The 57,671-nt window shown below is 44.8% G+C and carries 54 protein-coding genes (1 of these 54 running past the window's edge); 29 read left to right on the top strand and 25 right to left on the bottom strand.

From position 1 onward, the window contains the following. From QQ041_RS06905 to sodC, 4 genes are all read left to right on the top strand, one after another. Nucleotides 1-1,445, top strand: the 3' portion of a protein-coding gene (locus QQ041_RS06905; RefSeq protein ID WP_285953406.1) for a sugar porter family MFS transporter. Its footprint begins 1 nt before the window's first position; 1,445 of the gene's 1,446 nt are visible here — the last part of the coding sequence; its start codon straddles the left edge of the window (only 2 of its three bases are visible, at nucleotides 1-2); it ends in the stop codon at nucleotides 1,443-1,445. A 398-nt stretch (nucleotides 1,446-1,843) separates the two neighbouring features. Next, nucleotides 1,844-3,364: a catalase gene (locus QQ041_RS06900; protein ID WP_285953405.1), complete on the top strand. Its 1,521-nt coding sequence runs from the start codon at nucleotides 1,844-1,846 to the stop codon at nucleotides 3,362-3,364. A 113-nt stretch (nucleotides 3,365-3,477) separates the two neighbouring features. Next, nucleotides 3,478-3,942, top strand: coding sequence for an ankyrin repeat domain-containing protein (locus tag QQ041_RS06895; protein WP_285953404.1), 465 nt, complete (start codon nucleotides 3,478-3,480; stop codon nucleotides 3,940-3,942). A 37-nt stretch (nucleotides 3,943-3,979) separates the two neighbouring features. Continuing rightward, nucleotides 3,980-4,492: a superoxide dismutase family protein gene (gene sodC / locus QQ041_RS06890; protein ID WP_123311851.1), complete on the top strand. Its 513-nt coding sequence runs from the start codon at nucleotides 3,980-3,982 to the stop codon at nucleotides 4,490-4,492. Nucleotides 4,493-4,584: 92 nt separating this feature from the next. On the opposite strand, the gene QQ041_RS06885 is transcribed toward sodC, so the two are convergent. After that, nucleotides 4,585-5,514, bottom strand: coding sequence for a LysR family transcriptional regulator (locus QQ041_RS06885; protein ID WP_285953403.1), 930 nt, complete (start codon nucleotides 5,512-5,514; stop codon nucleotides 4,585-4,587). A gap of 127 nt (nucleotides 5,515-5,641) precedes the next feature. Between QQ041_RS06885 and QQ041_RS06880 the strand changes: the two genes are divergently transcribed. The 14 genes from QQ041_RS06880 (at nucleotide 5,642) to rlmJ (ending at nucleotide 23,931) form a co-directional block, all read left to right on the top strand. Further along, nucleotides 5,642-6,079 (top strand): carboxymuconolactone decarboxylase family protein, encoded by a 438-nt coding sequence (locus QQ041_RS06880; RefSeq protein ID WP_285953402.1) that lies wholly within the window; start codon nucleotides 5,642-5,644, stop codon nucleotides 6,077-6,079. A gap of 270 nt (nucleotides 6,080-6,349) precedes the next feature. Then, nucleotides 6,350-7,030 carry a hypothetical protein gene (locus tag QQ041_RS06875; protein WP_285953401.1) on the top strand — a complete coding sequence of 227 codons (681 nt, stop codon included), beginning with the start codon at nucleotides 6,350-6,352 and terminating at the stop codon, nucleotides 7,028-7,030. Between the two features lie 66 nt (nucleotides 7,031-7,096). Further along, complete coding sequence (locus QQ041_RS06870) at nucleotides 7,097-7,795, top strand: ABC transporter ATP-binding protein (RefSeq protein ID WP_285953400.1); 699 nt, start codon at nucleotides 7,097-7,099, stop codon at nucleotides 7,793-7,795. Next, nucleotides 7,783-9,072 (top strand): FtsX-like permease family protein, encoded by a 1,290-nt coding sequence (locus QQ041_RS06865; protein ID WP_285953399.1) that lies wholly within the window; start codon nucleotides 7,783-7,785, stop codon nucleotides 9,070-9,072. Before QQ041_RS06870 ends, QQ041_RS06865 begins: the two co-directional genes overlap by 13 nt. Then, a complete protein-coding gene (locus QQ041_RS06860) occupies nucleotides 9,065-9,859 on the top strand; it encodes an outer membrane lipoprotein-sorting protein (RefSeq protein WP_057622713.1) in 795 nt (264 codons plus the stop codon). Before QQ041_RS06865 ends, QQ041_RS06860 begins: the two co-directional genes overlap by 8 nt. A gap of 9 nt (nucleotides 9,860-9,868) precedes the next feature. Then, complete coding sequence (locus QQ041_RS06855) at nucleotides 9,869-11,161, top strand: hypothetical protein (protein ID WP_285953398.1); 1,293 nt, start codon at nucleotides 9,869-9,871, stop codon at nucleotides 11,159-11,161. After that, the gene (locus tag QQ041_RS06850; RefSeq protein WP_086714629.1) at nucleotides 11,161-12,195 is read left to right on the top strand and encodes a sensor histidine kinase; all 1,035 of its coding nucleotides are present in this window, start codon (nucleotides 11,161-11,163) and stop codon (nucleotides 12,193-12,195) included. The genes QQ041_RS06855 and QQ041_RS06850 overlap by 1 nt, the downstream gene beginning before the upstream one ends. Before the next feature lie 72 nt (nucleotides 12,196-12,267). Continuing rightward, nucleotides 12,268-13,116 (top strand): LytTR family DNA-binding domain-containing protein, encoded by an 849-nt coding sequence (locus QQ041_RS06845; RefSeq protein ID WP_146492642.1) that lies wholly within the window; start codon nucleotides 12,268-12,270, stop codon nucleotides 13,114-13,116. 175 nt (nucleotides 13,117-13,291) lie between these two features. After that, complete coding sequence (locus QQ041_RS06840; RefSeq protein ID WP_285953397.1) at nucleotides 13,292-16,054, top strand: pitrilysin family protein; 2,763 nt, start codon at nucleotides 13,292-13,294, stop codon at nucleotides 16,052-16,054. A gap of 297 nt (nucleotides 16,055-16,351) precedes the next feature. Continuing rightward, the gene (locus QQ041_RS06835) at nucleotides 16,352-19,120 is read left to right on the top strand and encodes a pitrilysin family protein (RefSeq protein ID WP_285953396.1); all 2,769 of its coding nucleotides are present in this window, start codon (nucleotides 16,352-16,354) and stop codon (nucleotides 19,118-19,120) included. A gap of 277 nt (nucleotides 19,121-19,397) precedes the next feature. After that, nucleotides 19,398-19,862, top strand: a complete 465-nt coding sequence (locus tag QQ041_RS06830; RefSeq protein ID WP_239719112.1) for a hypothetical protein — start codon at nucleotides 19,398-19,400, stop codon at nucleotides 19,860-19,862. A gap of 275 nt (nucleotides 19,863-20,137) precedes the next feature. Further along, nucleotides 20,138-21,937 carry a protein translocase subunit SecD gene (secD, locus tag QQ041_RS06825; RefSeq protein ID WP_285953395.1) on the top strand — a complete coding sequence of 600 codons (1,800 nt, stop codon included), beginning with the start codon at nucleotides 20,138-20,140 and terminating at the stop codon, nucleotides 21,935-21,937. A gap of 2 nt (nucleotides 21,938-21,939) precedes the next feature. Further along, on the top strand, nucleotides 21,940-22,863 hold the full coding sequence (secF, locus tag QQ041_RS06820) for a protein translocase subunit SecF (RefSeq protein WP_239718590.1): 924 nt from the start codon (nucleotides 21,940-21,942) through the stop codon (nucleotides 22,861-22,863). A gap of 201 nt (nucleotides 22,864-23,064) precedes the next feature. Beyond that, nucleotides 23,065-23,931 carry a 23S rRNA (adenine(2030)-N(6))-methyltransferase RlmJ gene (gene rlmJ / locus QQ041_RS06815; protein ID WP_285953394.1) on the top strand — a complete coding sequence of 289 codons (867 nt, stop codon included), beginning with the start codon at nucleotides 23,065-23,067 and terminating at the stop codon, nucleotides 23,929-23,931. Nucleotides 23,932-24,189: 258 nt separating this feature from the next. On the opposite strand, the gene QQ041_RS06810 is transcribed toward rlmJ, so the two are convergent. The 4 genes from QQ041_RS06810 to QQ041_RS06795 all read right to left on the bottom strand — a co-directional run bounded on the left by QQ041_RS06810 (nucleotide 24,190) and on the right by QQ041_RS06795 (nucleotide 28,363). Continuing rightward, nucleotides 24,190-25,011 (bottom strand): HNH endonuclease signature motif containing protein, encoded by an 822-nt coding sequence (locus QQ041_RS06810; protein WP_285953393.1) that lies wholly within the window; start codon nucleotides 25,009-25,011, stop codon nucleotides 24,190-24,192. A 200-nt stretch (nucleotides 25,012-25,211) separates the two neighbouring features. Then, on the bottom strand, nucleotides 25,212-26,300 hold the full coding sequence (locus tag QQ041_RS06805; protein WP_285953392.1) for an alkene reductase: 1,089 nt from the start codon (nucleotides 26,298-26,300) through the stop codon (nucleotides 25,212-25,214). 57 nt (nucleotides 26,301-26,357) lie between these two features. After that, nucleotides 26,358-27,581, bottom strand: a complete 1,224-nt coding sequence (locus QQ041_RS06800) for an MFS transporter (protein ID WP_285953391.1) — start codon at nucleotides 27,579-27,581, stop codon at nucleotides 26,358-26,360. A gap of 98 nt (nucleotides 27,582-27,679) precedes the next feature. Further along, entirely contained in the window at nucleotides 27,680-28,363 is a 684-nt protein-coding gene (locus QQ041_RS06795) for an SDR family oxidoreductase (RefSeq protein WP_285953390.1), read from the bottom strand. Nucleotides 28,364-28,479: 116 nt separating this feature from the next. On the opposite strand from QQ041_RS06795, the gene QQ041_RS06790 reads away from it, so the two are divergent. The 5 genes from QQ041_RS06790 to QQ041_RS06770 all read left to right on the top strand — a co-directional run bounded on the left by QQ041_RS06790 (nucleotide 28,480) and on the right by QQ041_RS06770 (nucleotide 32,331). After that, nucleotides 28,480-29,415: a LysR family transcriptional regulator gene (locus QQ041_RS06790; RefSeq protein ID WP_285953389.1), complete on the top strand. Its 936-nt coding sequence runs from the start codon at nucleotides 28,480-28,482 to the stop codon at nucleotides 29,413-29,415. Between the two features lie 108 nt (nucleotides 29,416-29,523). Beyond that, the gene (locus tag QQ041_RS06785; RefSeq protein ID WP_017070209.1) at nucleotides 29,524-29,916 is read left to right on the top strand and encodes a GFA family protein; all 393 of its coding nucleotides are present in this window, start codon (nucleotides 29,524-29,526) and stop codon (nucleotides 29,914-29,916) included. A 29-nt stretch (nucleotides 29,917-29,945) separates the two neighbouring features. Beyond that, complete coding sequence (locus tag QQ041_RS06780; protein ID WP_285953388.1) at nucleotides 29,946-30,413, top strand: OsmC family protein; 468 nt, start codon at nucleotides 29,946-29,948, stop codon at nucleotides 30,411-30,413. 122 nt (nucleotides 30,414-30,535) lie between these two features. Then, entirely contained in the window at nucleotides 30,536-31,768 is a 1,233-nt protein-coding gene (locus QQ041_RS06775; RefSeq protein ID WP_285953387.1) for a MalY/PatB family protein, read from the top strand. Nucleotides 31,769-31,986: 218 nt separating this feature from the next. After that, complete coding sequence (locus tag QQ041_RS06770; RefSeq protein ID WP_285953386.1) at nucleotides 31,987-32,331, top strand: ribosome recycling factor family protein; 345 nt, start codon at nucleotides 31,987-31,989, stop codon at nucleotides 32,329-32,331. Between the two features lie 156 nt (nucleotides 32,332-32,487). On the opposite strand, the gene QQ041_RS06765 is transcribed toward QQ041_RS06770, so the two are convergent. From QQ041_RS06765 to QQ041_RS06695, 15 genes are all read right to left on the bottom strand, one after another. Then, the gene (locus tag QQ041_RS06765; protein WP_017057644.1) at nucleotides 32,488-32,727 is read right to left on the bottom strand and encodes an RNA-binding protein; all 240 of its coding nucleotides are present in this window, start codon (nucleotides 32,725-32,727) and stop codon (nucleotides 32,488-32,490) included. Nucleotides 32,728-32,858: 131 nt separating this feature from the next. Continuing rightward, entirely contained in the window at nucleotides 32,859-33,122 is a 264-nt protein-coding gene (locus tag QQ041_RS06760; RefSeq protein WP_017061275.1) for a hypothetical protein, read from the bottom strand. Between the two features lie 241 nt (nucleotides 33,123-33,363). Beyond that, entirely contained in the window at nucleotides 33,364-33,906 is a 543-nt protein-coding gene (locus QQ041_RS06755; RefSeq protein ID WP_285953385.1) for a DUF3833 domain-containing protein, read from the bottom strand. Beyond that, a complete protein-coding gene (locus QQ041_RS06750) occupies nucleotides 33,903-34,478 on the bottom strand; it encodes a chalcone isomerase family protein (protein ID WP_285953384.1) in 576 nt (191 codons plus the stop codon). The genes QQ041_RS06755 and QQ041_RS06750 overlap by 4 nt, the downstream gene beginning before the upstream one ends. Before the next feature lie 3 nt (nucleotides 34,479-34,481). Then, entirely contained in the window at nucleotides 34,482-35,003 is a 522-nt protein-coding gene (locus QQ041_RS06745; protein WP_285953383.1) for a DUF2878 domain-containing protein, read from the bottom strand. Next, a complete protein-coding gene (locus tag QQ041_RS06740; RefSeq protein ID WP_285953382.1) occupies nucleotides 34,981-36,261 on the bottom strand; it encodes a cyclopropane-fatty-acyl-phospholipid synthase family protein in 1,281 nt (426 codons plus the stop codon). Before QQ041_RS06740 ends, QQ041_RS06745 begins: the two co-directional genes overlap by 23 nt. A 118-nt stretch (nucleotides 36,262-36,379) precedes the next feature. Then, nucleotides 36,380-37,186: a DUF1365 domain-containing protein gene (locus QQ041_RS06735; RefSeq protein WP_146492624.1), complete on the bottom strand. Its 807-nt coding sequence runs from the start codon at nucleotides 37,184-37,186 to the stop codon at nucleotides 36,380-36,382. Next, nucleotides 37,183-38,454, bottom strand: a complete 1,272-nt coding sequence (locus QQ041_RS06730; protein WP_285953381.1) for an NAD(P)/FAD-dependent oxidoreductase — start codon at nucleotides 38,452-38,454, stop codon at nucleotides 37,183-37,185. Before QQ041_RS06730 ends, QQ041_RS06735 begins: the two co-directional genes overlap by 4 nt. 2 nt (nucleotides 38,455-38,456) lie before the next feature. Further along, complete coding sequence (locus QQ041_RS06725) at nucleotides 38,457-39,188, bottom strand: SDR family NAD(P)-dependent oxidoreductase (protein ID WP_146492622.1); 732 nt, start codon at nucleotides 39,186-39,188, stop codon at nucleotides 38,457-38,459. Continuing rightward, complete coding sequence (locus tag QQ041_RS06720) at nucleotides 39,188-39,619, bottom strand: nuclear transport factor 2 family protein (RefSeq protein ID WP_285953380.1); 432 nt, start codon at nucleotides 39,617-39,619, stop codon at nucleotides 39,188-39,190. Before QQ041_RS06720 ends, QQ041_RS06725 begins: the two co-directional genes overlap by 1 nt. 14 nt (nucleotides 39,620-39,633) lie before the next feature. After that, nucleotides 39,634-41,064 carry a deoxyribodipyrimidine photo-lyase gene (gene phrB / locus QQ041_RS06715; RefSeq protein WP_285953379.1) on the bottom strand — a complete coding sequence of 477 codons (1,431 nt, stop codon included), beginning with the start codon at nucleotides 41,062-41,064 and terminating at the stop codon, nucleotides 39,634-39,636. Further along, nucleotides 41,061-42,008: a DUF523 and DUF1722 domain-containing protein gene (locus QQ041_RS06710; protein WP_146492619.1), complete on the bottom strand. Its 948-nt coding sequence runs from the start codon at nucleotides 42,006-42,008 to the stop codon at nucleotides 41,061-41,063. The genes phrB and QQ041_RS06710 overlap by 4 nt, the downstream gene beginning before the upstream one ends. A gap of 132 nt (nucleotides 42,009-42,140) precedes the next feature. Further along, complete coding sequence (locus tag QQ041_RS06705; RefSeq protein WP_285953378.1) at nucleotides 42,141-42,821, bottom strand: ChrR family anti-sigma-E factor; 681 nt, start codon at nucleotides 42,819-42,821, stop codon at nucleotides 42,141-42,143. Next, nucleotides 42,814-43,461, bottom strand: a complete 648-nt coding sequence (locus tag QQ041_RS06700) for a sigma-70 family RNA polymerase sigma factor (RefSeq protein ID WP_086714594.1) — start codon at nucleotides 43,459-43,461, stop codon at nucleotides 42,814-42,816. The genes QQ041_RS06705 and QQ041_RS06700 overlap by 8 nt, the downstream gene beginning before the upstream one ends. Before the next feature lie 110 nt (nucleotides 43,462-43,571). After that, on the bottom strand, nucleotides 43,572-44,192 hold the full coding sequence (locus QQ041_RS06695; protein WP_146492617.1) for an LON peptidase substrate-binding domain-containing protein: 621 nt from the start codon (nucleotides 44,190-44,192) through the stop codon (nucleotides 43,572-43,574). A 252-nt stretch (nucleotides 44,193-44,444) separates the two neighbouring features. Between QQ041_RS06695 and QQ041_RS06690 the strand changes: the two genes are divergently transcribed. Continuing rightward, nucleotides 44,445-44,831: a tautomerase family protein gene (locus QQ041_RS06690; protein ID WP_017070218.1), complete on the top strand. Its 387-nt coding sequence runs from the start codon at nucleotides 44,445-44,447 to the stop codon at nucleotides 44,829-44,831. Between the two features lie 153 nt (nucleotides 44,832-44,984). On the opposite strand, the gene QQ041_RS06685 is transcribed toward QQ041_RS06690, so the two are convergent. Next, on the bottom strand, nucleotides 44,985-45,782 hold the full coding sequence (locus QQ041_RS06685; RefSeq protein ID WP_285953377.1) for a DUF4344 domain-containing metallopeptidase: 798 nt from the start codon (nucleotides 45,780-45,782) through the stop codon (nucleotides 44,985-44,987). Between the two features lie 324 nt (nucleotides 45,783-46,106). Between QQ041_RS06685 and QQ041_RS06680 the strand changes: the two genes are divergently transcribed. Next, nucleotides 46,107-46,463 (top strand): YibL family ribosome-associated protein, encoded by a 357-nt coding sequence (locus tag QQ041_RS06680; RefSeq protein WP_060980886.1) that lies wholly within the window; start codon nucleotides 46,107-46,109, stop codon nucleotides 46,461-46,463. Nucleotides 46,464-46,779: 316 nt separating this feature from the next. Next, complete coding sequence (gene gltS / locus QQ041_RS06675) at nucleotides 46,780-48,006, top strand: sodium/glutamate symporter (RefSeq protein ID WP_146492613.1); 1,227 nt, start codon at nucleotides 46,780-46,782, stop codon at nucleotides 48,004-48,006. Nucleotides 48,007-48,133: 127 nt separating this feature from the next. Here gltS and norW read toward each other — a convergent pair whose 3' ends face one another. The 4 genes from norW to QQ041_RS06655 all read right to left on the bottom strand — a co-directional run bounded on the left by norW (nucleotide 48,134) and on the right by QQ041_RS06655 (nucleotide 52,921). Next, complete coding sequence (gene norW, locus QQ041_RS06670; RefSeq protein ID WP_285953376.1) at nucleotides 48,134-49,303, bottom strand: NADH:flavorubredoxin reductase NorW; 1,170 nt, start codon at nucleotides 49,301-49,303, stop codon at nucleotides 48,134-48,136. A 1-nt stretch (nucleotide 49,304) separates the two neighbouring features. Continuing rightward, nucleotides 49,305-50,810, bottom strand: a complete 1,506-nt coding sequence (gene norV / locus QQ041_RS06665; RefSeq protein ID WP_285953375.1) for an anaerobic nitric oxide reductase flavorubredoxin — start codon at nucleotides 50,808-50,810, stop codon at nucleotides 49,305-49,307. A 264-nt stretch (nucleotides 50,811-51,074) separates the two neighbouring features. Further along, on the bottom strand, nucleotides 51,075-51,731 hold the full coding sequence (locus QQ041_RS06660) for an NAD(P)H-dependent oxidoreductase (protein ID WP_123285028.1): 657 nt from the start codon (nucleotides 51,729-51,731) through the stop codon (nucleotides 51,075-51,077). 323 nt (nucleotides 51,732-52,054) lie between these two features. Continuing rightward, on the bottom strand, nucleotides 52,055-52,921 hold the full coding sequence (locus tag QQ041_RS06655; RefSeq protein ID WP_285953374.1) for a glycerol kinase: 867 nt from the start codon (nucleotides 52,919-52,921) through the stop codon (nucleotides 52,055-52,057). 575 nt (nucleotides 52,922-53,496) lie between these two features. Here QQ041_RS06655 and QQ041_RS06650 point away from each other — a divergent pair. The 3 genes from QQ041_RS06650 to QQ041_RS06640 all read left to right on the top strand — a co-directional run bounded on the left by QQ041_RS06650 (nucleotide 53,497) and on the right by QQ041_RS06640 (nucleotide 57,308). Continuing rightward, nucleotides 53,497-55,389 (top strand): PTS mannitol transporter subunit IICBA, encoded by a 1,893-nt coding sequence (locus tag QQ041_RS06650; protein ID WP_146492605.1) that lies wholly within the window; start codon nucleotides 53,497-53,499, stop codon nucleotides 55,387-55,389. Between the two features lie 183 nt (nucleotides 55,390-55,572). After that, nucleotides 55,573-56,721, top strand: a complete 1,149-nt coding sequence (locus QQ041_RS06645) for a mannitol-1-phosphate 5-dehydrogenase (RefSeq protein WP_285953373.1) — start codon at nucleotides 55,573-55,575, stop codon at nucleotides 56,719-56,721. A gap of 50 nt (nucleotides 56,722-56,771) precedes the next feature. Next, a complete protein-coding gene (locus QQ041_RS06640) occupies nucleotides 56,772-57,308 on the top strand; it encodes an MltR family transcriptional regulator (RefSeq protein WP_222433371.1) in 537 nt (178 codons plus the stop codon). Nucleotides 57,309-57,671 lie beyond the last annotated feature (363 nt).

Here is a 57,671-nt window from a genome sequence, read left to right as displayed (position 1 = left end):
TGATTCTTAGCGAAAACAATAAGAAGATGTTCTTTTTAACATTCATTTGCGCTGCGGCAACGATTGGTGGGTTCCTATTTGGAATGGACACTATTGTTATTGGCGGCACGATCACGCAAATCACACAACAGTTCGAATTATCGACCTTACAACAAGGCTGGTATGTATCATCAGCGCTTGTGGGTTGCTTATTTGGTAGCATAATCGCAGGTCCTATTGCTGACTATGCTGGGCGTAAAAAACCTCTGATGCTAGGTGCTTTACTAGCTATCGTATCGGTGCTTGGCTGTATGTACGCAGACTCATTCAACTTACTGATCTGGGCACGTATCATTGGTGGCTTTGGCATCGGTATCGCGACCGTGGTTTGCCCTATGTACATTGCAGAAGTAGCTCCAGCAAGGCATAGAGGAAAACTCAGTAATCTGTTTCAAGTTGCCATTGTGATCGGTTTAACTTGCTCAGTGATCACCAACACATTGATTGTTAACTACAGCCAGGCTGCCGTTGTTACGGGTCATTACCTTGACCATTTCTTTATTATTGAAAACTGGCGTGGCATGTTCTCTGTTGAATTTTTGCCTGCAGTTATTTTCCTTGGTTTGGTAGCATTTTTTCCGGAATCTCCTCGTTGGTTGATATCTAAAGCTAGAGAAAAAGAAGCGGCTAACATTCTGAGAAAGTTTTTAACCAAGGGTGAAGCAGAAGAAGCGATTATTGAATGTCGTCAGGTAATTCGCTCAGAGAAAGCAGGATCATATAAACAATTAGTCAAAAATCCAGTGATGCGTTTCGGCTTGATGACGGGTGTATTACTAGCAATATGGTCAGAGTGGTCTGGCGTAACTGTTGTGATGTACTACGGCCCTGTAATGCTAGAAGAGATAATGGGCAACCAAGGTTCTGCACTGGGAGGTTTTGGTTGGATATGCTTAGTAAGCGTTATATTTACCTCTTTATCAATGGTATTCATCGATAAAGTGGGTCGCAGAAAAATGCTAATAACCTCTGCACTTGGTTGTTTTACTTGCCTGATTGGTTTGGCAATATTCTTCGACAGACCTGATACTCCACCTATGTTGATAGTTGGCTTAATGGCGTTCTTTGTTGCCTTCACAGCTCTCGGTTTAGGTCCTCTGAAGTTCACGATTTCAGCTGAGATTTTACCAACTTCAGTCCGTGGTCGCGCGGTCTCAATAACAACGGCAGCAATCTGGATTCAAGGTGTTATCTTGAACTCATTTACACCAGCTTTTAGAGAATCATTTGGAACATCGGCACTGTTCATCATGTTCGCGATTATCCTGCTTGGCCAAGTTTGGTTTGCGGTAAAAATCCTTCCTGAGACAGCAAATCGTAGTTTAGAAAGTATTGAGAAAGAGTTAAAGCAACGATTTGATATAAAAGAGGTCGAAGGTAAAGAACTTCAACCAAAGCAAGTATAACGATTTAATTAATACTGTTATGAGTAGAGCCTCCACCATATAGGGGGCTCTTTATTTTCAAAAAACTCACCACATACATTCCCCACTCCTGCCCCAACTCAACCATTCACTCCTCATTATTACTATTCGTCGCATTGATAAAACGGCGTGACAGTTTGTGGCTAACCTTTCAACGTCAATCTTTGAAAGGGATTAGAAATCGCGAGTATTTGGGCTGTTATTTTTCTCTATTCGAACCAACTTAATCGTTCCATCGTTTTCACCTATTGAATCTATCGTTATTTCCCATTAAACAAATGTAAACATTGAAGTTATATTCTTTGTGGGCAGAAAAGAGCTTTTGAATATCCATTAACCACTCGACTGGTTTGATGGTTAGCACGCATTGGAGAGCAACCATGCAGATGTCAAAAAGCTTTTTATTAATTACAGTTGGCTTAGCCAGCACATCTCTACAGGCTCAAACCCTGACCAGAGACAACGGTGCACCAGTAGGTGATAACCAAAACTCCATAACAGCAGGTGAGAATGGCAGTGTATTACTGCAAGACGTCCATCTGATCCAAAAATTGCAGCGTTTTGCCAGAGAACGTATTCCTGAGCGTGTTGTTCATGCTCGTGGTACGGGCGCACATGGTGAATTCGTCGCTTCTGGTAATTTTAGTGATTTAACGGTTTCCGACCCTTTTACTAATAAAGGTAAGGTGACTCCTGTTTTCGTTCGTTTTTCGACCGTTATTCACTCAAAAGGATCACCAGAAACACTTCGTGACCCACGTGGTTTTGCCACCAAATTTTATACTGAACAGGGTAACTGGGATCTGGTAGGGAATAATCTGCCTGTGTTCTTTATTCGTGATTCGATTAAGTTTCCGGATATGGTGCACTCTCTAAAACCGTCTCCAGTCACCAACGTTCAGGATCCAAACCGATTCTTCGACTTCTTTAGCAGTGAGCCGGGTGCGACCAACATGTTGACTTGGGTGTACAGTAATTTAGGTACGCCAGCGAGTTATCGCACAATGGATGGCTTTGGGGTTCATGCCTATAAGTGGATCAATAAGCAAGGCGACGTGAACTATGTGAAGTTCCAATGGAAGAGTCAGCAAGGTGTTAAAAGCCTTCGCCCTGATCAAGTCACTGAGATGCAAGGTAAAGAGTTCAACCATCTTACCAATGACCTTTATGCTGAAATTGGCCGAGGTAATTACCCTCAATGGGATCTTTACGTGAAGGTATTGTCTCCTGAAGCATTGAGCAAACTTGACTATAACGGACTCGATGCAACCAAAGTATGGCTGAATGTGCCAGTTCAAAAAGTCGGCACTATGACGCTGAATCGTCTACCAGAAAATTTCTTTTTAGACACCGAACAGGCGGCATTTGCGCCTTCGAATCTAATTCCTGGCATCGAGCCATCGGAAGACCGTTTGCTGCAAGGTCGCTTGTTTGCTTACGCCGATACACAGCTTTATCGCTTGGGCGCTAACCTGTTCCAACTACCCGTTAACCGACCGTTAGCGCCAGTGAGCAGCCATAACCAAAATGGTTTGAGTAATAATGCATCACTAAGCCATGGTGCTGTTAACTATGAGCCAAGCCGAAAGCTAGAGTTGGCAGAAGATGCTCAATTCAAAGCCGTAGAAACCAAACTTGTTGGTACGGTGCAACAAAAAGCGATCAGTAATCCACGAAACTTCTATCAAGCGGGTGTGCAGTACCGCAGCATGAGTGAACAAGATAAAAGTGACTTGATTACAAACTTAGCAGGTGACCTAAATAAGGTTATGGATAAAGAAGTTAAGGAAATCATGGTGAGCTACTTCTATCGTGCAGATAAAGAGTATGGAACGCGTTTGGCTAAAGCAACTGACACCAGTATCTCACAAGTCAAAAAACGCTCCCAAGTGAACGACTAGGCAGTACTGTAAGGCGTAAAGTTTTGGCCTACGGGAGATTTATCTGCTCTTTTCTGCCCGAAAATCAGGACTCCTGTAGGCCATTCTCTAATTATGTTAGTGAGGGGGAATAAATGAAAATCGTATTTTTGCTTAGTTCCATTGTTTTTTCTTTGAGTTTATCGTTCAGCTTATTGGCTGCAGATAACCAACTGGAAGAGGAGTACCAATCTCTGGTTGGGCTGTTCTTTGATGCCGCACGCATCGGCAATAATGAAGTGGTCGATGCATTTGTTTCGCAAGGTTTCCCTATTGATCAACGTAATAACCAAAGTTACACAGCACTCATGGTTGCGGCTTATCAAGGAAATAGAGAAACCGTCCGCTTGCTACTCGATTCTGGGGCGAATGCGTGTTTGCAAGATAAGCGCGGTAACACAGCTTTGATGGGAGCACTTATAAAACGTGAAATTGGTATAGCGAAAGATTTGTACCAAGCGGAGTGTGCCTCAGAACTGCGTAATAAAGCAGGGCTTAATCTGAAAGAATTTGCTGAAATCTATGGTCAATCTAATGTACTAAAATCCCTTAAGTACTGAATGAAGAGTACTAATAACAATAAAAGGACGTAATGATATGAACAAAACAACATGGCTTGCTGCACTCACCCTTATTTCTTCTTCTGTTTTCGCTGAAGCGGTGAGTGTTGAAATGATCGATCTTGGCTCTGGTCAGTCAGCCGGAACAGTGATGATAAGCTCAAGTGATTACGGAGCTGTCTTTACACCAGAATTGAAAGGCTTACCAGCTGGTACGCATGGCTTTCATGTGCACGCGAATGGTTCATGCGATAGCATCACAAAAGATGGCAAAACCATACTCGGTGGAGCTGCAGGAGGACATTATGATCCAGAGGAAACGGGTAAACATGGTTTCCCTTGGACGGATGATAATCACCTTGGCGATTTACCACCGCTTTACGTTAATGCTAATGGAGTAGCCGACCAGCCAGTGATGGCGCCAAGAGTTACATTGGATGACGTAAAAGGCAGAGCCTTGATGATCCACGCAGGCGGTGACAACCACTCTGACCATCCAGCTAAGCTTGGCGGTGGTGGTGCACGCATTGTATGTGGCGTGATTAAGTAATCCCCTTTTTAAAAGTCGTTAAAACGCTCCAATTTACTTTGGAGCGCTTTTTGTATTCAGAGGTGACACTTATCTCTAACGCAGAACTATTATTAATCACTTAGACTTCTGTTTGGATGGACGCTCTTCAAAGGCTCTAGCTTTTCAATTAAAAAATCAATAAACAAACGGATATGAGGTCTTGGGTATTGAGTGTTTTTATATATTGCGAATATTTCACCACTCCCTTGCTCACTGTGCATTGATGTCCAGTGAGGGAGTAACTCCGTTAACTGTCCATTTTCCAAGTACGGTTGTAGCATCCAGTCAGATAGTAAAAGAACGCCAACTCCGCTTAGCGCAGCATGTAAAAGAGGTGAGCCGCCTTTTGATATCAAATTGCCTGTCACTAACACTTTTTTGTTAACTGCATTTTTCTTAAAGTACCAATAGTTTTTTTGCCGTTCATGACTTATCAACAAACAGTTGTGATCTTGCAACTCTTCGGGTTTATCGATAGTTCCATACTTTTCAATATACGACGGGGATGCGACCAATGACGCGTTATTTGTCAGTAGATGACGAGCCTTGAGTCGACTGTCTTGTGGTGTACCAATACGGATAGCGACATCAATATTTTCACTATTTAAATCGACCACGTTGTTATCCAGCTCTAACTCAACTTGTATCTTAGGGTATCGTTCAAGGAACTCTGGAATTAGTGGAGTAAGACACAAATTGCCAAAGCTTTCAAAAACTGAAATTCGTACTACCCCTTCTGGAGTGCCTTGATTACCTTGCATTTCTTCTAACAGTCTATTGCTATCTTGTAAGATCTTGGCCGACTGTTGGTAAAAATACTGGCCTTCTTCAGTCAGCAATAGCTGTCGTGTACTGCGTTTAAAAAGCGAAGATTTAATCTTACTTTCCAGGTTGTCTATATTTCTTGCGACCGAAGATGGAGCCATATTGAGAGCTCGGCCTGCCTGAGAAAAACTTCCAGACTCCACGACTTGGTCAAATATTTTTATCAACTCTAACACACGTTCACCTTTGCGTTTGATGCATAACTAATTCACATAATATGTGTATTCCGCTTATATTTCGAGTTGTGCACAATAGCCCTGTCGCATTGATAGCGACATCCATCAATCAAATTAGGGTGCCAAAATGTTAAAACGTATCGATCTCGCACAAGTTCAACCTGATGCTTTAAGTGCAATGCTGTCTATCGAGGGCTATTTATCTGATGTTGAATTATCTAGCGAACTAAAAGAAATGATCAAAATCAGAGCGTCAATCATTAATAAATGTGCTTACTGTATTCAAATGCACACAACTGAAGCATTGAAGATCGATATCTCACAGCAGAAACTGTTTGCTCTGTCAGCATGGCAGGAGTCACCACTGTTCAATGAAAAGGAGCGAGCAATTTTGAGCCTAACGGACGAAATGACGCTGATTTCAAATTCGGGTGTTTCGGATACGACTTATCAGCAGTGTCTAAGCTTATTAGGAGAAGAGTTACTCGCACAATCTATGATGCAAGTAATCATGATTAATGCTTGGAATCGCTTTGCACTTGCTACAAAAATGACTCACGAATAAAAATCAGAACAGATTCAGATAGCTGTCACTTAAAAAGGTTACAGGCTCTTTTGAGCTTGTAATCTTCTGAACTAATTAGACCTATTTTTCGTAAGTTTTGGTACTAGGGCTGAAAAGCGTAATTACTTGTACTTTTGGTTTATCGTTCTCCCCACTCACACCCTCTCCAAGCCATTCACTCCTTATTATTACCATTCGTCGCATTGATAAAACGGCGTGACAGTTTGTGGTTAACCTTTCAACGTCAACATTTGAAAGGGATTAGAAATCATGACTACTTCACACTCATTAAATTCAGGCTCTACCACTTCTTTGTTTAAGCGTTCATTACTGATTGCGCTTGTTTCGTTTGCTCCGTCGTTAGCTTTAGCGAACCCGAGTTCAGACGTGCTTGATATTTACAACCAAGCGGCGCAAGGCAATGAAGATTTGGTTGAGGTGGCTTACGAGCGCCTGAATGACACGCTGCAACAAGACGGTGCGACGCCACTGACCTTGGTCTACTTAGGAAGCACAGAAACCTTAATGGGGCGTGATGCGTTCTTACCTTGGAATAAGATGAAGTATGTGGAAAAGGGTTTATCGACCATCGATAAATCACTGGTTCTGCTTAAAGACGAAGACCAACCGATTCATGAGCAACCTCGTGTTCAAGGGCTACCAGATTCGTACCTAACTCGCGCTATGGCTGCGGTGACTTACACCTCTCTACCAGACATGTTTAATCACTTTGATCGCGGTTATGACCTGTTCCTTTCGTTACTCACTGAAGAGGACTTTCAGCAACAACACTTCTCTGCGACCTCGTGGATTTATCGCTACGCCATTACCGCTTCGATTCGTGCTGAAGACCTTAAGCAAGCACAAACGTGGCTAGAACAAATGGAAACAGCCGATGCTGGCAATATCGAAACTATGACTGCGAAGGCCCTAATAGCGAAAGCCAAGTAATAGTTGCGAAAGCGAAATAAAGGGCATTGAAGCTAAATAGTTGGCGAGTAATCAGAGGACAAAGGAATGATTGAATTTAAAGGTATCGGCAAATCGTATGTGACTGGCGGTCAACGTGTTGATGCATTAAGCGGGGTCGATGGACACATCCAACGCGGTGAAATGGTGGCGTTGTGTGGCCCTTCTGGGTCAGGGAAAAGCACGCTGTTGAACATTCTTGGTTTGTTGGATATGGACTATCAAGGCGAGATAAACATTGATGGTAAAGCGTATCCGACTGAGCAAATTGCCGCTGCGCGTTTTCGTCGCGGGTCACTGGGTTTTGTATTTCAGCGCTTCAATCTGGTTCCTGTAATGACTGCGCTTGAAAACGTCGCTTATCCATTGATGTTGAACCAATGTTCGAAACAAGAACAGCAGACCAGAGCGCAAGAGATGTTAGAGCGTGTTGGGCTAGGAGATTACGTTCATCACCGCCCAGACAACCTTTCAGGCGGTCAGCAACAACGTGTCGCGATAGCCAGAGCACTGATCCACAACCCAAGCTTAGTGATTGCCGATGAGCCGACCGCGAGCTTAGACAGTCATACCGCAAACCTTGTGATCGACATTATGAAAGAGCTTGGCCACGAAATGGGCACTACCTTTATTGTCGCAACGCACGACCCAAGAATGGCGCAGCGCTGCGACCGAGTGATTGAACTTATCGACGGCCAACTGGCACCACAAATCACAGCAACGGAGGCGATCTCATGGGCAAGTTAACACAAAGAATGAGCACGTTTTTACTTCCAACTTCGGTGCGTTTGGCGTGGCTTAATCTATTAAGAAATGGTCGCCGCAGTCTGCTTTCGGTGTTGATCATCGCCATTGCCGTTTTTGCGCTGACTAGTGCGGGCGGTTATGGGCTTTACACCTACGAATCCTTGAGAGAATCGACCGCGCGCGATACTGGCCACCTTACCTTGAGCACGCCGGGTTATTTTGAGCAAGATGAAGACATGCCGCTGAGCAATGGTCTGGATAACGTTCAAGCGCTAACCAAGAGCATTATTGGCGACAGCGATGTGCGTGGGGTGCAGCCACGAGTTTACTTTAGTGGTTTGGTGTCTAACGGCAGTAAATCGACCATCTTTATGGGAACGGGCGTTAATGAGCGCGAGTTCGACATGAAAGGACCTTTCCTTGATGTGCGCAGCGGTCAAACCCTCTCGGATGTGAAATCACCAAGATACGACAGCCAAGAGCCGCAAGTGATGCTCGGAACCGACCTTGCTCGCAACCTCAAAGTGGCTGTTGGTGATTGGGTTACACTGCTTGCTACCACCAGTGATGGCGCATTGAATGCCTTTGATTTTAAGGTGCAGGGCATTTACTCGACTGGCGTACCTGAGCTCGACAAACGTCAGTTGTACGTACACATCACCACCGCCCAAGAACTTTTAGCGTCAGACAAAGTCAGCACCTTGTCGGTATTTCTTTTTGAAACTAACAAGACTTCGACGGTTCAACAACGCATCCAATTGGCTTTGGACAAGCAAGTTGGTCAACAGGGCTCAGAGATCGAGATTACTCCGTGGCAAGATCGCGCGTTTTTCTACACCAAGGTTAAAGATCTTTATGACCGTATTTTCGGCATCATGGGCGCAGTGATGGCATTGGTAGTGTTCGTATCGCTGTTTAACACCATGACCATGTCAGTCACAGAGCGTACTCGTGAAATTGGCACCTTGTCGGCTCTTGGTAGTTACCCTTCTGAAATCGTCGCAGGCTTCTTAAAAGAGGCGGGATTACTGGCGATGATTGGCAGTGCGATAGGCGCGCTAGTGAGTGGTTTAGTGTCGGTATTATTGCTGGTGGTTGATGTGCAAATGCCACCACCTCCCGGCAGAACAGAAGGTTACCCACTCAACATTTACTTCTCATTAGAATTGGTTGGTTACGCGACGTTAGGTGTGCTGACGATATGTTTGCTGGCTGCTTATTTCTCTGCTCGTAAAGGCGTGAATAAGCCAATCACGGAGGCGCTGGTTTATGTGTAAATTAACTCGTTCATTCAATACATTGGCTTTCGCGTTGGGCTCTGTTTTAGCTTTGGTTCTAGTATCGACACCAAGCTGGGCAGTCGATTCACAGCAAGTTACCGAGATGATTGCCAAGGCAGACAGCTACCGTTTGAACAGCGAACAGGCGTCGAAAGTGGTTTCTCTGGTGGCGTTATATCAAGACGAACAACTCGATAAAACACGTGAGTACAACGTCTACACAAGACCCAATCGAGAGTCGTTAGTGGTGTTCAAGTCGGCTGTCGAGGCGGGTCAAAAGATGCTGATGATAGAAGACAACTATTGGTTATTGATGCCGAAATCTCGTCGTCCAATTCGTATTACCCCGATGCAAAAATTGCTTGGTGAAGCTTCGGTTGGTGATATCTCAACGCTCACTTGGAGCGAAGATTACCAAGGTGAGTGGGTTGTCGAACAACAGGTTGAGGTGTCAAGTGGTGATCTGCTTGATACCCATCACTTAAAACTCACCGCAAAAACTAAGGGCGCGAGTTATCAATCCATCGATCTGTGGTTAACGACAGAGCGCGCATTTCCAGTTAAAGCGGATTTGTATTTGCGTTCAGGAAAACTAGCCAAGCAAGCGTGGTTTACTGAAGGCGTGCGTGATGGCTTGCCGAGTGTAGTGTCAATGACCTTACTTGATAAGATTCAACCAAGTAAGAAGACCGTGATTGAGTACCGCGAAGTAAGCGAACAAGCCTTGGCAGACAAATACTACAACCCAGCTTACTTATCGCGTAATAGCGTATCTGGGCTTTAGGGGGATGCCATGAAAGCTTCTAGTCGTAAGCCTTACATCAAGTATTCAGCTGCTATTTTGCTTGCTTTGTCTTGCGTAAGTAACACGATTCAAGCGGATGAGCTGAGCTTGGCTTGGGATTGGCAACTCAGTGCCGAAGCGATTGAATCACGAGAGTCACCATTCACTCCTTTAGCATCTGATAATCGCCAGTCGTTAAATGGTTTACTGGATCTTGAGGTTGGTTATAACAATTGGCTTGGCCTGTTTGCAGTCAAAGCCAACGATATTTTGAGTAACAATCCTCAAGGACAAGAGGCGAGCTTTGAATCGGAATTCATCGTGCGCGAGTTGTTTTGGCAAGGTGGTGTTGAGGTGTCTAATTCTATAGTCGGTGACCACTACCTCGATGTGACACTCGGCAAGGTTCGCCTCGATTGGGGCGTGGGTTATGGCTACCGACCGCTAGACATCATCAAGCCTTATCGCCAAAACCCAGTAGGCATTGTCGCTGAGGAGGGGGCGGGTGTTGCGTCGGCGTCACTGTTCGATATGACGGGCGAATGGACACTGCTTTACAGCGATTCGTCATGGACTTCTCAAGACGTAAATGAATTCGAAAAGCAGAACCAGCAACAAGGATTTGGCTTACGTCGTTACAACCTAGTGGGTGACCATGAGTATCAGTGGGTCGCTTATTATGATGATGTGCGCCACGGCTTGCTTGGAGCGAGTTTGGTTTCGGTCTTAAACCTTGCATGGGAGTTTCATGGTTCGGTGGTCTATCAACAACAAAGCCTTGGCTACAGTCAGCCGGATTCAATGCTTAAACCGGTTTATCTTGAAGAGCAGGGCGAAGCTTATCAAGCGTTAGCAGGACTAACATGGGCCAATGACACGGGCCACAATGTGGTGTTGGAATACTGGTTTGATAGCCGAGCGTGGAGTGACTCTGAGTGGCAAAGCGCAATAGAAAGTGCCGAGCCTTTGTCAGTTAATCCGATGACAGCATTGTTGGCAGGCTCTTACGCGCAAGGTTATCAGCACGCCAATTTGGTTCAACACAACATCATGTTTCACTGGTCTTTGGATTCGACACATGGCTGGCTTGAAGATATCACGCCAACATTTGATGTGATGTTGTCTCCACAAGACGGTGGTTTTATTGCTACTCAGTGGCTCAACTATCAGGCGTTAGATAATGGTGATTCATCGTTGGAATTGGAACTTGCTGCACGCTTTCTAGGCGGTAAAAGTGATTCTGCTTACGCCAACTTACCCGATAGTCATATGATTCTTATAAATATCAAAGGACGATTTTAATGAACACTTCTTCAAACAGTCGGTTTTCATGGATCAAAAGCTTTGCGTTCACCACGCTATTTTGTGTTCTTATTGCGATTACAACCCATACGATTTGGGGCGGCGGATTAACGGTTAATCTAGCAATCAGTTTTGGCTTTGGCTACAGCGCGGTGGGTTCTTCTTTCATCTTGGTTAAGTTGTTCAAGAGAACATCCCGCACGCTTGAAGTGGGTATATCAATGGTGATCGCGATGACCTTTGGTACCTTGAACGCGCACTATTGGTTGAACGGGTATTTTGGGTCCAATATCTCGGACCTTAAATCTGTCGTGTTGCTTGGTGTGATCTTCTGTTCGGTTTGCTATTACTATTTCTACGCACGAGAGCAGCAGTTACGTGCCGATAACGAATTAGAAGTGGCCAAGCGCCGTCAGGCCGATCAAGAGAAGGTGGTGGTGCTGAGTCAGCTTAAACAACTACAGAGCCAAATTGAACCGCACTTCTTGTTCAACACGCTTGCGACCATCAATGTATTGATTGAGAGTGACAGCGCGAAAGCCAAGTTGATGCTCGAAAAACTGACCGACTTGTTGCGTGTGACTTTGAAGAATAGCCGCACTGAGCAATCGACCATCGCACAAGAGGTCGACTTGCTGGATGCTTATCTTAACATCCAGAAAATTCGTTTAGATGAGCGCTTAGCCTTCTCGATTGAAACGAACAACATTAGCGATCAGCAAGTGATTCCGCCCTTCTTAATTCAACCCTTGGTTGAGAACGCATTAACTCACGGTATTGAGCCAAAAGCCGCAGGTGGCGAAGTGAATATCCGTATTACCCAGCAAGCTGAACAGTTGAAGATTGAAGTGTCAGACAGTGGTGCTGGGTTGAAAACGCCCTCTGCGAATACGGGGCACGGTGTTGGGTTAAGCAATATTCGTCAAAGAATCGAAACCCTTTATGGTGATAAGGCGAGTCTAACTATTACTGAACAAACTGAGGGCGGGGTAGTGTCGACGATCCTGTTACCACTGACTGACGCAGTTGTCTAGAACTACGCACCAGAAAGTACAGAACAGTGACGAAAAATAGACGATTTACAGTGTGAATTTAAAGGATTAACCATGAACAACCCAGCAATACAGCCGAGCGTAACGGCGATTATCGCAGATGATGAAGCACTGTTAAGGCATCACTTAGACAAGAGCTTGGCTGAGGTTTGGCCGGAGCTAGAGATCGTCAGCAAGGCACAAAACGGTTTGGAGGCGATGCAAAGTATTCAGCAGCTTAAGCCCGACGTGGCGTTTCTCGATATTCGTATGCCTGAGCTGGATGGAATCTCACTAGCGAAACAACTCAACAAGCTAGATTCGCCGCCATTGATTGTGTTCATTACGGCTTATGATGAATACGCAGTTAAAGCCTTTGAACACAATGCGATGGATTACCTGCTTAAGCCAATCAATGAAGAGCGCCTACTTGCTACCTGTCAGAAGGTGCAAGCGCGTCTGTCGAGTAACCAATCGCAAATAGGTAACCTCCCCGAACAACCTGATATCACGGCGTTAATGGCTCAGCTTCAACTGCTATCCCAATCGACCTCACAACAAGTTCAGCCTCCTTATCTATCGCAGAAAAAGTATCTCACGTGGCTCAAAGCCAGTGTTGGGGAAGACATTCACCTAATCGCCGTCGATGATGTCGCTTACTTCAAAGCAGAAGACAAGTACGTCTCGATATTCAAAAAAGGCCAAGGCGGCTCTCTAGAGGAGTTTATTCTTCGCGTGTCACTAAAAGAGCTGATCGCCCAACTCAATCCTGATGAGTTCTGGCAGATCCACCGCTCGGTGGTGGTGAAAGTCTCCGCCATTGATAAGGTGAAGAAAGGCCTCTCAGGCCAGATGTCGGCTTATGTGTCAGGGGAAAAACTACCGATCAGCCGTGCTTCGCAAGCGTTGTTTAAGGGGATGTAGCGAACAAATACAAGGCGCTACATATCGGCTTTATAATTAATTCATGTAATTTATAAATTAAACACTTTCATACTTATATCGAGTGACTCTAAAATTTTAGTCGTTTGATTTAATGGTGAATTATTACACTTTGGCGATCGGATATATTGGAGCAAAGCCCTTCAAAGAGATCGTTATGAAAGCATACTATTTAGTCGTCGTATTGAGCTCCACATTGCTAGGTTGCACTTCTACTCCTCAGCAACAGACGTTATTGAAATCTGACCCATACTGGGTCACAGGCGAATTAGACAACGGCTTAACCTACCATGTTTACCCTGATCAAGAACAACCGGTATCGGTACGCTTACTTGTGCATGCTGGCTCTTTTCAAGAGAGTGAACAGCAAAAAGGTTATGCCCATTTTGTCGAGCATATGGCGTTTAATGGCAGCAAAAATTTTTCAGGAAACGATGTAGTAGCGTTGTTTGAGCAGTCTGGTGCTAGTTTTGGTGCTGACTTGAATGCTTATACCTCTTATCAAGAAACCCTCTATAAGTTAGATCTACCCGACAATAAGAATCTAGATAAAGCGTTGGCATGGTTTAGAGATATTGGTGATGGTTTACTGCTGTCCGGAGCTGAGATCGAAAAAGAGAAAGGTGTGATATTAGGGGAATTTCGACACACACGAGTTGAAGATAAACCTCTCTCATTTAAGTTCTACGATCATATGATTGAAGGCACGAATTACCAAACCAATGATCCCATTGGCAACAAAGAATCCGTTTCTAATGCGAATGTTCAAGAATTAAATAACTATTACCAAACCTGGTATCAACCTCAGTTAACCGAAGTGATTGTCTCTGGCGATATTACTCTAGCAGAAGTGATCCCTTTGATTGAAGAAACTTTCTCTGGTTGGCAAAGAGGCACAACACTGGTTCCCTTGAAGAACACGTCAGCGGATTACAATACTCAAGATTTTGTGGCGTATGGAGCTGGGAGCGAGCCACCGAGCATCGGGATAGTGATTGAGCGTGGGCAAAGAGTGACACAGAGCCATGAGCAACAACATCAGCTTTGGCTAGATGATATTGCTCAACAACTCATCCAACAAAGGTTGAATTCAGATTTTGTTGACGCTGCATTGCCAGTGCAATGGGTTGCTTCGACTCCCTATTTCTTAGATTACCAACGGTATTCCCTTACTACGGTTGGCTTTCCTGTCGATAGTCGAGAGCAAAGCCAACAGCAGTTTATTTCTACTCTTGCCTCATTGCGTGATCATGGTGTGAGCGAATATGAGTTTACGAGTGTGATACAGCAATACCAAGCGAACCTTGATGACATTCAAGCTAACTGGGCGAGAATGGACGCAGTAGCTCATGCTGACGGTAAGTCGACGGCGCTGGTGATCAACCAGACGGTTCAATCACAGCTTGATTATAAATCGAGTTTGAAAGCGTTTCTTTCGAGTACGGATCTGGAAGCCGTAAATGATAATTTAGATGATTTACTTTCTAGCCCATATATTTTGGGGTTAGGTTTATCTTCTAAAGAAGACTTGCAGGCTATGAATAACGAGCTAAAAGGTGTCAGAAAAGCCTACAAAAAGACAGGTAACAGGCCATTGCTCGTTACCGCAAGCTCGGCGTTTAGTGTGCCAGCGTCTCAAGGCGAAATTGTAAAGCAAGTTCAGGTGAGTGACGATCCTAATTTGAAGCAATGGACATTGAGCAATGGCATTGAAGTTTTGTATCTCCGTAACTCTGAGGCTGGTAATAGTGTTGGGGTTTACTATGCCAGTGAGGGCGGAAAAGCGGCGCTGGATCCTTCACTGTTTCCTGCTGTAGAGATTGCTCTGCCAGCTTCGATTCGTAGTGGTGTTGGTAAATTTAGTGGTTCGGAGTTAACCGCTCACTTGAGACGCAAAGACATTGAAATCTACCCCTTCATCAACTTTACTCATCATGGCTTGGAAATAAGCGCCACGAAAAAGACGCTTGCAGAAAGTTTAGCTGCGCTGCACACCATTGTAACCGAACCTAAAATAGACAACGACCAGCTTGAGGCTGTGAAGGCTGAATTTGCTCAAGATCGTTCAGCATATTTAGAAACACCTGTGGGGCAGTTTATTCAGATGGTTAATCGCAATAGCTATCAAACAAGCAGCCGTCACATGATGCTTGAAAGCGGCGATGTTAAGGCTGTCACGTCGCAAGATATACTAGACGTACAGCATCAACTCTTTCAAAAATTAAGAGACAATACGTTAGTTATTGTTGCTGATATTAATCCAGCTGAAATTAAGCCTCTTGTACGTCAATATGTTGCTTCATTGCCATTAGAAGTCGTTGAGTCTCCTGATTATCGGGTAGCTTATAGTACTGATTCGAAAGAACGAATGGATATATCCATCAATAATGAAGACAGCAGTCAGTATTTATTGCGTGTGATTTCCCTGCAAGCTCGGGATAAAACCGCAAAAGATGTGTTTATGGACGATATGCTTCAGCGTGTATTGTCGAGTCGTCTAACGGCTTATGTTCGTGAAGAGTTAGGTTTGGATTATGCGCCTTATGTGTATTCGGTCGCACAAGACAGTGAGCCTAGTTATGACTGGCTAATCGGCTCTTTAACGGCTCCAGAAAACTCAGATAAAATTGAACAGGCGATTGATAAGGTCATCGCTGAAGCGGCAAAAGGGATTTCTGAAGATGAGACTCGAACAGCCGCTAAGCAGCTTGTAGCAGACCTCACTCCACTAAAATACAAGCCCACTCAACAAGCTTGGTTTATTTCTCGTTATTTGATTCATGATTATGGTTTTGAAGCGTTGTTCGACCTACAGGGAACGACTGACTCAATTTCTAGCAAAGACATGACAGAGTACGCTGAAGAAATTTTTGGTGATAACAGCTATCAATTGAAGAATTTGTTAAGACCACAAGGGTAAGTCTATTGAGGTAAGTGATTTTTCATGAAAGCCGCTTCTACTCTCTATATGTGGATTTACTTAGAAGCCAAATGTTCAAGCATTTGGCTTTTTTATTGCGCTGACAAGCGAGTCTAAAATAGATGTAATAGGCTCTTATCTAAATACCGCTTTAAATGAGCATAGGCGATCTTACATAACGCTCAATGATTTATAAAATAAAGATCCAGATCACAAAGATACTCACCCGGTTCAATATTAAATAATAATCGTTAACTCAATCTGTATATTGTCGATGAATGACATTAAGAGGTTGTTATGAAAACATATTATTTAGCGACGGCTCTATGCCTAACTTTGGTTGGCTGTAGCTCAACACCAAAAACCACCGAAAACTTAATCCAGCCGGATCCTGCATGGAAGTCAGGTCAGCTGGAAAACGGTCTTACCTATCATGTTTATCCAGATCATGAAGCATCGGTATCTGTACGTCTAGTCGTTCACGCGGGTTCGATTCAAGAGACTGATCAGCAAGAAGGCTACGCGCACTTCTTGGAACACATGGCATTCAATGGCAGTAAGAACTTCTCTGAAAATGATGTGATTCGTCTATTCGAAGATGCAGGCGCTAGCTTTGGTGCAGATATTAATGCCTACACCTCTTATGAAGAGACGGTCTACCAGTTAGATTTGCCAGATAACATCCAATTGCAGTCTGCTCTAACGTGGATGCGTGACATTGGTGATGGTCTGGATCTATCAAGTTCAGAAGTTGAAAAAGAGAAAGGCGTGGTTCTTGGAGAGTTTCGTATGGCTCGCCTCGATGATAAGTCATTTGGAGAGATATTTTATGATCACTTCATTGAAGGAGGTCCTTACGAATCTCAAGATGCATTAGGGACTAAATCGTCGATTGTTAATGCCACTCCTCAAGGTATCACTAACTTTTATCAGACTTGGTACCAACCTCAAATAGTCGAGCTGGTCGTTTCTGGTGATGTGGACATCAAAACCGTGATTCCACTCATAGAAGAAAAGTTTTCTAGTTGGGAGCGTGGTGACACGCCGAGACCAGAGAAGCAGAAAGTGACCTCGTTCAATGAAGATGATTATGTTGAATACGCAGGAAGAGAAGCACCAAGCATCACTCTGACGTTTAATCGCGGTTTATATCGCATCGAAAATCATGATCAACAGCATCAACGTTGGTTAGATGAAACCTCGCAACAACTCATTCGCCAGCGACTCGAAGCAGTATTCAATGATGCAGCGTTGCCGACTCAATGGATAGCGTCTGATAGCTATCGAATGGGCTTTCTGAACTATTCGTCAATAAGTGTTGGGTTTCCGGCTGGTGGTCGTGAAGTTATCCAACAAGAGTTACTCTCTACATTGGCATCACTGCGTGACTTTGGCGTGTCGAAAACGGATATCGTCGGCGAGCAGCACTACTACCAAGACTTGCTGGATAACATCGAGCATGATTGGGATAAAATGGACAGCGTTGAACACGCGAATTACAAAGCGAGTGCGCTTGTAACTGGGCGAATTGTCCAATCACAGAAAGACTATCAAGCGAGTTTGGAAGCTTTCATTGCTAACTTAAGCCTGGAAGCGATCAACGACAACATCACAAATCTGCTCTCTGATGATTACTTTCTTGTTATTGGCATGGACGATTCTGAAGATAGAACAGCTGTCGTTAACTCTCTAGATAGCTTAAAAGCGACTTACAGCGAGCCTGGAACCCCGCCGCTCGCTATTGCTTCTGTAAGTGCCTTTGCTGTTCCTAGTTCGAAGGGCGAGGTTGTACTTGCTGAACAAATGTCCATCGATCCATACATCCAAAAGTGGACGTTAAGCAATGGTATCGACATGTGGTATTTACGTGATTATGTTGCAGGTGACGATGTTGGCGTGATGTACATGAGCCTCGGTGGAAAAGCTGCGTTGGATCCGAGCTTATACCCCGCCGTTGAGGTTGCGTTACCGACTTTCGCTCGAAGTGGCGTCGGTGAGTTTACGGGTTCTGAACTTCTAGCGTATTTTGACCGTGAAGATATTCGAGCTGACAGCTTCATTGGGAATACTCGTCATGGTATTGAATTTAATATCAAAAAAGATGGGCTTAAAGATACGTTTGCTGCGCTTTATACTTTCATCACAGCGCCTAAAATTGTTCCCGAGCAGTTAGAGGCAGTGAAGCAGGAGTTTGTACAGGGTCAAGAATCTTTCTTGAGCAGCCCTGCTGGACAGTTTGAGCGTGCAATAAACCAGAATATCTACCGTCAGGAGAGTCGTCACCACTTTGTAGATAAAGAGCGTGTTGAAGCGGTTTCTGTGGAAGATATCAGTAATCTTCATCAGCAGCTGTTTGGTCAAATGAGACATAACCAGCTAGTGATTGTGGGTGATATCGACCCAAGCGTATTGAAGCCTTTGGTTCAGCAATATTTGGCTTCGATTCCATTGGAAAAAGCAGTTGTGCCTGACTTTAAGGTGGCTTTCAAACAGCCATCAGAATCACGCATTGATTTGGCCATCAACAATGTTGATAGCGCAGAGTACGTCTTACGAGTCATCTCAGAGCCTGAAACCGAAGAAGGCTTTACGGCAAAAGATATCTTCACGGAAAGCTTGTTGGAACGACTGCTGGCGACTCGTTTAGATACTTATATTCGCGAAGAGTTGAGCTTGGATTACTCGCCTTATACGTATTCGGCGTCTGCAGACAGCGAGTTGAGTCATGAATGGGTCATCGGTGCGATGATAGCGCCTGAGAACGTTGATAAAGTGGAAGTGGCGATTGATAAGGTGATTTCAGATCTTCTACAAGGTGTTTCTGAAGAGGAAATGCGAGCGGTTGTGAAACAGTTTGAAGCTGACTTCACGCCTCTCGAGATGAGCTCTATCGACCAAGCGTGGTATGTGTCTCGTTATCTACTTTATGGTTACGATATCGAAGCTTTGTCTCAAGTTGAGCGAGTGGCGAGATCAATCTCTGCAGAAGAGATGAATGAGTTAGTACAACGCATCTTTGGTGAAAATAGCCGTAAGGTTAAGAACATCATGCGTCCTAAAGCTTAAAGCTTGAAACCAACAAAGAGAGATAACTCAAAGCCAAGCGAGTGTCGCTTGGCTTTCTTGTTTTTCGCTATTCATAACATCTATCCATCACCTGTTGTTAAGTCGTTTTAGATCTATGTAAATCTAAATTGCGAGAACGCTTAATCGGTTGCATCGAATCATTTTCTAAAAAAATGTTTTAAATCAAGACAGCGTTTCATTTGTATTGTAGATTGACGATCTACGAGAATGTTGTTTGGATATTAGATTGCTTAAACTGGGTACCCGATTAGTCTTAATGTTGTTTTTACTGAGCTTTGGCTTAGTGAATTCTAACGGCTATTCGTTTCCTTCTAAGCCATTTCAAATATACTCGGCTCAAGAGCAATCTTCACAGAATGACCTGTGTAAACAAGCCGCTACGGATAATCCGTCGAGCTACTTAGAGTGCGATAAGGCTCAGTTTGGCACAGTGCCTTCTGGTGACAGTTCTAACTATCACGACACTGAGTCTAGCCTTCAAGCAGCAAACTTCAGACGTATGCTCAGCAATGAACAAGAAAGCGTGGCTGATCTTGAGCCTGCTTATCATCTACTGATCGACTTCTCTCCCCCTTCATTACTGGCCTCTCTGCTTTTCAATACACCGTTGTTGGATTCTAAGCAGCACTGGACCAGTATTGTGAGTTCTCCGTCTTCCCGGCTTTCTGGGTGGAAAGAGGGCAACATTCAATACTCGCATTTTCGAGAACTTCTTAGCTAATCGTTTGACCCTAAATTGGTCGTATCGATGGTCACTTGTGCCCGTTGAACTCGCCAGTTAACCAAAACAAACATAGCGACATCAGCTTTAGCACCACTATCTTTGAATCAGCTTGTTCTGGTTGTGATTAGCCATCGCTCGTGTTCGCAAAACATTAGACATACCAATCGTAGTAAATAACTGGTCACCCCAGCTGGTTAAAATGCTCGATCACTGCTTTTTTTCGGTGCTATTTTTGAGCACGTATTTACGGTGATTGGTAAAAAGAAGAGATCTTGACTGTGAAAAAACGCATTCCAAGAAAACAAATTAACCACTACTCAAAGTGGAAATACGTGGTGCTTATCGCCACTATCATCATCATGATTCTAAGTGCCTTACCTTCTTGGTATGGTGAGAATGCATCGGTTCAAATTAATAATCGTTCTGAACAGACCATCGATGCGAGTCAAATTACCCAATACCTTGCTAGCGAAGGCATCCAAGCCAAATCTGCATTTCAAAAAGACAACCGTTTGGTTGTGATCTTGGAAGATGCAGAACAGCAAGCGAAGGCCAAGGAAGTACTTAACGAACGTCTTCTAGACAAGGCAACGGTAGCGCTAGCGATGGAGCCTGCAGCACCAAAATGGCTGACTGATATGGGCTTCGCGCCGATTCAGTTAGGGCTTGATTTACGTGGTGGTGTGCAGTTCCTACTCGAAGTGGACATGGAACCGGTTTACCACGCACAAGCGCAATCTGTGGTCGACGAGATCACCAGCCAAGTGCGTTATGCACGCGGTAAAGTGGTCAATAACCAAGTTGAATTTAACTTCCGCACTGATGCAGATTTCGAGAAAGCACAAAAACTGATTCGTGAAGAGTTCCCACAATGGCAACGTGACCGTTCAGATAAATCGCTAACGTTAACTCAGTCTGAAGAAGAGCAAAGAACGCTCCGTAACCTAACGGTTCAACAAAACCTGCAAATCATGCGCAGCCGTATTGAAGAGCTCGGCATCACTGAGGCATCGATTCAACGCCAAGGTGAAAGCCGTATCCGTATCGAACTGCCGGGTGTCCAAGACCCTGCAGCCGCGAAAGACGTGATTGGTGCAACGGCATCATTGGCGTTCTACTCTGTTTACGATAACGCGACGCGTAACACTCAAACGCTAAAAGATACGGATGGCAACCGTGTCGTTGTTGCTCGCAAAGCGGTACTGAGCGGCGAACACATTATCGATGCTCGTAGTGGCATTGGTGAGATGGGCAGCGCAGAAGTAAACATCACGTTGGATTCAGCGGGCGGTAAGAAGATGTCTGAGTTCTCTCGTCATAACATCGGCAAGCCAATGGCAACCGTGTACAGCGAGTACAGCCGTGATAGAGCCGGTAACAGCGAGAAAACCAGTGAAGTGATCAGTGTGGCGAACATCCAGTCTCAATTGGGTAGCCGCTTTAGAATCACAGGTGCAGGCAGCATGGCTGAAGCTCAAGAGCTGGCTCTATTGCTTCGTGCGGGTTCATTGACTGCGCCAGTAACCATCATTGAAGAGCGTACCATTGGCCCGTCTCTGGGTGCTGAAAACGTTACTAACGGCTTTGCTGCTTTGGCACTTGGCCTTGGTCTAACTCTCACGTTTATGGCGCTATGGTACCGCCGCCTTGGTTGGGTTGCGAACGCTGCATTGGTCGTCAACATGACCACACTATTTGGTTTGATAGCGATGCTACCGGGTGCGGTATTAACCCTGCCAGGTATTGCGGGTTTAGTACTGACCGTCGGTATGGCGGTAGACACTAACGTGCTTATCTTCGAACGTATTCGAGACAAGATGAAAGAAGGGCGCAGCTTTGCTAGCTCTATCGACCGTGGTTTCGATAGCGCGTTCTCTTCAATTTTCGATGCTAACGTCACCACCATGATCGTTGCTGTGGCTCTATATACCATTGGTAATGGACCGATTCAGGGCTTCGCCCTGACACTGGGCTTAGGTCTTCTAACCAGTATGTTCACGGGCATTTTTGCTTCACGAGCAATCATCAACTTGGTTTGGGGGCGCGACCAGCGCCATGATGTAAGGATTTAAGCATGAGTATTTCAAATATGACTATTTCAGACAGCAATATGACTCGCCTTCGCAAGGTGATGTCTGTGATTTCTATTGTGCTGTTCATGAGCTCTGTGATGCTTGTGGCAGTGAAAGGTTTCAACTGGGGCTTGGACTTTACTGGCGGTGTGGTGGCCGAAGTTCAGCTTTCTGACCAAGTAACTAAAGACGATTTAAAAACAAAACTTGATGCCGCTTTCCAACAAGACGTGCAAGTGGTTGGTATGGCAGAACAAGACCGCTGGACACTGCGTTACAGCCAATTGACGGATGCACCTCAGCCTAACCTAGTGGATGTTTTGTCATCGGTGAGCGACCAAGTACAAGTGCTTAACAGCAGCGTGGTTGGCCCTCAAGTGGGTCAAGACATGGTTGACCAAGGTGGCTTGGCGGTATTGGTGTGTTTCCTAATGATCATGCTGTACCTGAGTGTTCGATTTGAATGGCGCTTGGCACTGGGTGCGCTTGCCGCGATAATCTATGACGTGACGCTTATCTTGGGTCTGTTCGCTTTTACTCAGTTTGAGTTCAACCTGACCGTATTGGCAGCGGTGTTGGCGATTTTGGGTTATTCATTGAATGACTCGATCATCATTGCCGACCGTGTACGTGAAATGCTGCGTGGTAATCCAAACGGTGATACAGATAACCTGCTTAACGAATCAGTTAAAGCGACGTTCTCACGCACCATGGTGACTTCAGGTACAACGCTAATCACTGTATCAGCGCTTTGGCTACTTGGTGGCGCGGCACTGCAAGGGTTCGCTATTGCATTGGTGGTTGGTATTGTCAGCGGTACGTGGTCTTCAGTTTCTGTCGGCATCACACTGCCTAAGTTACTTGGCCTACAGCCTTGTCACTACCAAGTGAAAGCACCAGTAGAAGTTGAGGGTGAGTACCCTTAAGGTGTTTCTTAGCTAACAGCACGAGTTCGTGAGTAACGTCAGTAAAGCCCTTCGTTTTTAATAAGACGAAGGGCTTTATTTTTTATAAGAGTCAGACAGTTAGTCAAAAGAGAGGCTATTTCAAAAAACGATGGATTGAATAGGCAACAGCGTGTGATATGAAGTATGTTTATATGACGTTAGTAGAAATGAGGCAAGTGAATGGAATATCGACATCAATGTCATGTAGGCGATCATGGGGATGCACTTAAGCATCCAGTATTGAGTGCACTTGTTAAATCATTAATGCAGCAACACTCACGCCTCAATGTTATCGACACACACTCAGGCACAGGGTGTTACGACCTAACCACTGCACCAAGTAATCACGCGGGCGAGTTTGCCGAAGGGGTTGGGTACTTATGGCGAAATAAGGCTTACTTGCCAGAGTCATTTTCTTCTTTTATGTCGGTGCTGGAATACTACAACCCTAATCAACTTATCACGCTGTATCCCGGCTCGGCAGCCATTACCTATCAACAAGGCCGCAGCCAAGATAGCTTCTATTTTTCAGATATTCAGCAAGATGAAGCCGATTTATTGCAAGCCAATATTGAGAAGTTGCAACGCAATCTTGATGTCTCAAGTAAGCTCACCATTAGCGCAGGCGATGGGCTTAAAGCGCTGCCTGATGATGTAGCTAAGCATGATAACCATCATTTGATCGTGATCGACCCACCCTATGAAACCGATGCTGAATATCTCGCAGTGATTGACGCTTTGGTGAAGGCTTATCAGCAATCTGAGAAAGTCTCTGCGCTGATTTGGTATCCGCTGTACACCGATGATAAAAGCTCACTGATTTTGAACCACTGCGTGACAGCGGTGAAAGATGGTTTGCTACCAAGCCCGATTAAATCGGAATTACGACTGCGCGATCCTAAGGGCGATGATCGCCTCATCGGTAGTGGGTTGCTACTGTTTAACCCGCCTCAAGGCATTGCCGGAAAAGTGGCTGACACGCTCGATTATTTACACAATCAGCTCGCAACCAATGGTGAGGGTTATTGGCAAATGAGAAGTCTATAAATCTGATTTATATGGGATTTAAGATTAATTTCTAGACGCTGTTCACTAAATCACTGTTATTTATGTGGTTTAAATTGACCAAACGCTAACTTTTATCGATTGATTAATTGCAGTGAATCATTTAAAAATAGAATATCAATGCGCACAAGTGCATAATGGCTCATAAGTTAAATAATTAAACTAGATTGTGGTTTACCCCCTAAACTGCATAAGGCTCGCACTAGTCACGCGAGCCTTTCTTTTGCCTGAAAGAAATGTTTAAAACAGTTGCTCTTCAATCTTTAGTGCTTTCTCAATGAGTTGTGCGTTGAACTTTACGGCATTTATAGAGTAGTGCGCTTCACGATGACAGGTCGGACAAAGTGCAATCACGTTTTCAGGACAATCTGCACCACCATCAGCCAACCGTGTCAGGTGATGCACTTCTAGGTAAGGGCCTGTCTTGGTCTCAAAAGGCGAAGGCATTTCACAACCTTCACAGATACCATTTGCCCTCTTTTTCGCGTAAAGCTTAATGGCTTCACTACGATATTTTACGTGTGCGAGTTGTTCTTTGGTGTCAGTTTGAAGTGGCGTTGAAGCTAAAGCGATGTCTCGTAATTGCTTCAAGGATTTACTTTTAGTTGGCTTCGTTAGATATGAAGCTTTTGGTGTTTGAATGGTATTACTGACACTTTGTGGGACGATATCTAGATGGAAAACTATTGCATCACGAAGTTGATCGTTCTTGTCGGGGCGTTGCTCAATGTGATGACAGATGTAGTTGCAAACTCCGACGAATCTAACAAAACCAGTTGAGACAGATTCAAACAAGAGAATCTCTTTAAGGTTGTTTTGGTGTTTAAAGATGGCCAAGTTTCCTTTAACCATTTTCATATCACCTTCTTGGCCTTCTCCTGTATATCGGAAAGTGCCGTCTGCACTAAAATCATCAGAGTAGCCAAATTCTTCACCAGCATCGCTAGTGAAGATAAATACATATGGGTGGGCTGCAGGCGTAGCTATACCACCATATTGCTGACCTTTGTAGCGACCGTGTATATCTGTGCGTCGATTGTAAACCTGTCCTACGTTGAACAATGGAGAGTCCTCGTTTCAATTCTAATTATTATTGATATTTCTATAATTTAAATTTGATGTAAAGTTCAAATATAACAGTGGTTTAGGTCAAAATATGCAAGTGAATTTTTGAGTGTGAAAAGGTATCGAATCGGTCACGTTTCTAAAGAGGCAAGCCTGCAGGACTCATGCAGGCTTGGTGTTTATTTAATGTTTTACCACTACAACGTTGGGTAATCGATATAGCCTTTTTCGTTGCCGCCAAACAGAGTAGCACCGTCGAGATCGGATAGTTCGCTGCCGTTTTGTAGGCGTGATACGAGGTCTGGGTTCGCTACGAATGGGCGACCAAATGCGACGAGATCGGCGTAGCCTTTGCTTAATACTTCTTCGGCACGCTGTGGTGTATAGCTGCCAGCGACGATGATAGTGTTGGAAAATAGTTCTCTTAGTTCCACTCGGAAGCTTTCAGGTATCACAGGCGCGTCATCCCAGTCTGCTTCTGATAGGTGCAAGTAAGCGATATCACGTGCTTGCAGCGCCTTTGACGCTTCTAAAATCGTTGGCACGATGTCTGGGCAGTTCATGTCTTTGAAGGTGATGAACGGAGCTAAACGAACACCCACCTTATCGGCACCAATCGCATCAATGACTGCATCTACCACTTCAATCAGAAAGCGAAGCCGATTCTCACGACTGCCACCGTAGTTGTCGGTGCGTTTGTTTGAATTGGTTCTTAAGAATTGATCGATGAGGTAGCCGTTACCACCATGGATTTCGACACCGTTGAATCCTGCCTCTACCGCTTTTTTCGCTGAGTTAGCAAAATCTTGAACAACACGGTTGATGTCTGTTTGGGCCATCTCTCTTGGTTGAATGCAATCCACCATGTTGCCGTTTCCATTCTCATCAGAAATCCAAACTTGAGTTTCTACCGGAGCCAGTGCCGAAGGCGCGATTGGCAGTTCACCTTTTTGGAAGGTTGGATGAGACACTCGACCCACATGCCATAGTTGGCAGAATATCGCAGCACCTTGTTCTTTAGCGGCAGAGGTGACACCTTGCCAGCCTTTCACTTGTTCGCTTGTGTAAACGCCGGGCGTGAATGAGTACCCTTGAGAGTCATCTGAGATTTGCGTGGCTTCGGTGATGATTAAACCTGCACTGGCACGTTGCTGGTAATAGGTTGCCATCATATCGTTTGGCACGTTTCCAGGTTGGCTAGTGCGAGCACGAGTCATGGGTGCCATAACGACACGGTTTTGCAGTTCTAGGCCTTTGAGTTCTGATGTTTCGAATAATTTGTTCATGGTATCTACCTTGTTTTAATTCAGTGTTTTTAGTTTTGTGTTCGGCTATAAGCCGCGTTATTTGCTTTCTGCTGGGCTGAAAATCGAGTTGCTCTGAGGCTTGTCAGCTCGATTGGCTTTAGCGATAAGTAGCAAGCCAATGACAGGGACGACAACGGCTGCGAACGGAATCATTCCTGCGCCCAGTTGGCTGTCGAGTACCATGCCGCCAAGGAATCCACCGAAGGCATTAGCCAAGTTAAACGCTGAGATATTCGCTGTTGCTGCTAGCTCTTGGCCTTCGCCACCATGGTTCATTACTCGAAGTTGCATGGCAGGAACGTTCGCAAATGATGCAATACCAAAGATAAATGCAGCGGCAACGAATAGGATTTTGTTGTCTATCACAAGGCCAACCACAACCAATGACACGATCATTGCGACTGCCCAAAACATGGAAGCTTTGCCGAGGTTTTTATCTGAAGAGCGACCGCCCAAGGTGTTACCTATGATTAAGCCGACACCAACAATCACTAAGATCCAAGTTACTGACTCTTGGCCGTAACCCGTGATGTGCATGGCGATTGGCGCAAGGTAGCCGTAAAGCGTCATAAAGCCAGACCAGGCAAAAGCGGTGATTGCCAAGCTGATAAGCAGCATTGGATTTTTGAACGCCATAAGCTGAGTTTTGATGTCTTTCGCTTCGCTGTGACCTGTTGATTTGATTGACGTTAAGATTGAAATCATCGCAACTGTGCCAAGTGCCGCAACGGTAAAGAAGGTGGTGTGCCAACCGAATTGCAAGCTCACCCAAGTACCGGCTGGAACGCCAAGAACGTTAGCGAGCGTTAAGCCTGCGAACATTTGACCAACGGCGCGACCTGCCATTTTCTCAGACACTAAATTAGTCGCGACAACCGCCCCAATGCCATAGAAAGGACCTTGCACTAAGCCTGCGATAACACGGCTTGCCAGTAGAAGTGGATAGCTTGGCGCTAAGGCGGATAACACGTTGCCAATAATGAACAGCGCCATTAGCCCAATCAGCACCATCTTCTTATTAAAGCGTGCAAGGTAGATGGTTAAGATTGGCCCGCCGATAACGATAGCTAGCGCATACGCACTGATTAGATAGCCCGCTTGGCCTTCGGTGATCGAAAGGGAAGTCGCAATTTGTGGAAGAATGCCTGCGATAACAAACTCAGCCGTGCCGATTGCAAATGCAGCGAGTGTCAGTATCCAAACTTGGAATGGAATCTTTTCTTTATGGATAGTTTCTTGGTGGACGGTTTCTTGTTTCATGATGATCTACCTATTTAAATTCTTGTTTGTTAGGACGTTTAGATACACGTCCTAACGATTGTTCTTTGTGTCTTTGCGAGGTGTCTTTGCGAGGTGTCTTAGCCGAGCTGCGCACCGCCATCGATGTCGATGATTGAGCCTGTCACGTATGGGTTATTGATCGCGAATAGGTAACCCATGGCGATCTCTGAAGCTTCGCCAACCTTGCCCGTGGGTAAGTTGTTTTTGGCGTTGTCGTACATGGCTGAGCGGGCTGTGTCGTCCATGTTTTTGTAGGCTGTTGTCATGGTTAAGCCCGGACTTACGGCGTTGACTCGGATTGGCGATAGTTCTTTTGCAAGCACCTTAGTTACGCTTTCAAGTGCAGCGTTGATGGCGGTTTTTACGTAAGTGCCAGCGACAACTTTGCGTGACAACATGCCTGTGGTGAGTGTGATAGAACCGTTGGGCTTCATGTAACGTGCAGCATGCTTAGCAACGTTTAGGCTGCCCCAGAATTTGGTGTCAAATGCCGTTTTCGCGTCTTCAATAGCAACGTCAGTCACCTTTCCAGCCGGAGCGGATGAGCCTGCCGTGACCACCAAGTGATCGAATGGACCAATGGATTCGAAGTATTCGCAAATCGACTTTTCATTGCTGATATCAACACCGGTGTGTCGGCTGGCAATGTGTACTGTGTTGTCTTCGTTTCTCAATTTCATCGCCAATGCTTTACCGATACCTGACGTGCCACCAATGATGACGAAAGTGTTCTTTTCTTGGTTCGCTAGTGTGTTGTTCATGGTCTGAATTCCTGCGTGTTCTGCTGATGGTTGTTATTATATTTGTTCGACTAAATTTGATAATTGGCTAAAATACAAATTCATTATTCGGATTAGCTGAATAGTAGGAGAGGTGAATGGACAAGTTTTCAGATATGGCGATGTTCGTCAGTATCGTAAAGCATCATGGGTTAGCGGCGGCGGGGCGAGAGTTAGGACTTTCTCCTGCGACCATGACAGCAAGGCTTCAGGCGTTGGAAGAGCGTTATGGTGTGAAGTTGTTGAATCGAAGCACAAGACATGTGTCTTTGACTGACTCAGGCGAGCTGTATTACAAGGCGTGTCTGGAGATATTGGATAATGTCAGTGAGGCTGAAAACCTGATTCAAAATGGCGTCAAAGAAGTCAAAGGCCCACTAAAGATCGCGGCACCGAAAGACATAGGCAAGCAGTACATCCTGCCAATCTTGTCGGAGTTTTGTCAGCAGTACCCTGATGTGGTTCCTTACCTGTATTTGAACGACAACCTGTCGAATATTGCCGAGTCAGGTATGGATATTGTGATCCGCTATGGGGAACTGGTCGACAGCAGTTTGATATCTCGACGTTTGTCTCCTAGCCGACGTGTGTTGTGTGCCTCTCCTGAATATCTTGCCAAGCATGGGACGCCATTGACGCCACAAGATTTGGTCGAGCACGATTGTTTGGCGATGCTGCGCAGCAATGAAGAACTCAAGACATGGCACTTCCAAGACCACGACATGAAAAAGTCGATTACCGTAGTGCCAAAGCGATTCTCAGACGATGGTGAAGTGATTCGTTACTGGGCATTAAAAGGCGAGGGTATCGCGCTTAAATCAGTGCTGGATGTGCAAGATGACATCAATAACCAACGCCTTGTGACTTTGCTTAATGGTTACATGAAGAACTTCAATACCTCGACTTCCGTATCAAGTGCCGACTTGAATGTGGTGTACATCAGCAAGAAATATCAGCCAAAGCGTATTCGACTGTTTTTGGATTATCTTCTTGAGAACTTCAGTGGTTTGGTCGAGAGGTCAGACAAAGAATAGACGCTCATCTACCCATGACGGATCTCTCGAACTCAGCGCCAGCTAACGGACAGAAAATACCGGACTGGTTATGATACCTGCAACATAAGGACGTGATTGGAGAGATAAATGAAAGTCGTCGGTAACACGGTTATCCAACCTTTTCACAAAGCCACCTGCCATTGTGGCGCAGTCGAATTAGAACTCAGCCTACCTAACGGAATAGAAAAGCCACGCCGATGTGATTGTTCTATCTGCCGTCGTAGAGGCGCGATTGTGGGCTCTGTGGCGCTGGATGGTATTAAGATCCTCAAAGGCGCGGAGCATCTCAAGCTTTACCAGTTTAATACCAATACCGCTAAGCACTACTTCTGCTCAAACTGCGGTATCTATACGCATCATCAACGCCGCTCAAGCCCAAATGAATATGGTTTTAATATCGGTTGCTTGGAAGGGGTAAACCCTTTTGATATTGGAGATGTAGTGACCAACGATGGTGTCAATCACCCAGCTGATCGATAATTTATTGAGCATTAAAAAGGGAAGGAATTATGTCTGAATACGGAGCAGTCATTCGCTGGCAAAAAGCGGAAAATGAAGCCTTTAGCGATAATCAGTACAGCCGCGGCCACACATGGGAGTTCGATGGCGGTGTTACTGTGCCTGCTTCGTCCTCTACACATGTTGTGCCACTGCCGTTTTCGGTGGAAGCGAATGTTGACCCTGAAGAAGCCTTTATTGCGGCACTTTCTAGCTGTCATATGCTGACGTTGTTGGGCATTGCTGCAAAACAGAAGTACGTAATTGACTCTTATGTCGATGATGCGATAGGTGTGCTGGAAGAAGATGAATCAGGCCGCTCATCGGTTACCACGGTGACTCTACGACCTGAGATTGTTTTTTTAGGTACTAAACAACCCACCGCTAAACAACTCGACAAGCTTCATCATTTGGCGCACAAAAACTGCTTTATCGCTAATTCGGTCAAGACTGAGATAAAGGTAGAAACACGAAATTAGTTTGTACTTTTCAGATTATTTTCTAAAAGCTTCGTCTTTTTGATTATGCCATCGTCTTAAGGGTATTCATGCAATCCAGTGGATTGTAAAAAAGACCGAACAACCTATTTGAGGGCTCCTCCATGACAGCGTTTAAGAGTACATCTAACTACGGTGAGAATGCGTTTATCAAAAGCAAACCGCAGATGCTACAGAACATTTATAACACCACAGATGTATTCCCATATTGGGTTGCCGATATGGATTTTCAGGTCGCGGAACCGATCACTCAAGAGCTGAATCGTTTGGTTGAGCGCGGTGTGTACTCTTATGAGTTTCATGAGCAAGCGGTGTTTGAAGCGCTTTCTCAATGGTACTCAAAGCGTCATGGTTTAAACCTTTCGGCTGATAAGTTTGTTCAGGTGCCGGGTGTACTTTCTGGGATCGCATTGTTACTGCGCCAATTCACCAACGAAGGCGATGGTGTGCTGATCCATACGCCGGCGTATCACCAGTTTTCTAACTTGGTGAATAAAGCAAATCGTCAGGTGGTGAAGAGCCCATTTATCAATGATGAGCAAGGCTACCGCATTGATTTCGATGGTATGGAACTGCAGATCATCGAACACAAAGTTAAAACGATGATTTTCTGTAATCCACATAACCCAACAGGTCGCGTGTGGACGCCGCAAGAAGTGACACAGGTTATCGAGATTGCTAAGCGTCATGATGTGTTGATCATCAGTGATGAAATCCACTCAGACATTATCTTTGAAGGTCACGCTTTCACGAGCTTGACCAGCTTTGATTACGACAAGGTCATCACCTTGATTGGCTCTCCGGCCAAAACCTTCGGTATGCACAGCATCTCAAACGGCTATGTGTACACGAACAACAATGAGCTATTTGAAGCGTTCAAAGCTAACGTAGCGGCGATGTATCTTGACCATGGTAATGCCTTGACCACGTTTGCGACGATTGCCGCCTTTGAAAAGGGTGAAGAGTGGCTAGACGGCATGTTGGTGTATCTGCAAGACACGGTTAAGTGGATCTCTGAGTTTGCTGCGCAGCGCATCCCTCAATTGAAAGTGTTCCAACCGCAAGGCACTTATCAAGTGTGGTTTGATTTCTCTGAGTTAGGTTTCTCGGAAGAAGAGTTAAAGAACGTGGTGTTTGAGCAAGCTAAAATGGGGTTAACGCCGGGCGGCTGGTTTGGCGCTGAGAGTTATCATTTTATGCGAATGAACATCGCCACTTCGCATGACAATATTGAGCAATCATTTACTGCGTTGGCTGATGCGATTGATTGCTTTGAGCGAGGCTCTGTGGTGAACTCAAATTGTTGCGATAAAGGCAATTCTAAAAGCTGCTGCTAAACCTTAAGGATAAACGGCAAGCGTTGAAATCAGAACGCATAACGGCACAGCTTTAAAATCCGATTAGAATAAAATAACCGCGAGTCTGCATAGCGCATGACTGGCGGTTTTTTTGTGTCTGTGTAATCCTACTCATGGTTTTATTGAGTTGTGATTGAAGTGCTGAGTCGCGAGTACATAGCGCTTCATGATTGATAGAGATTGGTTGGCAGAGAGTTATGTTTAGCGTCCCACTGAATAGTTTTGTACATCGTGTGAGTGATAAAAGCCAAGTGATGGCGAATGCGACTGAGTGTGGATGCCAGTTGAAGCGAGTTCGTCGTTCACGCAATTGGTTATTGGTGGCTCAAGAACATCAACTTATTGAATTTAAAACCCTGCTCACCCATGAAAAAGACGGTTGGATAGCAATTGCAATCGACAAAGTACTGCCTAAACCTGTGGTGTGTTTGGCTTCGCTGTTAGAAGCAACACCTACGATGACGGTCGCTCAGTTGGTGATGGAATCTGGATGTTCAATGGCAGAAGCAAGGCGTGCTATTGATGAACATGAAGGATTATAAACGCGAGCATTAAGTATGCCGGTCGTGTTGTAAAAAGAGAATCGCGAGTAGCAAAAAGCCCGTAACGATATTACGTTTTTCAGCGGAATATCGTTACGGGCTTTATCATCTGTGTTGCATTAAGCTAAGCCACGTGGCTTATCAAGCGTGGCTCGATTAAGAGTTCGCTACTTTTACACGAATCGTGTTTTTGCCAAGCTTAGTCATGTTTAGCTTGTTTAGTGCTGCTTTAGCTTCTTCGTGCTCTGGCATTTCAACAAAAGCAAAGCCTTTTGAGTCGCCAGTTTCTTGGTCTAAAACTAGGCTGCACTCTTTTACTGAACCAAACTCAGAAAATAGCACACGGATGTCTTGCTCAGAAGTAGAGCGCGATAGGTTACGAACTAGAAGTTTCATAATAAACCTTGAATATGAATTTACGCCGAGTATTGTCGCACATTTTTGTGCCCACCCTGACATAATAATTTGAGATCACGCTTGCTTGGTTTTATTACGCAGAGCCAGCGCTTTTGAGTAGTCAAACGTGATTATTCGTCGTCGAACTGTTTGATGGTGAACGCATCTTCGATTCGGTTAAGCTCTTCTTGTTCTTTTACTCGCTTCTCTTCTTGAAGAGTCGCTCTCGTTTCGTTGAAACGTTTTTTCTCTGACTTAGTCAGGAATTTTACAGCTTTTTTGTTGGTCAGTGCGTAAGCAACTACGTCTTCACCTTTTTCTCTGCGGTCGTTTACGCGTTGTGAGAAACGTTCATTATCGCGAGCTTTACGCTCCGCTGAGGTCAACTTGCTCATGCTTTAAAGCCTTTTCAATTATTCATGGTAGGGGATCTACGCTAAGCGAAACAAACAGGAACTACTGAGTATGAGTCTAGCCCATTTGCATGCTGGTGGCGCATCTTAGCACAGAGGCTTAAGCATACAGGTATGCTATTCGAGGGATTAAACAAAACAGCCCACAATTTTCGTTATGGGCTGTTACGTACTGTAGTTGTAGTTATTGCTTTGAAGCTGACAGTCAGAAACGGCAGTTAAATCAAATCTTCTCGATGTATAAGATGACCTCTCCCACTTTAAAGCCAAACTTGGACATCTCAGTTTTGTTGAACAAGCGTTTGTCGTCCATTAAGAACATCCAATCATCGAGCACCACCTCATAAGTGCTGCCGTCTACTTGGATTTCTAGGTCATATTTCCAATACAGAGCCGAACCTTGGGTCTCGCCATAGGCAGTACCCACTACATCATTGGCAGTGCCTGAATAGGTGTTTTCACCGGTTTTTATCAGATTCCAAACGCGAGTTGAGCGCTCGCCATCAGCAAAAGAGAACCACTCTTTTATCTCTCCGTTGTCACCGTCCCAAGTCGCGATAAGTTTGGCATCAAAGCGGCGCAGTAGGTTACCAGAGCGGTCGAGTACCATGCCGTAGGCCATTAGCTCGCCATTAAAAAAGGTTTCAAGTTTGAGCTCTGGCGTAGTGTCTACGTGATCTTTTAAACTTGCAGAGCCACATCCAGCTAGCCAAGTGAGAGAAAGCAGTGTCATAGCGAATTTTATCATTGTTGTTTTTGGATTCATTTATTTAAACCTAATAGTTGTTTGCGAAGACCGGGCTCGGATGTGTTTTCAGATAACCAGATCGCTAAGAAGGCCTCACCAAATTGTTTGTCTTGGATTACCCCAATTGGTTGCTCATCAAAGTAAAAGCGGCTGACATTATCTTCAGCTACGCGAATCGTGAGAGTGCTTCCTGCTTCTACGTTTGGCCACATCGCGTACAACGGCTTCAACCAACGTTGAATGTTGATGTTAGAGTAGCCAAGCTTGTTCCATTGATCTTCGGTTGCATCGACTAAGTCTTTGCTATCGATAGCGCGGTAATATTCAAGCTTGAGTGCGCGCTCGGAATTGGTTGGTGTGGCATAGAATTCAGCAGAGTAGAGTGTCCAAAATAGGTAACTCATTTCGCCTTGGCCGCGTTTATTTAAGTCATCGACGGCTGAGGCTTTTGCGCTTCCGGTAAATAGAATCGCTGCAAGGATTAGCGATAAAGTGATGAAGGCGAAGAGTTTGTTTTTTAGTTGTTGATGAGCGCGAACAATAACGCTCTCAGGTTTGAACGTTTGTCTCGGGTTGCGTGGATAAGCCATAAGTCACCTCGATAATGCCATTTTAGGTTGTACTAAGTTGGAGTAGGCGGCCACCAGTAAGGGCAACAAAATCCCCCAGCTTATTGCAAGGGCAGCAACTACCGATGCATCTGGCCAAGTAGTCAGAAGGGCACCTGCTTTGATGCCTCCCCAATAACTACTAGTACCTGCTACGAACCCTATGACAAACAAGATCACTTTCGAGCATTTTAAAAGCCAATTTAGGCTGTGATTGAAGCTGATTAAAAACATGACCCACAGGCATACAAGCCACACTGGGAATATGGTTTGATTGGCGATATCAGGATCAACAGCGAACACGCCAAAATGAAGCATCAAGCTATCGAGCAGTAGCCCCAAAGGTAACAAACAGAGGATTTTGAGATCGCTACTGCGAGTCGGTGATAGGAGGAAGTGAACCACTACAATCAGTGGTGTGACGAACGGGGCTTGCGCTGTAAAGAAGGCACTGCAAACCCAGGTCGCTTGAAACAGTACGAGATTAATAATCCAAAACCGTTTCATCTTTTGCTCCAAAGTAACGAGGTTTTCTTGCGACTAAATGGTGAGTGCTGATCACTCGCTCTTTGAATGCACCTTCACAGTAGCAGAAGTAGAAGATCCACAAGCGCTTAAACTCTTCTGAATAGCCGAGAGACTCAAGTTCTTCCCAGCTATTTTCAAAGGCGATGTTCCAGTCGTTAAGCGTTCGAGCGTAGTGTAGGCCAATGTCGTCAATCTTTTGAACCACAAGGTCGGTACTGGTCGCAAGGTGTTGTGTCATGACTGAAACGGAGGGTAAACAGCCACCTGGGAAGATGTACTTCTGAATAAAGTCGACGCCCTTACGGTATTTATCGTAACGGCTGTCAGCAATCGTAATTGCTTGAATCAGCATCTTGCCTGAAGGTTTGAGTAGCGACGAACATTTTTCAAAGAAGGTTTGTAGATATTCATGGCCGACCGCTTCTATCATCTCGATAGAGACCAACTTGTCATACTTACCTGCAAGGTTGCGATAATCCTCTTTAAGTAGGGTGATTTTGTCGGTTAAACCAAGTGCTTTGACTCTCTGTTCTGCAAGTGCGTGTTGGGCATCTGAGATTGTGGTTGTAGTGACATGACAACCGTAGTGTTGCGCCATGAAGATGGCTAAGCCACCCCAGCCAGTGCCTATCTCAACCACGCTATCCGATTCCGAAAGTTCTAAACGCTCGCAGATGGTTTTCATCTTGTTTTGTTGTGCTTTGGATAGGGTTTGTGCATCTTCGCTATAGATAGCGGATGAGTATTGCATCGAACTGTCTAGGAAGCGTTCATACAGCTCGTTACCAATGTCGTAGTGAGCCAGAATGTTGCGTTTAGATCCTTGCTCGGTATTGGCATTCTTACGGCGTAACAGCAGATTTTTGATGCGAGATATCCACTGTGTTTTGTCGTCCAACTCGTCTAGTTGCGCTTGGTTGCGCGCCATGATCTGAATAACACGAGTCAGATTCGGGCTAGTCCATTTACCATCAATGTAGGCTTCGGATGCCCCGATACTGCCGTTGATGACAACATCTCTAAAAAAGGTCGCGTCATGAATCACGATTCGACCTTTCAATTCGGCTTCTCGATCACCAAATACCGAATGTTGGTCGCGCTCAATGATCTCAAGCGTGGCGAATTGTAGGCTTTCTAAAACCTTGAAGATTAAAGCTCGATATTTACAGTTGCTTGAAACAGCAACGGCTTTAGCTTGTTGTTCAATGTTGTTGTTTTGTTTGGCAAGCTGTTCCATGTAAACCTCGCTGATAACTCATTCTAATATTTTGTGCCAACTAAGCTGGGTTATGCCTCTTGGTTGGAGCGAACCCAAGCTTGGGTCGAGTTCTATTATTTAGTTGCTGTTAAGACGCTTAAGATGTTGAGTCTGGATGCGCCACAAACGGTACTTTTTTCAGGAATAATTTGAGAGCCTGATAATAAATTCCCATCACGACTTTTATCGTCATCGCCGGAATCTTGAATACTGTCCGTCTAATGTTTGTCTTGGTTACTGACTGTTTTGTCAGAGCTAGTGTCGCATCGAAAAGCTTGTCGTCTCGGCGGCTTTCGATGTGGACTAACGTGCGTTTCGCTGGTGGCTTAATCTTCCAAAAATAAGTCATGTTCAAGTCCATGAACGGCGAAACGTGAAACTCTTTTTTTACCTTTAATTCTTGGTGCATGTCGATGAGATAGTAATGTCTTTCTCGCCAAGGCGTGTTACTCACCTCAGCCAGCATGTACTTACAATCTCCAGTCTCGTCATAACAGAAGAAACAGTTGATTGGGCTGAAATAGATACCTAAACAGCGACACTGAGCCAGCATCGTCACACGGTTTGAATCAGACCAAACACCATCAAGTTGTTGCACTTTGGAAGCTATACGTTGCTTAAGTGATTTTGGTTCATCCGTTGAGACATTTTCTTTTTTTTCAGCGAGATAATCCGATTCGACAAAGCGAATCGGGTTATACCATCGAGTTCCGAACAGAGCACTGCGCGCTGTGGTTTGGGGCAGTTCATCAAGATCTAACCCCATCATATAAAGCTGATAACTGAACTCGTGGGTGATGTCGCCAAAACGGCGATGTCTGACATTACCCCAATAGATACCGCTGAGCTCTTCACTCTTTTCGGATGTGATCCCCATGTCGGGTGTCATGGTGTGCGTGTTCATAATGTCGAACTCGTACTCAAATCTAAGCCGAAGCGTTTGGTCACATCAAGCGCGCTATGAACGCCATCTTCGTGGAATCCGTTGTACCAGTAAGCGCCTGCGAAATGCGTATTCTGTTTACCGCAAATTCGATCTCGCTGTTGTTGTGCGTTGACCGTGTTGGAGTTCAATACTGGGTGGTGATATACAAAGCTGCGAATGATTTTCTCTGGGTCGATGGCTTCGCTTTGATTCAAGGTGACGCAGAAGGTGTCTTGGCTTTCGATGCCTTGCAGAATGTTCATGTTGTAAGTCACACAGGCAGGTCGTTTACTGTCGCCATCCAACATGTAGTTCCAGCTTGCCCAAGCCAGTTTTCTGTCTGGTAATAAGCGAATATCGGTGTGCAGAACCACGTCATTGCGGCTGTATGGGATCTCGCCCAGTACCTGTTGCTCTTGCTCTGTCGCATCACCAAGCAGATGTAAGGCTTGGTCTGAGTGACAGGCAAAGATTACTTCGTCGAAGTTTTGTGTGCTGCCATCTTCAAATTCAACCGTGACACTCGTTTCTTGGCGAGTGACTTGTTTAATCGATGTATTCAGTGCAACAGGCTTACTCAAACGTGAAAGGATAATTTCAACGTAAGAGCGCGACCCTTTAGGAATCACATACCATTGTGGACGGTTCGCGATGTCGAGTAGCCCGTGGTTGTAGAAGAATTGAATGAAGAATTTAAGCTCAAATTCTTCCATCTCCTCTAAGCTTGTCGACCAAATTGCCGCGCCCATAGGTAAGATGTAGTGCTGGCTGAAAAAATCGGAAAATTGATTGTCGCGCAGGAAGCAGCCCAAGGTAACATCCGGTGTGAACTTATTGCTTTCGAATTGAGCCTTACACAGTTTGTTGAACTTGAGAATGTCAGATACCAAAGACCAAAATTGAGGTTTGAAAATATTACTTCGTTGAGCGAACAGAGAGTTGATGCTGTGGCCGTTGTATTCAAACTTAGTCGTTGTGTTGTGAACGCTGAAACTCATCTCGGTAGGTTGCCTTTCAACACCGAGTTGTTCGAGTAGCTGATTGAAATTTGGATAGGTTCGATCATTGAATACGATGAAACCGGTATCTATCGAAAACGCCGAGCCTTGATGTTCAATATCAACGGTGGCTGTGTGGCCCCCAACATAATCGTTTTTTTCGAATACGGTCACATCGTGGTGCTTATCTAATATGTGTGCGCAAGTGAGTCCAGAGATACCTGACCCAATAATGGCGATTTTCTTCATTGTTATACCATCCTTGAAGCGAGTTTTTGCCAAACTGGAGTTGGAAGCATTCTTAGTAGCTTCATCAACATGATGAATCGTCTTGGGAAATCGATTTCACTCTTTCCTTGAGCAATACCATTTACGATTCGCTGAGTTGCGGCCTCACTACTAATAATCATAGGCATAGAGAAAGTATTTCGCTCGGTTAATGGCGTTTCAACAAAGCCTGGGTGCACAATTGAGACATGAATATTGTGCTCGGCCAGATCAACCGACAGTGTTCTGCCTAAGTAGGTGAGGGCTGCCTTTGAAGCGCCATAAGCCTCGGCTCTTGGCAAAGGTAAAAAGCTGGCGCTGGAGCTTACTAAAACCAAACGGCCGCCGGGCTTGATGTTTTTTAACCAGGCTTTAAGGGCGTAGCCAATTGAAATTAAGTTTATGTTGATGACGCGCTCGAAAAGCTCGGCATCAAAATTCACTGGGTCGTCGATGTACTCACAATCACCCGCGTTTAGAATCAGTAGATCGAGCGGCTTGTCTTGGTCAATTTCTGGGAAGTTGTGGTAATCGGTCAGATCGAAACAGAGCGGTGTAATTGATGAATGCACGATGTCTGTCTCGTGAGAATCAACTAATGCTTGCAGCTTGTCTGAGTTACGGCCACAAGCAATCACCTGATGCCCTTGTTGAGCGTAATCGATAGCGAGTGATTGGCCGATACCTGAAGTCGCGCCTGTAATCATAATACGCATTATCTGCTCGCTCTCTTTTTGATGGATTTAATCGCGCAGCCCAGTACTGGAATGTGCTCATACAACATAGAGCCGACGTCGAGGTAGTCTCTGTGGTAGACCACTTGATCGTCGAGCATCTTAAGGTGACTGTGCCCTTGTACTTCGATCGGTTTTTGCCCATTTAATTGCTTGTGAGCAAACTGCATCGTCCAATAAACAGAAGCTTCGTCGTTCGCTTCGATAGTGTGCTCGATATGAAAGTAACAGCTCGTTACCTGGGTGTAGAGGTTCTCGAAGTAGTGAGTCAACGCCGAGATACCGCTGACATGGTGCAGCGGATCTTGGAATTCAATATCAGGGTGATAAACCGTCTTAAGTACGTCGAAATTGTCGGTTCCGAGTTCTCGATACATGTTGAGAAAGTTATCAAGCCATAGAGAGTTATCCATAATATTCACTCTAATTATTTGAAGAAGGCTAAGGCTCTCAATCGTGCTTCTTTGTGCTCAACGATGGGTTGCCAGTATTCGCTGTCTATTCCGTTTTTAGCGATAAAGTCATGTGGAAAATGTACATGCTTATCAGGGATATTTTGCAGCTCTGGTATGTACTTACGAATAAAAATTCCTTTTGGATCAAACTTTTCACTCTGGGTGATTGGATTGAAAATTCGGAAGTAAGGTTGAGCATCACAGCCAGTACTTGAAGCCCATTGCCAGCCACCATTGTTGGCACTAAAGTCACCGTCGATCAGGTGCGACATAAAGAAACGTTCGCCCCAACGCCAGTCAATAAGCAGGTGCTTGGTCAGGAAGCTTGCCACCACCATTCTTAGCCTGTTGTGCATCCAGCCCGTTTCAACCAGTTGACGCATTGCTGCATCAACCAATGGATATCCTGTTTTTCCTTCGCACCAAGCTTTGAAGCTTGGATGATCGTGATACCAATCTAAACCATTGTATTTTTGCTGAAAGTTCGCACCTTTAACCAGTTTAGGATGGTGGAACATCAAATGCTTATAAAAATCTCGCCAAATCAATTCATTGAGCCAACAAAAGGCCGGTAATTGCGTATCAAATAACAAATCGGGTTGTTGCTGAATCAATTGAATCGCTAACCAACGTGGACTCACTGCGCCAATCGCTAAATAAGGCGATAGGCCAGATGTTCCTTTGACTGAGGGAATATCTCTCAGACGCGCATAGTCGTTGACTTTATTACCTAAGAAATTGGGGATCACATTGCCTAATACGTCTTGGCTCAATGGCCAGCGACTTGAATCAACACGAGGAAAGTCGAAATCATAGTCAGCGGAGATTGTTAAGGCTTGTAAGTCGTCAGGAAGTTGCTCTTGTGAAGGCTGTGTTTGTTGAAGCTTAACGGGCGCGACAGGAGCTGGGCTACAGATGATGCCTTTCACCTGAACTTCTTTTAGCCACGCGTTCTTAAAGGGCGTAAAGACTTTGAACATCTCGCCTTGTTTGTTAAGAACACTACCTAATGGCAGCATAACGTCACAGTCGCTTATCTTCAGGTTTAGGCCGCTTGTTATCAGCTTTTTATCGCGGGCTTGTTCATCGACCTCAGGCTCTGAATTTGCGTACACACACTTGGCATTAAGTTGTCCGTATAATTCGATGAGCTGTCGGGCTTGGTCAGCAAAATCGCTGGCTTTGAGGTGCAGCAGTGTAATCCCATACTCAGCGAGCTGAGATTTGAACTGTTCTAGGTGACGATAGATGAAATCAGCTTTGATTGGTGCAAGGTTGTGTTGCTGCCATTGCTGCGGGGTTGAAATGAAAACGGCGGTCGTAACACCGTTTTCAACTGCCGCGACGAGCGCTGGGTTATCGTGAATCCTCAGGTCTCGTCTTATCCATAGAATGTTGCTCAATATCCGTATCTCAGTTTAAGTTCTTGTGGGTGAGGGTTTAGGTAAACCTGTGACTCCAAGTACTCGTTTGGGTATTCCATTAGGTAGTGGTTTATCAACGTTAGGGGCACTAGCAGTGGAATTACGCCCTCTCTAAATGATGCAATCTGATTGGTGAGCTCTTGCTTGTGCGTGCTGCTCAATTGCTTCTTAAAGTAACCTTGTAAGTGATGCAGAGTATTGGCGTGACTGCCTCTATTGGCGTGATGCGATAACGCCGTCATCAAGCCTTCGATGTATTGAGCCGCCAATTCGTCAATCTCTAACTCATTACCCGCTAACAGTTTGCCTAAGCTTTTGTAACTCTCAACGTGGTGACACATTACCAAGTACTTGTGTGCACTATGGAATAGGATCAGCTTGTGCTTTGTTACACCTTCATCCACAAGATCGAGCCATTTTTGGTAAGTGAATACTCGAGTCATGAAGTTTTCACGCAAAATGGGATCGTTAAGGCGGCCGTTTTCTTCAACGGGAAGTAACGGATTAGCGTCCATAATTTGTTGGGTAAACATGCCTACGCCAGTCGATTCAGAGCCGCGACCATGGTGGTGGTACACTTTCACTCGCTCCATGCCGCAAGTTGGGCTCTTTTGGCAAACAATGAATCCAGCAATGTGCTGGTTGTTCTTCGAGTAGTTTTGACCGAATTCGATCAGCTCCTGGGTTACATCACCAGAACCGTCTGGACGGGAGACGTGAATGATATCGTCTAACATCCGTGTCTGACGAATAGTTGGGCGAGGCGTTGGCAGTCCAACTCCCATTTCAGGGCATACCGGCTCAAGTTCTACATAATCTGCAAGATCGTCTGTGCAGAAGCGAGAACGTTTGTGTCCGGTATCGAACCGAACTTTATGACCGGCGACACATGCACTGATGCCTATTTTTATTTTCTTATCCATTGGTCAAATCCTCACGTTCATTGCTCATCGTTATTCTTATGTTATGTGGTTTATTACTTATTTCGCGTTGCTTTAGTTAGGTTATTATTTTTCTACCTAGCCAACTTGACGCGTCAAGTAAATGTGCTCAATCTAATAAATGTATTTACCTAATGGATTGAACAGTTGACTCACGCCTTTAGTGAAGTACAAGGCATCACTTGAAACCGTTAAACACACACATCCTTCTTTAGTAGCCGGTTGGTGAGTATGATTGCCATCTAGCCAGATGAAGTCGCCTTTGTTGTAGACCCCCATCTCGTCTTCGAAGCTACCCTCTAAAAGAAGCGTGATCTCGAAGCCTTTGTGAGTGTGGCAAGGTACTTGTCCATCTTTATCTATGTGCAACAAACTGGAGTGGTGTGCTTCGTCATCGAAATCGAGTCTTGCTCGTGAAATTTTGCCTAGGTTCATCCAATCTTTTCTCGCCACTGAGTTCAGAGCGCGGGGGATTGTGAACGTGGTATCTGCAACGGTAACTTGTTCTACCTTTGGCTCAACTTCGACCGACTGAGATAAATCAGCAGTGATTTGATCAATCGCGTCGAAATCAAAGCCCATATCGTCCATTGAGAAGCTATTTAGGTCATCGCTTGAAAATACTGAATCCGCGTCGAATACGTTATTCGCCGCTTCAGCGGTAAGCTGCTTAACTTGCTGTTGGCAGTGTTCACACAGTTCTACGTGACTAGAAACAATCAAAGAAACAGAGTCTGCGAGCGTGCCATCGACAAAATCTTTCAAAATTTCAGCATTTGGGTGATGTTTAATCATGACTTTGTTCCCCCATATGAACCTTAAGTTTGGCTAAAGCAAGTCTTAGACGTGATTTCACGGTTCCAAGTGGGACGCCAAGTTGCTGAGCGAGTTGCTCTTGAGAGAGCTCTTGAAAGTAAACACCTTTGACAATGGTTTTCTGGGCCAGAGGCAGCTTCTCTATTTGTGTCATTACGTGTCGGCTCATCAAATGATCGCCAAACGGTAATTGATCACTCTGAGATTCCGCAACCATCGCGTCGATAGGCCAGATGTCGTCTGCGATTGTTTGTTCAGCCTTTGCTTTTACTTTGCGCAACATATCAAATGCAGCGTTTCGCATGACCGTGTAGACCCAAGTCGTCGCAGCGCCTTTGTCTTCTTTATACAGATGAGCTTTCTTCCAAACGTTGGTCATGGTGTCTTGAACTAGCTCGTTTGCAGCAGCTTCACCACCTAACTTGCTAATTCCGAAACGCTTTATCTTGGGAGCAAAGAACTTGAACAAACAGGTAAATGCCTGCTTGTCTCTGTCTGTACCAACCAAGATCAACCAGCTTGAAAGTTCTGCTGGAACCTTGGACTCGGTCGTTGTTTTTTTGTCTGGGATAATGACATGCTCCTTGCCTTTCCCTGAACTTCTACTTTCGACTTGCATAGTAAATAACCATCATGCGAATTTGAGTGGCACTACGTGTAAGTTGAAGGTCGGGATCACTTAAATTTAAATTAATTTCCACTATACAAAATTATAGTGAAGAAAAGTGCTTATTGCCCCGTGATGATTTGATTCAAAAAAGGAACTAGGGACGGAAAACTAGCAGGCTCAGTAAATTCTGTTTTCTTTTCCAATGGGATAGGCATCATTTCGAGCAATCGTGCACAGATCCATTGAGGACTCTCGAAATCTGGAGTGGGATAGAGTGTTCTTATCGAATCGTGGTCGCGAAACAACTGAACCAAAAATGCGGTAAACACGTTTGGCACTTGATATTCATGGGCTGGCCAGTGGGGCAACAAGCTGAACTTGCTTTTAATCAAGTCATCATTGTCTCGAAACGAGTCATGAAGTTGCACCAACTTTTCGCCTTCGACATCAATTTCCAATATCTGGTCATCCGACATATTGAAGTCGACGATGTTCACCTTTGTTCCCCAAGAACTGAGATGATCAGGGTTCGAGTTGTCTTGAGTGGAGATAATGAAACCATCGCTCTGCGCTGCGTGAGCAACCATCGCGAGATACTTTGGCTCAAAAATGCGCAGTCTTTGTCTGCCTCCGGGGAGAAGGAAGATAGGGAGAGGAAACACAGCGAGCTCGAGAGAAGACTCTATGGGTGTTTCTAGTTCGGCGTCTGTCGGCGTGGTCTTCCTCGGTGAATTCGGCACATAGCACTCCTTAGTTCAAATGTGATTTGAGAAGATATACGCGGGGAGGGTGGTGTTCGATCAATTCGCTTCGGCTTATGTTCGCAAAGGGATAGGTATTTTGTTGCACCTGTTCATAAATTCATTGTTTTTACCTTTTCTCATACGCGTCATTAGGTAATATGTGTACAAATAGTAAGCGAATGGGTGGTCGCAAGACGATGCTTCTATCTGACGTTCTTCTATACCTAACATTGCATCAAAGGAATGGTCATGATTGTTATTTATGGTATCAAAGAGTGCTTAAATCCAATTAAGTTGCAGCTCTCTAATGTGTTGCAGCAGTGCTTGAACAGTGAGATGGGTTTACCCGATGACAAGCGAGCACATCGATTTGTGCCATTGGAACGAGATGACTTCTTTTACCCGGAAGGAAGAACAGAAGCCTATACCGTCATTGAGATCAACATGATGGAAGGTCGGGCGGTAAACACCAAAAAGCGCTTAATCAAGAAGATATTTTCTGAGATAGAGAAGCAGTTAGCTATCTCTCCAATTGATATCGAAATCACCATTAAGGAACAGCCATCGCACTGCTGGGGATTTCGAGGCATGACGGGCGATGAAGCTCAAGATCTGAAATATAAAGTGAAGGTCTAGGGTTTAAACTCTTAACTCTTAACTCTTAACACGTAAGACTTAAGCCAACCTATCGGGTTACGGCTTTGGAATTTGATGCCAAAGCCGCTTTGTCTCGTTCTCGACACTAACCTCTAAGCATCTAAGCATCTAAGCATTTAAGCATTTAAGCATTTAAGTATCGTCACTCTCTTTTAAATACTGATGCCAATTTTCATTGATCACGTCAAAGTGCTCGACACAGAACTCTTTCCTATCTTTCAAATAGTCGTTTTCCACTTCATCGAGCAAGTTTTTATAAGCATCGGGGTCGCTGCCATACACCAAGCATAACGTGGAGAAGTAACGCTGCAGATCGAAACTGTGCTCGTCGATGTATTCCCCCAAGTCGTAATACTCCGGGCGGTCTTCTGACTCGAAAGCGAACATGTCTGCTGCGCTGATCGCGGCATCGGCGCCATGTTCCACATAGTTAAGTAATAGGATGGTTGCTAGGTTGTCGACCGCATCTTCCTCTTTGCCCAAGATGGCAATCTTTTGGTCTTCAATATAAGCATGCCCAGCTTCGTGTAGCAGGGTGTGTAGCAAGGTATCAATAGCGCCGGTTTGCGCAGATTTGCCATACTTTTTTTCATATTGGTTCTGCTCAAAGTAATTGAGTGACTCAGCGTAAAAGCGGTAAGGGATCAGCACTTGATGGGTTTGTGGATCGTAGAGCGGTCCTTCCTCCCCGACATATTTAATGGTTAACGGCTTTTCAAACATGAAGAGTTGGCTTGATAGGTCAATCACGGTGTCATTAACGCCACTGCTTTGAATCTCGCGTTTGAGCTGCTCTTCTTCGGCATTTTTCGGTGCAAAGTATTCGACGATTAAGTTACTTTGGGCTGTTTGTTCACTAGATGCATAAGTTGCGGCAAACATTGAACTCAGGGCTAGGCTACAGGTCAATGTTCTTTTCAATAATGTCATCGGCTATCCTTGTGATTACGCTGCGAATAGAGTCGTTGCAGGAGTGGATACCCCAAGCTGTGTACCCTGAGTTAGTTACTGCGTTAGAGTATAAGTTTAGACGGAATTTTGATGCATCGAGGACTGCAATTTTTGAAGTAGGCGCTATCCTATCAATAAAAAACCGTTTAGATATTCGTCATGAAGGATAGGTGGGCTGAATGAGTGGTGTTCGTGTGATTCGGTTTTGTTGGTAATTAACAGATAAATTTCGGTTCAACAGAACCCTTGTGCTATACTCCGCGCCCCAATCCGAATTGGCTTGTTAAATCTTAGGAAATTATTATGAGTGTTAAAAACGAACTTCAACAAATTAACAACCGTCTAGACAAGTGTCGCCACAAGTTAGATGCTGCTAAAACTCGTAATGATCGTCCTGTTGTTCGTCAGTTCGAGGAAGAGATTAAGAAGCTAACTAAGAAAATTGCCCAGCTTAAACACAAAGAAAGCTACGATGTGAATCAAGAGCGTAAATCTCTGATTGATATGCCATTTAGCCGCGAGATTACTAAGGCTGAGCAAGCGGATATGGGCAAACTTAAGAAGTCTGTAAAAGGGCTTGTAATTGTTCACCCAATGACAAAGATCGGTAAAGAGCTTCGCATTGAGGTTATGACTGGTTACGCACCGAAAAAATTCTAATTACCAGCGATGGTGATGAAAGAGGAGCTAGCAATAGCTCCTTTTTGCTTTTTTAGGTATTGAAAAAGCAGAATCAACGGCAAAAATACTCACGCCGTTTTTAACTTTTTGGAGGTGATTGTTGTCACAAATCCTTTTATCTCCTATAAAAGTTAACGTGCTACTAACATGGCACTAAGCGACCGCAGTAATGTGTTCGTTTTCTAATCCACAATTTCTCTCCAGTTTGCAATAAATATAGGTAGAGCAGCACAAATAATTACAGATAAAACTAGACTCATTAAGGAAGATGAGAACGTAAAAAAATAGAGGTTATATGAATCAATTAATTTCAATTGGACCACTAGAATCCTTCCTAATCGCGATTAGTGTTTTGTTTCTAGGTCATTTCGTCAATGCAAAGCTTCCGGTTCTCAAAAAGTACAACATCCCAGAGCCCATTGTCGGCGGCTTGATTGTCGCTTTTGCTATTACAGCCCTGCACTTTAATGGCCTTGATCTTGAGTTTTCTTTGCCCTTGCAGAACACCTTCATGTTGATGTTCTTTGCAACGGTCGGCCTTGCGGCTAACTACACGCAGCTGATGAAAGGTGGTGCCAAAGTCTTCCTATTTTTAGGGGTGGCGTCGGTCTACATCATTATCCAAAACGGTGTAGGCGTAACCTTAGCAACGGCACTAGGCCTTGAACCCTTGATGGGTTTGATTGCTGGCTCTATCACGCTTTCGGGTGGCCATGGCACAGGCGCGGCTTGGTCTCAAACTTTTGCAGACACGTTTGGCATTGCAAATACGTTAGAAATCGCAATGGCTTCAGCGACCTTTGGCTTGATCATCGGTGGTATTATCGGTAGCCCAGTGGCGCAAAAGCTGATTGACAAAAACCAGCTTGAATCTGAGTACGGCACTGGCACGCAAACGCACGAACGCTTCCCTGAACTTGTTACTTACAACGAGTATGAAGAAGACAAAGTGACAGCGAAGAAGGTGATTGAAGTGTTGTTCATCCTTCTTATCTGTATCACGGGTGCGAGGTACCTAGAGCAGTGGGTGGCGACTTTTGAAATTTCTTGGTTGATGATTCCTGACTTCGTTTACGCGTTGTTTATCGGTGTGTTCATCACTAACGTGTTTGAAGTGACTAAGCTGCATAAGACTGACAGCGAAACGGTCGATATTCTTGGTACGGTGTCATTGTCACTATTCCTAGCAATGGCGCTAATGAGCCTTAAGCTTTGGAACATCTTTGACCTTGCGATTCCGTTCTTGGCTATCCTTGCGGTTCAGGCGGTTGTGTTAGGTATCTTCTCTTACTTTGTGACGTTCAAAGTAATGGGTTCTAACTACGACGCAGCGGTTATGGCGGGTGGTCACTGTGGTTTCGGCCTAGGTGCAACACCAACAGCGGTAATGAACATGGGTTCTTTGGTGAATCGATACGGACCATCGCCACAAGCCTTCATGGTGGTGCCAATTGTTGGCGCGTTCTTCATTGATATTGTTAACTTGATTATCCTGCAAGGGTACATCTCGTTTATCGGTTAATGTGAATACCTCGCTTAACGCATAAAAAAGCCAGTCTATTGACTGGCTTTTTTCGTTTTGTAGGATGCTGCTTATGTTATTGAGTTTGAGTTATTGGGCTTATGCCAATGAGATTAAGCCATTGAGATTAAGCGGGTGAGCTTGTCTGTAGCTCTTTGAGCAATGGGAATGCAGCTTTGGTATGCTCTCCAGTGACGATAAACCCAACCAATTGATTATCTGCATTGAAGCCTTTTGCGATAATGCCTTTCGGGTCAAAGCGAGTCTCCCAGCTTTGAGCCGTTTGTAGATCGCGGCCTGCAAGCTGAATGGGGTAGCTTGGGGTCTTCACCTTGGTGATGATATGAGGCAACTTGAGTTTTATGTCAGCGGTCGCAGGTACTTCATCACTCGCAATGAGCTGCTTTGCCAACACATTAGCAGACAAGATGGCGGGCTGGAGATAAGCCATGATACGCCCTTCAATTTCGGCGCAATCACCAATCGCATACACGTTGTTAGCACTGGTTTTCATGGTTTGGTCGACAACGATCCCTTTGTTGACGGTGATTCCGGCTTGTGTCGCTAATGTCGTGTTCGGTTTCAGCCCTGCTGCTGCAATAACAGCATCCGTTCGTATTAATCGAGAAGCGGTGGTTTGTAGCCTTATATCCTCTTTGAGGTAAGTCGCTCGACAAACTGCAGAGTCTGTTTCAACGGTCACACCTGCTTTTCGTAACACTTGCTCCAATTCTAGAGAAACGAAAGGCGGCACCAAACTGCTCAAGAGATAGCTGGCAGGCTCGATGATTGTGACATCTTTCCCTGCGGTTTGGAGGTCAAAGGCAAGCTCGACTCCGATCAGGCCGCCACCAATCACTGTGACACGCTGAGCATCATCAATCTGCGCTTTGTGCTTCTCAAACTCCTCTAGGCTATTGAGCGTGATTGTCGCACCACGTTTTAACCCTTTTGCTGGTGGAATAAATGGTGTGGCCCCTGTTGCTAACACTAACTTTGTGTAATGGATTGGTTGGCCATCGACACGAATATACAGCTGATCAACATCGATTTCGCTGACAAGCGCTTTCGTTTTAATAACCACGTTGTACTGCTCAGCTAACTGCTGAGCATTATGTACGGTGAGTGTTTCGGGCGTTTGTTCCTGACTGAACGCATGCGAAAGGTTCGGCTTACTGTACTCAACCCCCGAGTCCGCCGTGATCATGGTGATCGCGATATCTTGGTCGAGTTTACGTACCATCTTGATAGTTTGTAGGGCAGCGAAACCACCACCCACAATCACAATGTTCGACATGTTACTTCTCCACAAATACTTCTTTGCCTAAATGACACTCAGGGCAAAGGAAGTCGTCAGGCACTTGTGCCCATGGTGTTCCTGGTTCAACACCTTGGTACGGTTCACCTAATTGTGGGTCGTATACCCATTCACACACTGTACAACGCCAGCACGTGCAGTCTGCCGTGTGTACTGAGTTATCTTGAGCTACTTCTGTTTCCTGCTCTGTCGTGTCTTTGAGTTCGGCAGTGTTTTCTGCAGGTGCAGGTGTGGTTTCAAGCGGTGTTACATTGCGTGATACTTGTTTCGGTGCGCTTACTTCGTCTGCTTCTACACGCCAAACCTCGGCCAGTGACATGCCGTAATCAATGCATTGACGAAGGGCATCTGTGTCTGGTTTCCAGTGGATGTGTTGTGGTGCACTAACCTCGAAGTTCGCTTCACGTAGGCGAGCATCAATGCGTTTTACAGCGCCACCAGTCCAACCTGAAGACCCGAAGGCTGCTGCTCTTTTACCTGCAAAGCGTAATCCGTGTATCTCTTCAAGTAAGGCTGCGATCTGCGGCATCATCACATTGTTCATGGTCGATGAACCAACGAGCACGCCTTTTGAGCGGAAGACATTGGCAAGGATGTCATTTTTATCGTGCTTAGAAATATTGAACACTTTGATTGCCGTTTCTGGGCTGCCTTTGCGGATACCCTTTGCGATAGCATCAGCCATCATACGAGTGTTGTTCGACATGGTGTCGTAGACAATGGTAATACGATCTTCTTTGTAGGCCTTAGACCACTCGTAATATTGCTCAACGATTTGAGTCGCGTTGTCGCGCCAAATACAGCCGTGAGAAGTAGCAATGACATCGATCGGTACGCCTAAGCTCAGCACTTCTTCAATCTTTGCTTTAACCAGCGGCGCAAACGGCGTCAGGATATTCGAGAAGTAACGCAGGCACTGTTCATGCAGTTCAACTTGGTCTAGTTGGTCGTTGAATAGGTTCTCGTCACAGTAGTGCTGGCCGAAAGCGTCGTTACTAAACAGGATTTCATCACTGGTTAAGTAAGTCGCCATTGAGTCTGGCCAGTGCAGCATTTTCATCTCTACGAAGATAAGTTGTTTTCCGTTACCGACATCAAGAGTGTCACCAGTTTTTACGGTTCTGAAGTTCCAGTCTGGTTGGTGGTGGTGGCCAACAATGGAGTTCACTCCAGCTTCAGTACAATAAACCGGTGTATTCGGAATTTTAGCCAGTAGCGCAGAGAGTGCGCCTGAGTGGTCTTCTTCGGCATGCTGACAAATGATGTAGTCGATCTCGTTGATGTCGATTTCCATCTCAAGGTTTGCAAGGAATTGCTCTGTAAAGCGATGATCGACAGTATCGACAAGTACAGTCTTCTCTTCACGGATCAGGTACGAGTTATAGCTAGTACCTTTGTTCATGTGGTATTCCTTACCATGGAAGTGTTCGGTTTCCCAATCATGGACGCCGACCCAGTGAACATTTGATTTAACGTGAATAGTCATAATGATAATACCTTATTGAAATATCTAAGGTCATCACTGCACTAGTCGTGCCATGTTTTTAAGGTGTTGTTTTTGAATGGTTTGTTTAATTCTCGAGCTTGTTTTTGTGTCTTTATGACATCCTTAGCATTGTGATTAATATGATTCTAAAGTGTCCATTTGACTCGGGTGGTTTTCAATGCTGATTAATAGCCAAAAGACGCGCATAAAAAAGGCCAGATAAGAGTCTGGCCAAATAAAGCAGTGCAATTTATTTGTTAGTTTTTAAAGCGTAGTCACGACTTCATCAAGAGCTAAACGCGCTTTTGGTTTACCGTGGTTGTAGTCTTCGCCGTCTTTGTGGTAACCGATAGCCAGTGCTACATCAACAACGTGGCCTTCTAGCTCATCAGCAAACTCTTCGCTGATCATAGCCGCGTCTACACCTTCCATTGGAGTTGAAGCGATACCAAGGCGAGCAAGTGTGTGCAGTGTGTTACCCAGTGCAATGTACACTTGAGATTTAGTCCAGTTACCGTTGAAACCTGTTTCGTCAGTGTTCATTTCTGCGAATGCGTAAGCACCTAAAAACTGTTCATACATTTCAGCAGGTAGGTGACCAGAGCTTACTTCCGTATCTGCGCGTTTCGCGAATTTCTCTTTAGTGTACTTAGGATCGTGAGCGAACAGGATTGTGTGTGACGCTTCTTTCGCATGTGGTTGGTTAAACTGGAACATGTTCTCGAAAGTGTTGTGGAAACGTTGTTTTGCTTCGTCGCTCTCAATGATGATGAATTTCCAAGGCTGAGAGTTGATAGAAGAAGCTGACAAACGAAGTGCTTCTTTGATTACTTCCATGTCTTCCGCAGAGATGCGCTTTTCTGCATCGTATTTTTTAGCTGTGTAGCGAGTGTTTAGATCTGAAATGATTGGATGAGTCATGTTGAATCCTAATATCTATCAATATAAATGTTGTAGGGTTTTATGTTCGGTAACGTCAACAATAAACGGATAACGCATTTAGGCTAGATCTCTATAGAAGTCGTTTCTAGAACAGTCAGCCTCTAAAAGGCTGAACGCTTAAATGGCTATCGAACATGCCCCAAGAAATCGAGTATCTGCGGTAGCTCAAGTCGATGGGTGTAAGATAATAGAAGAGTTACTCGGGAAAAATAGCGAACATATCAAATCACTATGGTTAATAATGTCCATAATGATTCGATAAGTGTGATCTTAATAGGTTTGAATTGTCTAGATTCAGTCGTTTAGTACGCCTTGATGCCATATTGACGCAATAATGGTGGAAGTACGCTGTCTAGGTTTGGGATATCTTCTGGCGTGATTTCGATTAAGCCAAAACCATGCTCTTCATAGATTTTTCTCGTAGTTTTACGTTTATCTTCGGCGATTGGCGCGGAATCGGTTCCCCAAAACTGGATGTACACTTTGCCACTTGGTAGATAAAAATCGCTGATCACTTCTTTTGATATCGGAAGCGGGCGCTCGTACGCATGAACCACTCCTGCCATATAAAGCCAGTTATCGATGATCAGCTCTCCCTTTGATCTAACATAATGCCCATCTAAGCTTCGGTGCTTCGCCTCGAATTTCTGACGAAAACTGGAGAATGACACATCGGTCGAGTGGCTTTCAGCATCATGCCCTAGGAATTCAACAACAGACTGCTTCAAACGTTTATTGCGAACCAATGAATCGTGCCACACCACGAATAAGTTTTGTGTGGCTTTATCTTCTCTCTGTTCACCACCGGCCTTTAAACCTGTCGAGGTAACGTGCCAACCGTCTTCTTCTCTTGTGATCCAACCAAGCTCATTGAGCAGTAAGTTGATTTTCTTTGCGCTGAGTTGAAAGGCATTGCCGAGCTGAGTTGCGGTTAGTGTTTGCCCTGAGAAGGTGTCCAAGTCGATGAGCAGTTTCTCTGGCCATACAATGAACACACCAAACTTTTTGTGTTTGACATATTCCCCACCAAAGCTTTCCCCTCGTTCGGTCAGCACCCAGCGGTCTTCTGAACGTACGATATAGCCGGCCGTTTTTAGGTCACTGAATAGAGTTTTAGCGTCTATATCTCTCTGTTTAGCGAGAGCCGATGTGGAGATCTTGTCTGACATAGTCTTCTCTTAAGTCGTTATTGGGCTACTGGATAACGTTGGGATAGGAATTACAAAGGAACTGATTACTAGAATAACACATCTATTTTACGCAATTTCGCTCCTTCATTGTTCATGTATTTTGAAGTTTGGGCGCTAGGAAAATCAGAATTTTGAAAAACAGGCATTAATCTGTTTTTGTAATTAAATTACAAAATAACAAGGTAAATTCATCTGGGTGCATAGAAAACACACTTGGAATGGCGTTCTTTCATACATGGTTTATAGTTTTTAAGGTGTGTCTTTTATTAAGTGTGATTCGTATCACTAATTATTTTTGATGGTTGAATTCATAAGTGTGATCTGGATCTTGTGTGAATGAGATTTATTATCGTTAATTTTGCTTTGTAATTTTAATTCATGGCGTTTTTGTGATCTAAATCGTTCCCAGTAACCCCTAAGTGTTTTTTGTGTGTGATTGCTATCACGAAAATTGGCTTGAGGTGCATTTTGGAAATGTTGTGATACATTTCAATCAACTTTTGAGCACACATTTTCGGTCATTTGACCAACCAATACACTACGGGGTTCTACCTATGTTATCACCAGAAGCGAAGATCAAGGTTCAAAATTTTGGTCGTTTCTTATCCAATATGGTAATGCCAAACATCGGCGCATTCATTGCGTGGGGTTTCATTACAGCACTATTCATCCCAACAGGTTGGTGGCCTAACGAAACGTTAGCATCAATGGTTGGCCCTATGATTACTTACTTGCTGCCACTATTGATTGGTTACACCGGTGGTAAAATGGTTGGTGGTGACCGCGGTGCGGTAGTGGGTGCCATCACAACAATGGGTGTTATCGTTGGTACTGACATCCCGATGTTCATGGGTGCAATGATTGTAGGTCCACTAGGTGGTATCGCAATCAAGAAATTCGATGAAGCTATTCACGGTAAAGTGAAGAGTGGTTTCGAAATGCTAGTGAACAACTTCTCTGCTGGTATCATCGGCATGATCTGCGCGATCATCGCGTTCATCGTGATTGGTCCTGCTGTGAAAGTTCTGTCTTCTGGTTTAGCGGCTGGCGTTAACGTGATGGTTGAAGCGGGTGCACTACCTCTTGCTTCAATCTTTGTAGAACCGGCGAAAATCCTATTCCTAAACAATGCAATCAACCATGGTATTTTCTCTCCACTAGGTATTCAGCAGTCTGAAGAGATCGGTCGTTCTATCTTCTTCCTAATTGAAGCGAACCCAGGTCCTGGTCTAGGTCTACTACTTGCTTACATGGTATTTGGTAAAGGCAGTGCGAAGCAATCTGCTGCGGGTGCATCTATCATCCACTTCCTAGGTGGTATCCACGAAATTTACTTCCCATACGTTCTAATGAACCCACGTCTAATCCTAGCGGTAATCGCAGGTGGTATGGCTGGTGTATTCACTAACGTAATGTTCAGCTCTGGCCTAATCTCTCCAGCGTCTCCTGGTTCTATCTTCGCGATTCTGTTGATGACACCAAAAGGCTCTTACATCGGCGTGATTCTATCGGTTATCGCAGCAACGGCAGTATCGTTTGTTGTAGCGTCAATCCTTCTTAAAACATCAGCGCAAGATGATGAGGAAGATTCACTAGAGAAAGCATCAGCGCAAATGAAAGACATGAAAGCGTCTTCTAAAGGTGCAGCAACGGGTGCAGACATCAACCTAGCTGACGTGAAAGCAGTATACGTAGCGTGTGATGCGGGTATGGGTTCAAGTGCAATGGGTGCTGGTCTACTGCGTAAGAAAGTAGATGCAGCGGGCCTAAATATCACGGTAACCAACTACGCAATCAACAACCTACCAGCTGATTCGCAAATTGTTATCACGCATAAAGACTTAACAGACCGTGCTCGTAACACCGTACCAGGTGCAATGCACATGTCTCTAAGCAACTTCCTAGACGGCGGTGTATACGACCAGCTAGTTACAGAGCTTACCGACGCTCAAAGTGGTGAAGCAAAAGTAGAAGCTCCGGCTCCTGCAGCGGCTCCAGCACAAGAAGGCAACAAGCTTGCACTGACTAATGACAGCATCTTCCTTGGCCTTAAAGCGACTCAAAAAGAAGACGCAATCAAGTTCGCTGGTGAGCAACTGGTCAAACTGGGCAACGTATCTCCAGAATACGTAGACGGCATGTTTGCTCGTGAAGAGCTTGTGTCTACCTATCTAGGTGAGTCTATCGCAGTACCACACGGCACAATCGAAGCAAAACAGTACGTACAAAAAACCGGCATCGTATTCTGTCAGTACCCTGAAGGTATTCAGTGGGGCGAAGATGAAGACGATATCGCGAAGATGGTTATCGGTATTGCCGCACAAGGCGATGAGCACAACATGGTGCTGATGGCTATTACCAATTCACTTGATGATGAAGACGCTGTGGAATGCCTACAGAACACAACAAACCCTGCTGATGTTCTACGTATTCTCAACGGAAACTAAAAAGCTCTAGTCAAGCTCCTAAGTGAAGGAGGCCGGTATCCCCCTACTGGCCTCATTTTCGGTCTAAATCTGTCTTAACAAGATTCAGTCTGAATAGCTTACTGCTTAATGTCTCTAGTTAATCATCAGGCATGTTGTTGAGCAGTTAGCTATCTAGATTCAAATATTTATAAGGTCAAAATTATGAAAGCGTTACATTTTGGTGCAGGTAATATCGGTCGTGGTTTCATTGGTAAACTTCTTTCTGACGCTGGTATGAAGGTTACTTTTGCTGACGTAAATGAAACGGTTGTTAACGCGTTAATTGAACGCCAAGAATACCCAGTGAAGATTGTTGGTGAAGAGTGCGTTGTTGAAACCGTTAAAAACGTGACAGCAGTAAACTCAGCAACAAGCGCTGTGGTAGATTGCATTGCTGAGTCTGACATTGTGACGACAGCAGTTGGCCCAACGGTTCTTAAAATCATTTCTAAGTCTATTGCTCAAGGTATCGAAAAGCGTGCAGCAGCAAACAACACGGCGCCAATGAACATCATCGCGGCAGAGAACATGGTTCGCGGTACTAGCCAACTAAAAGCAGCGGTTCTAGAGCACCTTTCTGATGAAATGAAAGCGTTCACTGAAGAGCACATTGGCTTTGTTGATTCTGCGGTTGACCGCATTGTTCCACCTGCAGAAGCGGGCGAAACAGACCCTCTTGCAGTAACGGTTGAAACGTTCAGCGAGTGGATCGTAGACCAAACACAATTCAAAGGTGATATTCCAAACATCCCTGGTATGGAATGCACTGATAACCTAATGGCGTTCGTTGAGCGTAAACTGTTCACGCTGAACACAGGTCACTTGGTAACGGCATACCTTGGTGTGCTTGCGGGTCACGAGACAATCAAAGATGCTATCGAAGATGACAAAATCCGCGCTGAAGTAACAGCAACGATGGAAGAAAGCGGTGCTGTTCTGATTAAGCGTTACGACTTTGATCCTGAAGCGCACGCGGCATACATCCAGAAAATTCTTGGTCGTTTTGCTAACCCGTTCCTACGTGATGAAGTTGACCGTGTTGGCCGTCAGCCTATTCGTAAGCTGAGCCCACAAGATCGTCTAGTCAAGCCATTGAACGGTACGCTAGAATACGGTCTTCCTAATGCGCACCTTGTAAAAGCGATCGCAGCTGCGTTCCACTATAAGAATGAAGATGACCCTCAAGCGGTTGAACTTCAGGCAATGTTCGCAGAAAAAGGTTTTGCTGAGACATTAGCGCATTATTCTGAGCTGAATATCGACTCAGAAGTTGTTAAACTAGCGGAACAAGCTTATCTAGCATTGAAATGATAAATCATCAAAGTGCCACCCCGGTGGCACTTTCTTATTGCCGAGCCGTTATGCCAATACAAACTAGCCATGAAACTGAATTACTTGAAGCCCTATCAGAAGCTGAGAGTGCTGGCGCCTGCCTAATGGCTGCTTACGATGCATTGGATGACACGGTAGATGCCGTATTAAAGAATATCTTCAAGAAAGACGATACTGCAATTAAGTTTGTTGTAGAACCTCTTCTTAACAGCGGTGGCCCGTTAGGCGAGATTATGATTCGCGCTAAGCTACTATTAGGGCTTGGTGTCATCAGTAAAGAGCTTTATGACGATTTAGAGGTTTTCGTTACCTTGAAAGAGTGGGCGAAAATACAGGGTGACGACACCAGTTTCACAGAAGTCGACATTATATTTGAGCTTAATAAGGTACACGCGATTCAGCGTATTATGCCAATTGAATATGATGCGGAGATGGTGGAGACCATGTCTGGTCCAATGCTTGAAATGTTTTTGGGGCGACATAATCAAAAAGTGAAGTCGACGATCGTTTTAGCTATCACTGACATTATCACTACCTTGTGCCGAGATAACGCGCTGAGTTCTTAGCTTTCTATTCTTCGTTCACTGTGTCGAGCCTTCACATACATATCTTGCATTTGCTCGTTTGTTTCATTCCAAACTTAAATTGATGGCGGTTTCTCTAGCTTGAGAAATCGCTTTTTTGTATTCACTCCAGCTCTACTATTTCTTTCGAGCTAAGCATGACACGAATTGACGATTCTTATGTCGATTACTATCTGCACCTTTTGTTTTAATCTCTGGGTAGTTTTGTACCTTGACCGCGAATTTCAGGTACAAAAAAAGCCACATTATGAACTGACCCCCAATAGTTGGACACCAATTATTGGGGGTCTTTTTATGTCCAAATATAGCCGAGAGCTAAAATGTATCATTGCTAAGCAATACTTA

This window comes from Vibrio sp. TMPB1044, from assembly GCF_030442075.1.
GTDB lineage: Bacteria > Pseudomonadota > Gammaproteobacteria > Enterobacterales > Vibrionaceae > Vibrio > Vibrio satsumensis.
Note: the sequence above shows the minus strand (reverse complement) of the source record. Positions and strands in the feature narration are given on the sequence as shown.

What these genes read in the sequence shown, in the direction of transcription:
- QQ041_RS06720 (WP_285953380.1), bottom strand. Translation starts at nt 39,619, where the DNA reads ATGGATAACTCTCTATGGCTTGATAACTTTCTCAACATGTATCGAGAA.
- QQ041_RS06855 (WP_285953398.1), top strand. Translation starts at nt 9,869, where the DNA reads ATGAAAGCTTCTAGTCGTAAGCCTTACATCAAGTATTCAGCTGCTATT.
- QQ041_RS06795 (WP_285953390.1), bottom strand. Translation starts at nt 28,363, where the DNA reads ATGAACAACACACTAGCGAACCAAGAAAAGAACACTTTCGTCATCATT.
- QQ041_RS06865 (WP_285953399.1), top strand. Translation starts at nt 7,783, where the DNA reads ATGGGCAAGTTAACACAAAGAATGAGCACGTTTTTACTTCCAACTTCG.
- QQ041_RS06650 (WP_146492605.1), top strand. Translation starts at nt 53,497, where the DNA reads ATGTTATCACCAGAAGCGAAGATCAAGGTTCAAAATTTTGGTCGTTTC.
- QQ041_RS06880 (WP_285953402.1), top strand. Translation starts at nt 5,642, where the DNA reads ATGTTAAAACGTATCGATCTCGCACAAGTTCAACCTGATGCTTTAAGT.
- QQ041_RS06840 (WP_285953397.1), top strand. Translation starts at nt 13,292, where the DNA reads ATGAAAGCATACTATTTAGTCGTCGTATTGAGCTCCACATTGCTAGGT.
- QQ041_RS06750 (WP_285953384.1), bottom strand. Translation starts at nt 34,478, where the DNA reads ATGGCTTATCCACGCAACCCGAGACAAACGTTCAAACCTGAGAGCGTT.
- QQ041_RS06835 (WP_285953396.1), top strand. Translation starts at nt 16,352, where the DNA reads ATGAAAACATATTATTTAGCGACGGCTCTATGCCTAACTTTGGTTGGC.
- QQ041_RS06805 (WP_285953392.1), bottom strand. Translation starts at nt 26,300, where the DNA reads ATGAACAAATTATTCGAAACATCAGAACTCAAAGGCCTAGAACTGCAA.
- QQ041_RS06640 (WP_222433371.1), top strand. Translation starts at nt 56,772, where the DNA reads ATGCCAATACAAACTAGCCATGAAACTGAATTACTTGAAGCCCTATCA.
- secF (WP_239718590.1), top strand. Translation starts at nt 21,940, where the DNA reads ATGAGTATTTCAAATATGACTATTTCAGACAGCAATATGACTCGCCTT.
- QQ041_RS06745 (WP_285953383.1), bottom strand. Translation starts at nt 35,003, where the DNA reads ATGAAACGGTTTTGGATTATTAATCTCGTACTGTTTCAAGCGACCTGG.
- QQ041_RS06705 (WP_285953378.1), bottom strand. Translation starts at nt 42,821, where the DNA reads ATGATTAAACATCACCCAAATGCTGAAATTTTGAAAGATTTTGTCGAT.
- QQ041_RS06780 (WP_285953388.1), top strand. Translation starts at nt 29,946, where the DNA reads ATGTCTGAATACGGAGCAGTCATTCGCTGGCAAAAAGCGGAAAATGAA.
- QQ041_RS06740 (WP_285953382.1), bottom strand. Translation starts at nt 36,261, where the DNA reads ATGGAACAGCTTGCCAAACAAAACAACAACATTGAACAACAAGCTAAA.
- QQ041_RS06755 (WP_285953385.1), bottom strand. Translation starts at nt 33,906, where the DNA reads ATGAATCCAAAAACAACAATGATAAAATTCGCTATGACACTGCTTTCT.
- QQ041_RS06860 (WP_057622713.1), top strand. Translation starts at nt 9,065, where the DNA reads ATGTGTAAATTAACTCGTTCATTCAATACATTGGCTTTCGCGTTGGGC.
- QQ041_RS06680 (WP_060980886.1), top strand. Translation starts at nt 46,107, where the DNA reads ATGAGTGTTAAAAACGAACTTCAACAAATTAACAACCGTCTAGACAAG.
- QQ041_RS06685 (WP_285953377.1), bottom strand. Translation starts at nt 45,782, where the DNA reads ATGACATTATTGAAAAGAACATTGACCTGTAGCCTAGCCCTGAGTTCA.
- QQ041_RS06645 (WP_285953373.1), top strand. Translation starts at nt 55,573, where the DNA reads ATGAAAGCGTTACATTTTGGTGCAGGTAATATCGGTCGTGGTTTCATT.
- QQ041_RS06735 (WP_146492624.1), bottom strand. Translation starts at nt 37,186, where the DNA reads ATGAACACGCACACCATGACACCCGACATGGGGATCACATCCGAAAAG.
- rlmJ (WP_285953394.1), top strand. Translation starts at nt 23,065, where the DNA reads ATGGAATATCGACATCAATGTCATGTAGGCGATCATGGGGATGCACTT.
- sodC (WP_123311851.1), top strand. Translation starts at nt 3,980, where the DNA reads ATGAACAAAACAACATGGCTTGCTGCACTCACCCTTATTTCTTCTTCT.
- QQ041_RS06790 (WP_285953389.1), top strand. Translation starts at nt 28,480, where the DNA reads ATGGACAAGTTTTCAGATATGGCGATGTTCGTCAGTATCGTAAAGCAT.
- QQ041_RS06830 (WP_239719112.1), top strand. Translation starts at nt 19,398, where the DNA reads ATGTTGTTTTTACTGAGCTTTGGCTTAGTGAATTCTAACGGCTATTCG.
- norW (WP_285953376.1), bottom strand. Translation starts at nt 49,303, where the DNA reads ATGTCGAACATTGTGATTGTGGGTGGTGGTTTCGCTGCCCTACAAACT.
- QQ041_RS06800 (WP_285953391.1), bottom strand. Translation starts at nt 27,581, where the DNA reads ATGAAACAAGAAACCGTCCACCAAGAAACTATCCATAAAGAAAAGATT.
- QQ041_RS06660 (WP_123285028.1), bottom strand. Translation starts at nt 51,731, where the DNA reads ATGACTCATCCAATCATTTCAGATCTAAACACTCGCTACACAGCTAAA.
- gltS (WP_146492613.1), top strand. Translation starts at nt 46,780, where the DNA reads ATGAATCAATTAATTTCAATTGGACCACTAGAATCCTTCCTAATCGCG.
- QQ041_RS06655 (WP_285953374.1), bottom strand. Translation starts at nt 52,921, where the DNA reads ATGTCAGACAAGATCTCCACATCGGCTCTCGCTAAACAGAGAGATATA.
- norV (WP_285953375.1), bottom strand. Translation starts at nt 50,810, where the DNA reads ATGACTATTCACGTTAAATCAAATGTTCACTGGGTCGGCGTCCATGAT.
- QQ041_RS06785 (WP_017070209.1), top strand. Translation starts at nt 29,524, where the DNA reads ATGAAAGTCGTCGGTAACACGGTTATCCAACCTTTTCACAAAGCCACC.
- QQ041_RS06765 (WP_017057644.1), bottom strand. Translation starts at nt 32,727, where the DNA reads ATGAAACTTCTAGTTCGTAACCTATCGCGCTCTACTTCTGAGCAAGAC.
- QQ041_RS06710 (WP_146492619.1), bottom strand. Translation starts at nt 42,008, where the DNA reads ATGGATAAGAAAATAAAAATAGGCATCAGTGCATGTGTCGCCGGTCAT.
- QQ041_RS06895 (WP_285953404.1), top strand. Translation starts at nt 3,478, where the DNA reads ATGAAAATCGTATTTTTGCTTAGTTCCATTGTTTTTTCTTTGAGTTTA.
- QQ041_RS06875 (WP_285953401.1), top strand. Translation starts at nt 6,350, where the DNA reads ATGACTACTTCACACTCATTAAATTCAGGCTCTACCACTTCTTTGTTT.
- QQ041_RS06775 (WP_285953387.1), top strand. Translation starts at nt 30,536, where the DNA reads ATGACAGCGTTTAAGAGTACATCTAACTACGGTGAGAATGCGTTTATC.
- QQ041_RS06900 (WP_285953405.1), top strand. Translation starts at nt 1,844, where the DNA reads ATGCAGATGTCAAAAAGCTTTTTATTAATTACAGTTGGCTTAGCCAGC.
- QQ041_RS06845 (WP_146492642.1), top strand. Translation starts at nt 12,268, where the DNA reads ATGAACAACCCAGCAATACAGCCGAGCGTAACGGCGATTATCGCAGAT.
- QQ041_RS06730 (WP_285953381.1), bottom strand. Translation starts at nt 38,454, where the DNA reads ATGAAGAAAATCGCCATTATTGGGTCAGGTATCTCTGGACTCACTTGC.
- QQ041_RS06690 (WP_017070218.1), top strand. Translation starts at nt 44,445, where the DNA reads ATGATTGTTATTTATGGTATCAAAGAGTGCTTAAATCCAATTAAGTTG.
- QQ041_RS06850 (WP_086714629.1), top strand. Translation starts at nt 11,161, where the DNA reads ATGAACACTTCTTCAAACAGTCGGTTTTCATGGATCAAAAGCTTTGCG.
- QQ041_RS06870 (WP_285953400.1), top strand. Translation starts at nt 7,097, where the DNA reads ATGATTGAATTTAAAGGTATCGGCAAATCGTATGTGACTGGCGGTCAA.
- QQ041_RS06760 (WP_017061275.1), bottom strand. Translation starts at nt 33,122, where the DNA reads ATGAGCAAGTTGACCTCAGCGGAGCGTAAAGCTCGCGATAATGAACGT.
- QQ041_RS06725 (WP_146492622.1), bottom strand. Translation starts at nt 39,188, where the DNA reads ATGCGTATTATGATTACAGGCGCGACTTCAGGTATCGGCCAATCACTC.
- QQ041_RS06770 (WP_285953386.1), top strand. Translation starts at nt 31,987, where the DNA reads ATGTTTAGCGTCCCACTGAATAGTTTTGTACATCGTGTGAGTGATAAA.
- QQ041_RS06700 (WP_086714594.1), bottom strand. Translation starts at nt 43,461, where the DNA reads ATGCAAGTCGAAAGTAGAAGTTCAGGGAAAGGCAAGGAGCATGTCATT.